This window comes from Vibrio sp. HS-50-1 (genome assembly GCF_024747315.1).
GTDB classification, from domain to species: domain Bacteria; phylum Pseudomonadota; class Gammaproteobacteria; order Enterobacterales; family Vibrionaceae; genus Vibrio; species Vibrio diabolicus.
Genome location: NZ_JAMPZF010000048.1, coordinates 1 through 57,671, shown reverse-complemented (window position 1 = coordinate 57,671; position 57,671 = coordinate 1). Strand labels below are relative to the sequence as shown.

Sequence of the window (57,671 nt, the reverse complement as noted above, 5' to 3'; positions counted from 1 at the left end):
ACCTGTTCAGCAGACGATTAGTGTCATTGGATGGAGCATCGCAGCGCTCCTCCTGCTCCTTATCCTGTTGGTCATCATTGGTTTACAGCGTCGACAAAAACATCTCAATCAGCAGCGTATTCAAGCCTTACTAGAAGAATCGCAACGCCGACTTAAACAGATGATCAATAAAACACATGTTGGTTTGTTGTTGATTGATGAACAAGGTCTATTGTTCGACCTCAACCCAATGGCAAAACGCCTTTTTTGTCTTCCTGAAAGTGTGAATCGTCATACCTTCGCCTGGGAGTTATTTGATGCGGGTAATTCAAATTCGACCACACTCACTTTGCTTAGAGATCTGCCAAAGCATAAGGAACTAGCAGAGATTAGCGCTGTAGAAACCATGGCGCGACGCAGTGATGGCAGCGTATTTCCTGTACTCTTTTCACTCACTAGCTTCCCATGGCACGGTGAGCAGTATTTCCTTGCTACCGTAATCGACATTAGTAAACGTAAAAAAGCGGAACAATCGCTGCAGCTGATTAACCAAGAGCTCGCTCAAAGGGTGGAAGAGCGAACTCAAGCTTTAAAACAAGCCCAAGAGCAATTGATTGAATCAAGCAAAATGGCAGCATTGGGCAGAATGTCGAGCGCGATTACCCACGAGTTAAACCAACCATTGACTGGCCTGCGTACTCTTTTAACCACCAATGAATTGCTAGCAGAACGTGGACAAACAGACATGATGAAAGCCAATAACAAGTTGATTCAAAAGTTGATTGACCGCATGGCAAGCATGACCACTCAGCTAAAAACGTTTGCCTACAATAAACCAGAAACACTGCACGAGATATCGCTGACAAACGCTTTAGAAGAGACGCTACGCGTCTATCAATCTCAACTCGCGAAGGTAGACGTTCGGGTACGCATTCCCAACGACTTACCCAATATCATTGGCGAAGAGCAACGCCTACAACAAGTGCTCGGCAACCTAATTTCTAACGCATTAGATGCGATGAAAGAGACCCAAGATCCACAGTTAATGATTGCCGTTGCACCCACTACCGATAATGTTGAGGTCGTGGTAAGTGATAATGGGTGTGGGGTACCTTCAGACCAACTCGATACCATGTTCGAACCTTTCCAAACCAGTAAAAAAATTGGTGAAGGACTGGGGTTAGGACTTTCCATCACCGCCAACAATATGCGAGATATGCAAGGGAAAGTCAGTGCGCAGCTCAACGCTGATAAAGGCATGTCCTTCACCTTAATGTTTGAGCTCGCTCCTCATCGTAGCTAACCCAATACCATCCACCTCTTCAGCTTTTCTCCACGCAATTAAAGAGCAATAAACCCTGATCAACTTTATAAAGCGAGTTGCCTAACCTACGCTTAACTTGATGAATCGCCACATGCTATTCATCAGCACAATTTTTGGTGGTTGACACCAAGTTTTAGCTCCCACCATCTAATTTATTGATAAGTAATTATTTAAAGTAAGAATGGATGCGTTATGAGAAAACTAACTTTAGCAGCAACAGGGGCGCTTTTTATTTTATCACCTCACGCTTTTGCAGCGCCTTACGCAGCAGACGCTCGAAGTCACGGAATGGGAAATACAGGCGTTGTTTCCGCTGACTATTTAACCGCTCCTCTACACAACCCAGCCCTAGGCGCTCTCTATCGAGAAAATGACGATATCGGCCTACTCATTCCTGCTCTCGGCGTCAATATTCACGATGAGGATGAAGCTTTATCAGCCGTTGATGATGTTCAAGACCTTTACGATAGTATTCAGGGCATTCCCACACCTGCGAACGAAGCCGAACTTAATCGACTACTCGATCAATTAGATAAGAGTGCTCCAGTCGTCATTAACGGAGGTCTGAGCCTCGCGATTGCGATTCCGACACGCTACATGTCGGTAAACCTTTTTAGCGCTGGTTATGTGGAGATACTTGCGGCACCCGATATCTCAGATTCAACAAACACCGCAGATCGATACCTCAATTCTGCCGTCGACCTAGCGGCTTTCGGTAGTGCGGAATATGGCGTTGCCTTGGCTCGCGCTTACACGATAGGTGGGCAGCAATTCGCATTTGGTATTACGCCCAAATACCAACAACTTAAAACCTATACGCAGCGTACAACACTAGATGACTTTGATATCGAGGATTACGACAAAAGTGAAGTATCAAAGAACACGTTCAATATGGATCTTGGGGTCGCTTGGTATCACAACGCATTTAGAGCGGGTCTCTCGTTAAAAGACGTCTTCGAACAAGATATAGAAACAAAACTAGGTAACTATACCTACGAACTCACGCCACAAGCGACCCTTGGTATCGGCTATGTCGGGGACTATGTCGCTCTGAGCCTAGACGCCGATCTCACCAAACAAAAGCGCTTTAAAGAGCTCGACGATGACACGCAGTTTATTCGCGTTGGTATCGAGGGGAATGCTTGGGGATGGGCTCAACTCCGCGCTGGTTATGAAGTTGACCTAGAAAATAACCTCGATAACTCGGTGACAGGTGGCATTGGCATCAGTCCTTTTGATGTGATCAGTGTAGACCTAGCAGGGTCTTACGCTGGCGATAACCAGTTTGGCGCGGCGGCGAATTTAGCATTTACGTTTTGAATACGAATGCCAACCTAAATTCACTTAGGTTGGCATTGTTAACAACCATCCTATATCTCAATGTTTATCATTACTGACGTTTGGTGATGAACTGATAAAAACACGATCTCGCTACAAGTATCGAGATGTCTCCTACACTATTCTCAAGCAATAAATCCACAAACATTTCCTAAATATAAAGAGTGAGAAACATGATTAAGTTTCCAGATAATTTCCTTTGGGGTGGTGCCATTGCGGCAAACCAGGTAGAGGGGGCATACAACCTTGGGGGGAAAGGTTTATCAACATCAGATATGTTGCCAAACGGCATTCTGAGCCCGCATCAAACGCGTGAAGAACGAACGCCTGGTATCAAAGATCTTGCTATCGATTTCTACAATCGCTATCCAGAAGATATTGCCCTGTTTAAAGAGATGGGATTCACCTGCCTGCGCTTATCCATCGCTTGGAGCCGTATTTTTCCTAATGGCGATGAGCTTGAGCCAAACGAAGAAGGACTGGCGTTTTACGACAAAATTTTTGATGAGCTGGCCAAACACGATATGCAACCATTTGTAACGCTTTCTCATTACGAGATGCCTTACGCCTTGGTTGAGAATTATGGTGGTTGGGGCGATCGTCGAGTGATCGAGTTTTTCGAGCGTTACGCTCGCACCGTGCTAGAACGCTACAAAGACAAAGTGAAGCTGTGGCTTACCTTTAACGAAATCAACATGTCACTTCATGCACCATTTACGGGAGTGGGCTTGCAAGAAGACGCCAGTGAACAAGACATTTATCAAGCGATTCACCACCAGCTTGTAGCAAACGCGAAAGCGGTAAAACTGTGTCAGCAAATCGTACCAAACGGCAAGATTGGTAACATGCTGCTTGGCGCAATCAACTACCCATACACCTGCAACCCTGATGATGTGCTTGCTGCTATGCATGAAAACAATAAGTGGTTGTTCTTCGGTGATGTGCAGACTCGTGGTCAGTACCCAGGCTACATGAAACGTTACTTCCGTGAAAACGGCATTGAAATACAAATGGAAGCTGGCGACTTAGAAGACATTGCCTCGGCAAGTGTCGATTTTATTTCCTTCAGCTACTACGCAAGTGGCTGTGCGAGTGCCGATCCGAAACAGAAAGAAGTGGGTAACATCGTCGATAGCGTACCAAACCCATACCTTGAAAAGAGCCAATGGGGCTGGTTGATCGATCCAAAAGGCCTGCGCGTTTTGCTTAACTTCCTTCACGATCGTTACCAAAAGCCGCTATTTATCGTCGAGAATGGCTTAGGCGCTCGTGATGAATTCGATGAAAACGGGGAAATCCAAGACGATTATCGAATCTCATACCTTAATGATCATTTGGTTCAAGCACACGAAGCGATTCTTGATGGCGTTGAGTTGATGGGCTTCACCAGCTGGGGGCCAATCGACTTGGTGGCTAACTCAACAGCCGAAATGAGCAAGCGTTACGGTTATATTTATGTCGATCGTCATGATGATGGGCAAGGAACGCTAGAGCGTAAACGCAAGAAGAGCTTCTACTGGTATCAAGACGTGATTCGTACTTCAGGCGGTTCATTGAAAAGCTAAGCCTGTTGTCTGGATATAAAGTGCGACTGGGCATTCGCCTAAACCATCAAGCCCTGCATTTGCAGGGCTTGAATTTTAAGGTGTTAATGCATTTAGAGATTAAACTGCAATCTCTCCACCGTCTTCACGTCGAATGACAACCGTCGCCGCTCGTGGACGCACAGAAACACCAGCAGGCGTTTCTTTGGCGGCATCTTCACTGTATGGCCAGTTGCCTGGGTGCTGAATATTCACAAACAATGATTTGTAATCAGGGCTGATAGTAAAGCCTGTCACTTCACAACCATTTGGTCCAACAAAGAAGCGTTTAAGCTCCGCTTGGTTATCCGCACCAATCACTGCTTGGTCACCATTCTCATCTGTTAGCTTAGATGGCACAACGGCCAACATTTGATCATTAGTGTAAGACGTAACTTCATCTGCGCCGTTATCGGTCTGAATCCACAAAATACCACGGCCATCAAACGCTAATCCGTCAGGGCTAGCAAACTGGTTTAGCTCATTCAGGCCAGAACGGTTGGTATCTGCATCACCATTTGCTGGCGAACCAAAGACAAAAATATCCCAAGTAAAGTCTGTAGCTGAAGCCCCTTCATCCCAACGAATAACGTGACCAAACTTATTGTTCAAACGTGGGTTCGCAGGATTGGTTTCATCAGTACGGCGCGTATTATTCGTCAATGTTAAGTAAACCGAGCCTGTAAATGGATCAACCGTACACCACTCTGGGCGATCCATTGGAGTTGCCCCAACGAGGTCAGCCGCGCCTGCCGTATTAATGATAATTTCAGCCAATGAGTTAAAGTGATCCGCTAACGTACCACCAGATTTTGTTACGCTATCAAGCGTCAACGGTAACCAAGTACCTGTGCTGTCTTCATTGAAGCGCGCAACATACAGTGTGCCTTTGTCCATGTACTTGTCACCCATCGCCAAACGGTTATCAGGGTTAGCATCTGCTGGATCCCACGCTGCCGCAGATTCAAATTTGTATAGGTACTCAAAGCGAGAGTCGTGACCAGAGTAGAATACCACTGGTTTGCCTTCTTCAAGCTTACCAAAAGTACAGCCTTCGTGACGGAAACGACCTAGTGCAGTACGCTTCTTCGCACGCGAGTTTTGCGTGTAAGGGTCAATTTCGACGATGTAACCGTGACCATTGGCTTCATTACGGTAATCATCCATTGCACTTGCTCCTGTTGGAGCCACGTTAAAGCGAGAAAACTCATCGAGACGCTCTTCTGCATTTCCTGCAAGTGTTTCCCACAAGTAGCGTGTGCTTTGGTCATCAACACCAATGCGATCTTGTTCTTCTGTACGAGTCCCGGCGTTAACAAAGTAACCTGGCCAGTTCTCTTCACAAGTTAAGTAAGTGCCCCATGGCGTGTAGCCGTTGCCACAGTTGTTTAACGTACCACGTGCTTGGCTGCCATCTGGCGAGAAACGAGTGACGGTTAGTGACGTGTGCGCCACTGGGCCAGATAAGTCCATTGCTGTCGCACCAGTGTAACGGCGGTTTAGTGGATCAGTATCGACTAGCTTCCACATGTTATTTTCAAGCTGAATACGAACCACTGACACACCGTGCGCGTTAATCTCTTTACGCACTTCATCTACAATGGTACGTACGCCATTTTCAACCGTCGGACCGTTTGGATGCAGTGCTGATGTATCAATGTACTCGTGGTTAATACATAGTAAGCCATCTGTGGTGCTATCGTTCAATGGGAAAAAATGCATGCCGTCATGGTGCATGCCTAGCGCATTTAACTGATCGGTACTGGTGTTGGTACCATCATTTTGCCATGCGCTGCCTTGTGCATTAAGTGGTGTTCCCCAAGGTACCAATACTTGTGCGGTGTAGCCTTGTGGAATTGAAACGGCGTCAGTGAGTGAGCCAGGGATAGATTCAAAGTTAAGAACGGCTTTAGATACGCCCGAGCCACTGCTTACTGTACTTCCTGAGTCAGACGAATTACAACCAGCCAATCCGAAAGCACCAAACGCTGTCATCGCACTGATACCTAAACCACCTTTTAGAATGCTGCGTCGAGATAGGCTCGCTTCTAATACTTCTTCAAATGGTTTGTTTTCACTTTGGTTATAACGCGTCGCGTCAAAGGTTTCCTTGCTCATTTTTACTTTCCCGATCTTATAGTTTAATTAATAAATAAGTGATTAGTTGAACGGCAAGAAGTTTGGAGAAGAAAAATGACAAAAGTGCTTAAAACATATGAAACTTGTGTTTCAGCAGTGCAGTAAACTCAGCAGCGTTACCAATTGAGCAATTAAGTTTTGGTCACATAATCACCAACTGTATCGCTTCATTCTGATTTTACTTGGGCTAAAGTGTGATAGAAGGTATAAGGTGTACGAATTCAAATCATCTACGAGAGATAATCATGAAATTAGACAAGATCGATAACAAGAGCCGTCGTATCCGTAAAAAGCTGTTCTTAGGTGAGTTCGCAATCCTAGGTTTCGAGATCAGCTGTGAAACAGACATCAACGACTTCGACCGTTACGATGCATTCGTTGATGACTTTATCGACTACATTGATGGGCTTGGCCTTTGCTTCGGCGGCGGTGGTCTAGAACTGTTTGAAGGCTTCCTATGCTCTACTGACCGTTACGGCAGTGCTACTGAAGAGCAAAAAGCACAAGTTATTGCATGGTTAGAAGTACGTCCAGAAGTGAAAAGCGCAAAAGCTGGCGACTTGGTTGACGCAAACTACCTGTAAGTAACCGAGTCATACTGACAATAATAAAAAGCTGGTCTCCGGACTGGCTTTTGTACTTTTGGAAGTGTGTGATAGTAAAAGTAGAGTGCTGGGAGGTTGTGCGGAGTGAATGTGATTGTGGCGTTTTTGAGCTGGCAATCAGCGGGAAACGGCGTTCCACTGCCAGCTCGTGCCTTTAGGTATCATTAACTATGATTTTTTAGCTGGTGCGTCTTTCGTGTCTTTCCAGTATTGAATGCGCACACGATGTAGCTGAGCTCTTCTAGTCTTTTTCATAGTAAAGTCCCTCATCTTATATAAGTAACGCTCCTTATGGAGCTTATTGTCTAAGGTCGAATCCCCTTCAATCTATAAGGGAACCAATTATTTAACCGTGACCAATTTCACAACATAATGATAATTACCGATTTCTTGCAGTCATCTTTGGCTAGTAAACGGCGTATTATCTCTCTGACACGGTTAACTTACTCACCAGATATGACAGAAAAATGGCAATCAAGTTCCCTATATTATCTGTCACTGAATCTTAATAATGATTCCTGAAAAATTTTGCAAGTAAGATATCAATTGCCCATCACTTTCAGCCGAGTAACTCTTTTCGCGTTCGTGATCGCAGTTGTGTGCGACCCAATTAAGGCTGGATTCGCTGCTGATATTGCTGACGGTACTCGCGTGGCGTAAGCCCTTTATACGTTTTGAAGTGACGATTAAACAGGGCTTGGTTTCGATACCCTACTCTCTCAAACACAATTCCAATCGGCAAAGGCGTTGATTGCAGCAAATCTGCGGCATGATTGATCCGCAATTTCATTAGGCGTTGGCTAAACGGCTCTTTAAAGTGCTTTTGAAACAATCTTGTGACCGCACTTTCACTCAGCGATAAGTAGTTCGCCAAGTCTGCGAGCGTCACCTTAGTTGCAAAGTACTGTTCGAGATACGCGTTGACACTTGCCACTCGTTCTCTTTCCTGTAATTCGTGTTCACTCATCGATAAGTAAGAGTGAGTCATCAGTGTTTTCGCCCCTTCGTCGTGAGCAATCAGAGACAAAACATGGAGAAATCTCGATAGTTGCTCCATTGCAGGAAACGTCATGAGCTCATGCAGAAGATCCACAACGTGCTGAGCTGTCCGCTCAGAAAACACTACACCTTTGTTGGCCGCCTTTAAAAGCGGATCAAGCTTTCTAAGCTCTGCGCAATAGAACATCAAATTGGCAATCCACTCACGCTTAAACCAAATCACATGAGTCTCGCACTTGCTTTCGACCAATGTGGAGTGAATTGAATGAGGCACACCAGGCGCGATCAATAGCATTTGGTTGTGAGTCACTTCTAATTCGTGATGACCAATATGCAAACTGCCAGTGAAGTGGCGATGGATGACTAATTCAAACACATCATCGTGAAAATGGAGATCGTACTCTTTTTCTGGCTCATCAATGCGACGATAGCGCCAAGAAAAACCTGGTCTTTGCGGTACTTTTTCGATGTGTGCCATTGGCTACTCCACAAAATAGTATTGTTTCACGCTCAAATAATATCAGTATTGCCAGCTTAATCTTCATCACGCCGAAATAGTATTGATATTAAGCGGCATACTATCAACTTTGTGTCGTCACGCTCCTTATTGTTGCCTTGAAAGACAAGATAACTAAGGAGGCTTTCATGAGTCACTTCACTGTCAAGCTACGCCAAGTCCTGCACAAAACACGTGATGAATGGGCAACATTCGCCATCAAAGAAATGGAAATTCCACCTGACACTATCGCCAAATTTTATGGCTACAAATCGAGTTGTGATCTTGAGCAAATTCTTAAACAGGATGAAAACGACACCAACTCGGACATTTGCTCGATACCTTGTGCGACATCTCTTACAAGCAATGTAAGCAAAACGACCATCATTGACTAAGACAAAATCGAAAAATCAATATAAGCCATTGAAAATTATCACTTATACCATTTCAAACAATATTCGCTGCCAAAGTTTTTTTACCTAGCTAATTGAGGGTAATCAGCAAAACATCAATACTGATTGTGTCGACAGGATGTTGGCGGGAACAGGAAAAAAGCCTAATGGACTAGGTATCTTCAGGATGAAGATTTGGTAGCTTAGGATGAGTTATCAGCAAGGATGTAGTTAAGCTCTAGGATAGAGTTCGCCCGTCAGGATGATAGGCAAGAATGGACACCGCTAGGAAGGCGATGAACAAGGAACTCGGTTAAAGGACTTAGCCACAATCAAGGATAGATGCAGGGAGCACCTATAGTAGCCGGATTGCTGCGAAAGAGAATAAGCCCCGTCTGGGAAACCAGGCGGGGTTTTATTTTGTCTGCTATTTATTATTCGCTAGGCACCTAATTCTCTTGCGTCGATTTATTTCGTGCCGTGCTATCATTTTCTCTACGTCTTTCAGCAAGCTCACAGCAAATCTCACATTATGCTTAATCCTGTTTGGTTACATACATTTAAGACATTGATTGAAGTCGGTCATTTCACACAAACGGCAGAAAAACTTTTTATGACCCAACCTGGTGTCAGCCAACACATCAAAAAGTTAGAGCAAAGTTGTCAGCATGCGCTGATCAAACGTGAAAACAAAAGCTTCGAATTAACAGAGCAAGGTCGGATTGTTTACGCCTACGCGCTGGAGTTAGAAGAAAGCGAGAAAGCGTTGCTCGAAGAACTCAGTTTTGATGATGCATTTTCAGGTCACTGTAAACTGGCCTGTTCTGGCGCAATGGCATTGATGCTGTATGGCCCTCTTTTAGAAAAGCAAAAACAGCACCCAGGCTTATCGCTGCATTTAGAAGCCGCACCCAATCACTCGATTCTCAATGCAATAACGGAAGGAAGCATTGATATTGGTATCGTAACTGATGTTCCTCACAAAGGTTTATTTCACAGTGAAAGAATTGGTAAGGAACAGTTGTGCTTAGTCCTACCTAATCAATACCGCGAAAAGCAGATAACACCACAACTCTTGCACGACTGTGGTGTCATTGCCCATCCTGATGCCAAGCACTACATGACGCTGTTTTTTGACCAATGCGCGGAACAAGAGCTCCAAGAAATTAAGATGAGCGATTTACCATTATCCGGCTACGTGAATCAATTAAGCCAAATTTTACTACCTGTGAGTAAAGGACTCGGCTTCACCGTGCTGCCTCAAAGTGCTGTCGACAACTTCCTACAAAAAGATACCTTGCACATCGCACAACTGAAAAACACCGTGTGTGAAGAGTTATTTTTAGTTCGCAAACGCAGTCGTGTTCTACCACTGCGCTATCAAACAATTAAAGATGTGTTATTGGACGTCATCACAAACTCAAAACAAACTACAGAATAGCCTAGCGTTTTAAACTCGTCGTAATCCGTTTGCTTAAAAAAGTCCACAGACAACTTCCGGCTTACAACGCTGAGAATGTCCGATGATTCAACAAATTATTTTTGTCGTAACGACGAGTTTTTTTCGTTTTCTTCTCGCGAGAAAAAAACCTAAGGTGCGCACCTCTAACAAAGTGGTTGTCCAACCACACATCTAAATCGTTGAAGTCAGTAGGTAATATCACCTAAATATCACATACCTGCTGCATTCTATACTCTATACTTATATTTTTAATTTGGTACTGACTTACTAAGGAATTGCCATGCGTATTGCTATTCTCTCTCGTAATGAGAATTTATATTCAACCATGCGCCTAAAACAGGCAGGTGAAGAGCGTGGACATCAAGTAGACGTCATCGATACTCTGCACTGTTATATGGACATTACGAGCAACAACCCTAAGATCCGCTATAAGGGTGAAGAATTGCCACAATACGACGCTGTGATTCCTCGCATCGGTGCATCCATCACATTCTACGGTACCGCGGTTGTACGTCAGTTTGAAATGATGGGCACATTTTGTGTCAACGAATCGGTCGCGATCAGTCGCTCTCGTGACAAATTACGCTCGTTGCAACTGTTATCGCGTAAAGGCATCGGCTTGCCGCGCACTGGCTTTGCTCACCACCCTGATAACATTCAGGACGTGATCAAAAATGTTGGTGGCGCACCTCTAGTGATTAAATTACTAGAAGGCACTCAAGGCATCGGTGTTGTGCTTGCTGAAACCAACAAAGCAGCAGAAAGCGTGATCGAAGCATTCATGGGGTTGAAAGCAAACATCATGGTGCAAGAGTTCATCGAAGAAGCTAAAGGCGCAGACATACGTTGCTTTGTTGTCGGTAATAAAGTGATTGCAGCGATGAAGCGCCAAGCGAAAGAAGGCGAGTTCCGCTCTAACTTACATCGCGGCGGCTCTGCACAGTTAGTGCGACTAAGCAAAGAAGAGCGCGCTACTGCGATTAACGCGGCAAAAGTCATGGGGTTAAACCTATGCGGTGTAGATATCCTTCAATCTAAAAACGGCCCAGTGGTAATGGAAGTGAATTCTTCACCAGGTCTTGAAGGTATCGAGCTCGCTACAGAAAAAGACGTTGCTGGTATGATTTTCGACTTTATCGAGAAAAACGCAAAACCACACGCAAACCGTACTCGTGGTAAAGGTTGATAATTGTTTGAGTGAGAGCCTGCTCAGTAGGCTCTCGTATTACTCATCGCTAGGATGACACTATGAATCAGAAAATGATCATTGGGAACGCCGAAGCTATTTGCTTACCTGAGTTAGGGATTACTCACCTTGAAGCGCGCATTGATACGGGCGCACAAACCTCTTCATTACATGTAGATAACATTGATTGTTTTGAAAAAGATGGTCAGTCTTACGTTGCATTCGATCTACACCCGGATGTTTATCACTTAGAACAAGTGGTTCGCTGCACAGCGAAGCTAAAGGCAAACCGTAAAGTTAAATCTTCAAACGGTACCTTTGAGCATCGCTGCGTTATCACCACCATGCTGCGCATGGGTGACAAACAATGGCCAATCGACATTACGTTGACCAATCGTGAAAAAATGACTTACATGATGTTGCTAGGCCGTCAGGGTATGGCAGACAAAGTGCTGGTCGACCCTAGCCAATCTCATTTATTGGCATCTTAACCCCGTAGCTTCAGATGAGTGATCGAGCGTCTTTGTTGAGCATCACTCATCTGGCTTTATCTTCGCCTACTTCCTACTAAATAGCGCAAACAACAATCCCTTCGCTTTGACCTTTGTAACGCGCCAATGGGTCATCGGCTTAGTTGGCGCAGTATGCAGAATGTGCTGATACGCTTTCTCATCAAAAGTCACCTCTCCCCCATGCGCCAAAAGCAAACATTGCGGATTCATCTCAAACACACGCTGTAATGATTGGCGATATTGGTTTGGATGAAATATGGGAAACGGCGCAATCAGGTGTTTCTTAACTTGCACCATCAAATCCGCCACATACAATACATCTTGTTCAGAATGATAAACCGACAAATCTCTATCGGTATGTCCCTGCGTTTCTAGTACCTGCCAATCATCAAACCCCGGAATACACTCTCCATCGATGAGTTCGATATCGGGCTTTAACTTGCGCGAATACCACAGGTTTTGCTTTGGTTTACGCATCCGGTTCGCCATCCAGCGCGCTAACATCAAATCGGTCAAATGCATTAGCCAACCGTCTACACCGCTATACCACTGGCTCTCTCGCTTTGCGGCCAATAGTTTACATCCAGTTAAATCACGCAGTTTGTGCGCGCCACCAGCGTGGTCTGGATGCATGTGAGTTACAACGACCAACTTTAGGTCAGAAAAAGGACGATGGAGTTGATGTTCAATAAAATCTTTAAGGTGAGGAATGTCTGCTCGACTTGCACCATCAAGCAACATTAATTTATCGGGATATTCGGCGAGATACATGGTCTGAATGTATCCCTGAATTCTGTGCAGCTGCAAAATATGTCCTTATTTGAGTGAGATTTTTCATGACCGCTTCCATGCTGGTCAGACCAACTATAACAGCTGAATGGACGCACTGGTAAACAAATGTTCACATCAACGCACGACAAGAAATCATAATCGAGATGATAGATTTTAATCATTAGACTCAGCGGCACTTTTATCCGTTAATGCGCGCACACGGAGTTCGTGTCAGGGTATGAGGTTAATGCCTCATGATTTGCTTTTTTGTACTTTTCCTTCTAGTTAATTAAGGACTTAAGTACATTTTTGTGAGAATCGAGTTGGAAAAAGCAACTAAATTAGACCGCATCCGCGCGGACTACAACGTTCACTACTGGAGCCAAGGTTTCTACGGTATTGATGACCAAGGCGAGGTTTACGTATCACCTCGTAGTGATCGTGCACATCAAATCCCTTTCAGTGCCATTGTAAACGAGCTAGAAGCGAAGCAGTTAAATCTGCCTGTATTAGTGCGCTTCCCGCAAATCGTGCACCAACGTGTGCATGGAATTTGCCACGCTTTCAACCAAGCAATTGAAGAATACCAATATCCAAACAAATACCTGTTGGTGTACCCAATTAAAGTAAACCAACAACGTGAAGTGGTGGATGAAATTCTAGCGAGCCAAGCTCAACTAGAAACCAAACAGCTTGGTCTTGAAGCGGGTAGCAAGCCAGAATTGTTGGCAGTACTTGCATTGGCTCAACAAGGCAGCTCCGTGATCGTGTGTAACGGCTACAAAGACCGTGAGTATGTGCGTCTTGCACTGATCGGTGAAAAGCTGGGCCACAAGGTATTCATCGTACTAGAGAAGCTTTCTGAGCTGGATCTGGTGCTAGAAGAAGCGAAAAGCTTGGGCGTAAAACCGCGCCTTGGTTTGCGTATTCGCCTCGCCTCTCAAGGTGCGGGGAAATGGCAAGCAAGTGGCGGTGAAAAATCGAAATTTGGTTTGTCTGCATCGCAAGTGCTTAGCGTTATTGAACGCCTGAAACGCGAAGGCAGCCTAGATGCGATGCAATTGGTTCACTTCCACCTTGGCTCACAGATGGCAAACATCCGTGACGTACGTAATGGTGTGAATGAGTCCGCACGTTTCTACTGCGAACTGCGCGCACTGGGTGCAAACATCGAATACTTCGATGTGGGCGGCGGTTTGGCAGTCGACTACGACGGCACACGCAGCCAATCATCGAACTCGATGAACTACGGCCTTGCAGAGTACGCACGTAATATCGTCAACACAGTGGGCGACGTGTGTCAGCAATACGAACAACCGATGCCAGTGATCATATCTGAATCCGGTCGTTCACTGACAGCGCACCACGCTGTGTTGATTTCTAACGTAATTGGTACAGAAACATACCAACCGGAAGAAGTGCATGAACTTGGCGCAGATGCTCCACTTTTACTACAAAACATGTGGCGAAACTGGGAAAACTTACAAGATGGTACAGACGCTCGCGCGTTAATTGAGATCTACAACGATACCCAAAGTGATTTGGCAGAGGTACACTCTCAATTCGCAACTGGCGTGCTTAACTTGGAGCAACGTGCGTGGGCAGAACAACTGTCACTGCGCATTTACTTCGAACTAAGCCGCAAGATGAGCACTAAAAATCGCTTCCACCGTCCGATTCTGGACGAGTTGAGCGAACGTCTTGCAGATAAGTTCTTCGTGAACTTCTCTCTCTTCCAATCTCTACCAGATGCTTGGGGTATTGATCAGGTGTTCCCTGTTCTACCACTTTCTGACCTTGGCGATGCGGAAGAGCGTCGTGCGGTAATGTTGGATATCACCTGTGACTCTGATGGCGCGATCGATCACTACGTTGATGGTCAAGGCATCGAGAGCACGCTACCTGTACCAGCTTGGAGCAAAGACAAACCATACCTAATGGGCTTTTTCCTAGTAGGCGCATACCAAGAAATCCTTGGTGACATGCACAACCTATTTGGTGACACCCACAGTGCAGTAGTCAATGTTGATGAACACGGTCAATTTGAGATCAGTTACATCAATGAAGGTGATAGTGTAGAAGACATGATGCGCTACGTTCATATCGACGTGGATGCGATTCGTGACAATTACAAACAATTGGTTTCCCAAAGAGTTGAAGCCAATGAACAAGCACAAATCCTAGCAGAACTAGAACAAGGTCTAGCGGGATACACCTATTTAGAGGACTTCTGATATGAATGATTTGTTTACTAAAACCGATTATTCGCTTTACTCCAACTCTATGTCGTTTTTACGTCTACCGTACATTCGTAATCCGGTATCGGCAGACGCAGACGTTGTGGTGCTAGGGGTTCCTCTGGACATGGCTACATCTGGTCGTCCAGGCGCACGCATGGGGCCAGATGCGATTCGCCGTGCCTCAGTCAACTTGGCATGGGAAGGTAAGAAGTTCCCGTGGGACTTCAACGTATTGGATAAGCTGAAAGTGATCGACGCGGGTGACCTCGTGTTCGATTGCGGTGATGCGGAAGATTTCACTTACCGTCTAGAGGCAGCAACCAGTGAAATTCTAAAAAGCGGTAAAACCATGTTGGGATTGGGCGGTGACCACTTCATCACACTGCCTATCCTGCGTGCCTACGCGAAGCATCATGGTCAAATGGCTCTGATTCACTTTGATGCTCATACGGATACCTACGCAAATGGCAGTTCATACGACCACGGTACGATGTTCTACCATGCGCCGAAAGAAGGCTTGATCTCTGCGAAGAACTCCGTACAAATCGGTATTCGTACTGAATACAAACAGCAGGATCACGGCTTTAATGTGATTAATGCGATGCAAGCGAATGACATGTCGGTGAACGAGATCTTAGAAGAGATTCGTCGTACCGTCGCAGATAAGCCAGTGTATGTTACTTTTGACATCGACTGCTTGGACCCAGCCTTCGCGCCGGGAACAGGTACACCCGTTTGTGGTGGCTTGAACTCAGACAAAGCACTGAAGATCATTCGTGGCTTAGCCGGTATGAATATTGTGGGTATGGATGTTGTAGAAGTATCGCCTCCGTACGACCACAGTGATGTTACCGCATTAGCGGGAGCAACCATCGCGCTAGAAATGCTTTACACATACGCATCTGGCCGAGAATAAACATAATCATTTCTAAGGGAGCTTCGGCTCCCTTTTTGTTCATGGTGCCTTCTGCAGTCTTTTCTTCGTTCGAACTATGTCTTGCTCTGGCTAACCAAAACAATTCTTCTCACCTCAGTTTTAACCATAAAAACCAATGACCTATAAGTGGATTTACATTCACAACAAATAAGAGATTTAACGTAATTCAACAAAGAAAAGCAGCCTATTTCCGAATGCAAATTCAGATTATTTTTTCTAATGCATATTATAGATTTTTATCTTGCTCAACTTCACACTTTTCGATTGCTAATTGTACACGCAAAGACTAATATCTCGCGCAAATAGCCCCGTAACACCAAAAGTTTGTTGGCACTCTGCATTAGAGCGCTAAGGGTTTTTACGTCTTAAATTTTTTGGAGAGATACGCAAATGTCTGCTTCGTTTCCATTAGCGAAACTTACCTTTTTAATCGCAATATTGACTGCCGTGGGTCAAATGACCCAAACAATGTACGTGCCTTCAATCGGTCATATGGCGGGTGAGTTTTTGGTGTCTGCGTCATCACTTCAAGCTGTGATGGCTTGTTACCTAATTCCATATGGCTTATCGCAATTCGTGTACGGTACGTTATCGGACCGCTTAGGTCGCAAGCCAATCATCATAGCAGGCCTACTTATCTACATCGTAGGTACATTGGTGGCGCTCTTTGCACACCAATTTGAATGGTTCTTGATTGGTAGTTTCATCCAAGGTTTAGGTATTGGCTGCGGTGGTGCGATGTCACGTACTCTGACTCGCGACTGCTTTGAAGGTTCTGAGCTACACAGAGCAAATAGCTTAATCAGCATGTGTGTGATTTTCTCACCATTGTTGGCTCCCGTACTTGGCGGCTACTTAACCGAAGCGTTTGGCTGGCGCTCTAGCTACCTATTCTTAGCGCTGTTTGGCATTGCAGTGGTGATTACCATGATGACCAGCATGATGGAGACGCTACCAAAAGAGAAACGCAAGTTCGAACCAGTAGCCAAAAGCTACAAACACGTTTTGTCTGACCGCCGCTTCCAAGGCTTTTTGATCTGCCTAGTTGCGACGTTTGCTGGCGTAGGTGTGTTCGAGGCAGCAGCTGGGGTATTGCTAGGTGGTGTATTGGCATTACCAGCAACAACGGTAAGTTTGCTGTTTATCTTACCGATCCCGGGTTACTTGGTGGGTGCCGGCTTATCTAGCTACATCGCGCAGCGTCGCACTGAGCGTCGTGCTTTAAATGTGGGCTTGGTGTCTATTTTTGTTGGCTCTGCTATTGTGCTCATCCCTGGCTTGTTTGGTTTAACCACGGCGTTAACGCTGGTTGGTGGCGCAACCGTGTACTTTTTGGGTGCGGGTATCCTATTCCCAGCCGCAACAACCGGAGCAATTGCGCCATTCCCATACCATGCAGGAACAGCAGGCGCGACATTGGGTGGCATGCAAAACTTGGGAGCAGGTATTGCGACTTTACTCGCGTCACTATTTCCAGCGCATAACCAGATGCCACTGGGTGTTTTGATGATGGCAATGTCGGTAATTGCAATGCTTGGGCTCATGTGGGTAAATCGAGCGCACAACCACTCAAACGAAGTTCCGCAAGTCATCTGATTATTATCGACTAACATTCAAAATCCAAAAGGGACACACTAAACTAGTGTGTCCCTTTTTTCATATCACACTATATCGATTTACCGATGAGAATGATTTAACTTTCGAATTGATATTTGTTAAAAATAACAGCTGCTTACACAATGTGTTTTCAGCTCCCTTCAAATTGAGTAGCCAACTCGGAAATATTGAGAATTCTCACTTTTTCGGCACACCCCATAACAAAGAATGGACAACTGAAAACCACTAACGAAATGAAAGCCCAGCCCTCAGGATGAGGTCACTTGGGTGTATAATAAGGACAAAAACAGATGCGTTTCACTTTAACTACGTTGGCCGTCTCGGTCGCGCTTGTCGCCGGATGCAGCAATCAAGGAACTCCCAGCATGACTCAATACTCCCAATCACAGATCGTTGCTCAACAAACTCAAGCTCCGGTTGCGAAAAAAGTCCCTCACGCGATGACTATTCATGGTGATACTCGCGTTGATAACTACTACTGGATGCGTGACGACGAGCGTAAAGATCCGGAAATTTTGCAGCACCTAGAGCAAGAAAATCAGTATGCGGAAACCGTTCTCAAGCACACTGAAGCTCTTCAAAATGAGCTATTTGAAGAAATTAAAGGTCGTATAGCAAAAGACGACAACTCCGTTCCTGTGCGTAAAGGCAACTACTTCTACTCAAGTGAAGTGACCGGAGATAACGAATACGAAGTTCATCTTCGAGCGAAAGACTTTGCAGGCAAAGACAAGCAAGTCATTTTAGATGTCAATGAACTTGCAAAAGAACATGAGTTCTTCAGTATTGGCGGCTTGTACGTTAGTCCGAATGAAAACTTACTAGCGTATGGCGAAGATACATTAAGCCGCCGCGTTTACACTCTTAAGATCAAAGACCTGAAAATAGGCAATTACCTACAAGATGAAATCGAAGGCGCCTCAAGCGCGATTGCATGGCAGAACGATAACAACGCCTTTTACTACATCAAAAAAGATCCACAGACCTTGCTGGGCTACCAAGTGTATCGTCATGTTTTAGGCACGCCACAAAGCAGTGATGAGTTGATTTTTGAAGAAACCGACAGCGCCTATTACACCTCACTAAGCAAAAGCAAAGATGGCGAAGATATTTATATCTGGCATTCCAGTACAGAAACCAGCGGCGTCTCCATCATCGATGCGAACAACCCTAAAGCAAAGGCGAAGCCTTTTTATCCTCGTGAAAATGGCATTGAATACAGCATTTCTAAGCTAGGCGATTGGTATTACATTTATACCAACTATCAAGCCGTGAACTTCCGTTTGATGAAAGTTAAGCAAGAAGAGATGCACGATCGCTCTAAGTGGCAAGACGTGATTGCCGCAGACGACAACACTCAACTTGTCGACTTCGAGCTATTCGATGATCACCTCGTCTATGAGCAGCGCTCTAACGGTCTAGCAAGCGTCACTGTGCGTCAGCTCTCAACAGGAAAAGAACTCCCCCTCACATTTAATGACGATGCGTTTGCTGCCTATTTTACAGGCAACCTAGAGCTGGATAACGAGAAAGTTCGTATTTATTACAGCAGTTTAACCACTCCAGGAACCTACTACGATTTCGATCTAAAAACGGGCAAGTCAGAAATCATGAAGCAAACACCTGTACTTGGTGATTTTAATCCTGACAATTACCAATCAGAACGCATTATGATCACAGCCCGTGACGGTAAAGAAGTACCCGTTTCTTTGGTGTATCGTAAAGACTTATTTAAGAAGGATGGTACGAATCCACTCTACCAATATGGTTATGGATCTTATGGCGCAACCATTGAGCCAACTTTCCGCTCGACACGTTTGAGTCTATTAGACCGCGGCTTTGTTTACGCCATCGCTCATATCCGTGGATCTGAAATGCTTGGCCGACCTTGGTATGAGGATGGTAAAAAACTCACCAAACAGAATACCTTCAACGACTTTATTGATGTGACTAAAGGTTTGGTTGAACAAGGCTATGGCGAGAAAGATAAAGTCTTCGCTGTTGGTGGCTCTGCAGGTGGTCTCTTAATGGGGGCTGTCATCAACCAAGCACCAGAACTGTATCGCGGTATCGGTGCACACGTTCCGTTTGTGGACGTGGTAACCACCATGCTCGATGAATCGATTCCATTGACCACCAATGAATATGATGAATGGGGTAACCCAAACAACAAAACATACTATGACTATATGTTGAGTTACTCGCCTTACGACAACGTTAAGGCACAAAACTACCCGAACATGTTGGTAACGACTGGCTTGCACGACTCTCAAGTGCAGTACTTTGAACCAATGAAGTGGGTCGCCAAACTTCGTGAAATGAAGACAGACGATAACGTCTTGTTGTTCAAAACCGATATGGAAGCCGGACACGGCGGCGCATCTGGTCGATTTAAGCGCTTGAAAGAAGATGCGTTAGAGTACGCGTTCTTCCTCGATTTACTCGATAAAAAATAAGCGTATTAATAGAACTGCATCTCTAACAACAAAAATGCCCGCAACTTGCGGGCATTTTTTATAGACGCGCTCTCTAAACAGAGAGTTGGGGTACCTAAGCACATCATTACCAGTGTCTCTTATAGCCAACGGAAAGCAGAAAGAAAAACGCCTACTCACAACGAGTAGGCGTTAACACAATAAATGTGTTTAGGCAGTAGAAACTGGCCTATTTATTAGAAGTAGTAACGAGCACCTAGAGTCCAGTAGTCGTTCTCTTCGCTAGTGTAATCGTTACCTAGGTCAAACTGGTAAGCAGCAAACGTTACGAAAGCAGGAGTTACAGCGTACTCTGCTTGTAGCGCAGTTTCGCTTGAAACTGTCTTGTTGTCTTCTTCGTCTTCTACGCCTTCGTAGTTAACGCTGAATGTCCAATCATTCACGCCGTATGCCAAAAGAGCTTCAAGTTGAGAAGTCTCTTTACGCATGTCGTAGAAGTAATCGTTCATACCGTATACTACTGCTGCGTATAGACCTGAACCGTACTGACCGTAGTTTACAGAGAATAGGTGTGATTCAGCGTTCTTAGTACCTAGAGTCGCGTTTTTAACATCACCGCCGCTGTATACGTAGCCTAGGCCAAAGCCAGCTACAGAACCGCTCAGTGCAACTTGACCACGTTGCTCGTATGTTGTTGCATCTGAAGTTTGCTCACCTTGCCAACCTAGACCTAGGTTGAAAGCAAAGCCTTCACCAAATTCAAAACCTTTACGGTAGCTAAGCATTTTATCAGCACGAGCTGAGCCTAGGTTGCCGTGGTTGTCGTACAAAAAGTCGTTCGCAAACGCGATTGGTAGATCCGCAACACCAGCGACATCGTAGTAAGGTGACCATTGAGTACCTGCAACAAGGCGACCGTACTGCTCGTGAGTTGCACCGATGTAACCTAGACGAGTTTTGAATGACTGTTCACCACCATTTAGGTAGTTAAGCGCCCATTCGCCTTTAGCGTCGATAGTGATACCGTTGCCAATGTCTTTCTTACCCGCGACGTTAATACGTGGAGACACTTGATGAACTTTCACATCTTCCTCGTAGTACTCACCCACGCCAACTGAAACGTGACCGCCGATCGATAAAGATGTACCATCGCTGTTATAAACTTCTGCTGCGAAGGCCTGTGAACCACATGCTAGTGCCGCCACTGCAACGGCTAGAGTTTTCATTTTCATTGTTAACATCCGTATAGTTGTTTGTACCGGTTCGCTTAGAGACAGATTAAATCCGAATCAATCGCAACGAACACATAACAAAGTAGTAATGAAATAGAAATGAAACAAACACTTTCTTATGCAACCAGTGGTATTAATACTCACATTTTGAACTAAGTCACAAAAAAATAGGGAACTTTTCATTCCCCATCATAAAATCTGTGGCTTTTTACGTGTCACATCTCCCAACGTGCGAGTGGCTTCTCAGTTTTGATACCCTTACTGCCCCAGCGGTCAATAACATCAATTTGCAGTATACGACTCGGTTTAATAAGCGATGTCAAGGTTTTCGACGGTCGTTTATCCGTCACTAACCATAGCGTTTTATCTTGTTCAAACTGAGCTTTTAAAGATAATTTGTCTTCTTCTGTCCACTCGAGTTCTGGCTTAAATTCGCGCCCAACCACAAACAATTGGTTGCCAGAGGCAAAGTCCTCTAGTGACTCACTCATCAGTACCACTGAATCGATGCCTTTATCGAAGATCTCTGCCTGTTGTTGGTTGATCAGTTCACGCACATTGAGCATAAAAGCCTGTTGATTCGTTTGAATCGCCTTTTGGTGTTCAGGATATACACGTTGTAGATCCTCTCCAACAATGCCCGCCATTCGGATTAAGTTTGTAGGGTTCAGCCACGCGTACTTCGATGTTGACCCGTTTTCCAATGTCAGTGCTGCAACTCCTTGAGCTCTAGGAGAAATGGCCTGCGATGCATCGATTTCAATCAAGTGAATGTTGCCCTGTCGAGCGTAAACATAAGTCGGGTCTTGTTTCCAAATCGCACCAAGAGTAATAGCAACCGTCGCGGCTTGACCCGCTTGCTTAACTTGCTCTGTACCTTTATTTGCGAACCAGTTCTCAAGACGCTCAACGCCGTAACGCTTTGGAGGCAGATACTGAGTCTCTATCCCTGTACCTTTCATGAGTTGCTCAGACAACATGTACGTGACGGGAGTGCTGGTTAAAATGTCTTTGGCGCTTGCCAACGATGGAAGTGTCGTCGCTATAACCAAACCAAAAGTTATCGCTAATTTTTTTATCTTCATGTTCATTACTTTATAAAAAGGGTTACGCTTTTTGGATAATTCGGTAAACCGTTGCTGTTAGGAAAAAGGCCGCAGAAACAATGATGATGGATGCGCCTGATGGCACTGGTAGCTCAAGCTCCATCGGCAGTATGGTTCCGACTAAACACGCAATGGTTGCCAATAAAGAAGAAAGGAGAACGAAACTGCCCATGCGTTTAGTCAATAACCTAGCCGTTGCACCAGGAATCAGTAGCAATGCACCAACCAATACCGCGCCAATAATCTTTACCGCGGCGATGGTGACCAAGGTGATCATCATGACAAATAAGTAATCATAAAAGCTGGTATTAAAGCCGCGTACACGTGCAATATCCGGGCTGATACAAGTCAGCAAAATGCGGTTAAACGTAGGAATAAGAAGCAGTAATATGATCAAACAACTGATCGCTAAAATAAGGATATCGTTGTCCGTCACAGTCAAGATCGATCCGAACAACACGTTCTCCAACATGTGAATGTTGATCTTACGAGCGACGTACATTAACAGCGCAGCACCAACCGCTAACGCTAGTGCAAGAAAAACCCCAACCAGTGTATCGTAAGGTACATTGGTACGATTACGAACAAAGTGAAGCAACAGCGCAAAAATCATACAAAAGCTAAACAAGCCGATGATCGGATTCTCTGGCGGCTCACCGAGCAACACACCAATCGCGATTCCGGTAAGCGCAGCGTGCCCAACCGCTTCAGAGAAAAAAGCCAGTCGCTTGGCGATGACTAATGTCCCAAGACCACCAAGTAATGGTCCTAATATCAACGCAGCCACAATTGCGTTCACCATGAAGGCATAAGAAAAGCTATCGCTTAACCATCCAGCTTCAACGCCGCTAACCGCTAACTCTCGTAACCAATCCATTATGCAGCCTCCACTTTTGCTGTGTAGTGCTTAAATAATGTTTCTATACGATCAGGGCTTAGCACATCTGAATGGTGACCTGACGCCACAATTTGACGATTTACGACATGGACCTGAGCATCTAAACGGCGCACTGCGGTCACGTCATGGTGTACTGCCAGTACCGTTTTGCCTTCTCCAACGACTTCATGAATCAAACCTTCAAGATACCGAACACCTTGCTCGTCCATACCAGTTGTAGGTTCATCTAAAACCAATAAATTGGGCTCATCCAGTAAAGCTTGCGCAAACAAAACACGCTGTTGCTCACCGCCAGAGAGTTGCCCCATACGACGATCGCAACGCGTTGCCATGCCCACGCGATCCAGCTGGGCCAGGGCATGTTGAGTTTGTTTAGTTTTACGTCGCCAAAATAGAGGGATACGGGTTTGATTAAGCAGCACAAAATCCATCACGGTTAACGGGAGGCTTGCCTCGAACATCGCCTTTTGTGGTACATATCCTATCTTACCCGATGCAGCTGATTGCTCTGGCCAATTGAGTGCAATGTTTCCCGAAAATGGTGTTAGCCCAAGTATCGAACGAAGCAAAGAGGTTTTCCCACCACCATTCGGCCCCATGATAACGTGGCATTTAGCGCTCTCGAATTCAGCGCTGATGTTCCGCAAAATAATATTGTCGGCGTATTTTAGGCCCACGTTACTTAAGGAAACGGAAGGTCCAGTCATTACGCCTTTTCCCCTGCTCGCTTGCTCGCAACAAACTTCATTGCCTCAATGAGCGTTTCCACGTTATCTCGCATCTCAAGTTCGACTTTATCAGCCTCATACTCACCGTGAGTCATGTGAGAAAAGCGATAAAGCTGCACCCCAGTCGCCTCTTCGATAGTATCAACAAAACGGTTCGGCATATTGAGCTCATAAAACAGCACATCAATACCCGATTCACGAATTTTCTCAATCGTTTCCTGCAACTGACTGGCACTTGGTTCAACACCATGAGCAGGCTCAATGACAGCTGCGACGTCAACACCAAATTCCTGAAGGATATAACCGTAAGCATTATGGGTTGTCGCCACCTTCATACCAGCCGTGTCCAACTCTCCAAGAGACAACATTGCATCACGCTTCATCAGGCGGAAAGTTTTCGCGTATTTACGAGCATTTTGGCGATAAAAAGTAGCGTTGTCTGGGTCCAGTTTACTTAGCTCACTCGCGATGGTGTAAACCTTTTGAATAGTGGTCGATAGACCAACAAAGGTGTGAGGGTTCACTGCACCTTGACCAACTGACTGCCCCATCGCCGGTAACAGAGGCACTTCTTTGTTTGCTTCGATAACCACGAGATCATCACGCTGAGAGGCTTTGATCACTTTCAGTGCAAAATCGTCATGACCAATACCATTGATCACTATCGCATCCATTTCATTCAAACGCTTAAGATCATTGGGTTGCGGTAAATAGTTATGAGGGTTAAAACCAGCATCGACCAGAGGAATGATGTTCGCCTTGTCATCAACAACAGCTTTGACATAGCTGTAATAAGGTTGAAGCGTAATACCAATACTGAGTTTATCGGCAGCAAAGCCAGTAGAAGACACCGTCAATAACACGGTGGCTGTAAGAATACGACGTAAAAGAGAGCGTTTGATCATAGTAGTTATCAATTATGTTGTCTTAATGGGCGTGAGAATGGGAAGAAGAGGAATCTGACAGAACGATTTGTTGCCAGCCATGCTGGCGGCGTTTTGCTAGATCGCTTAGTACCTCCGCATTTAACGATCGGCTAGAATCACTAAACCAAATATCAGCTTGAGAGCCACGGCTATCCAGAAGCATAGAGGCAGAACCTTGGGCATTTTTCTTCATGCCAATGTAGACTCCGTCATCGATTCGTTTCCACTGATGAGACCCTTTGCGCTTCCAATTTTGGTCTTTTACGAATGGAGCAATCCAAAGCGCCTCCATGTCAGAGACCTCAGGCCAAGTTCCAGTTTCTAGCTGCAAATCACGAATCTCTTCATGAGCAAGCTTAAGTTCCGCGATCAAACCCAACTCGTTTTGATGTAAGTCCGTGATTAAAACTTGATGAGCCTGTATGTCTGACTTTTCAGTCGCAACCTGATGATGGGGCATAAGTATGGCTGCAAAACCGAGAATCGCTGCGATAGTCAGTGCGACCCACTTTCCTTCTCGGTTACCATCATCGGGACGAACTTTCTGTACACTCATTTCTCTTTCAGCTCAACGATATCCACTTCCACCGGGCTTTCATGTCCGGCATCAAATACCAAATAGAAATCTGTTTCAGGGTGAGTAAATTCTGCGATGGAACGCTTATCTGTTTTTTCTTTGGCGATCAGATTGTCGTCGTAATCGTACATTTCGACATCGTAGTCGACCGCTGTCGATCCATCCGAGTAGCCCGCTTCACAAATCACTTTATCTTGCGCCAAGTGACAACTCATCAGAGGGAAGTGTGCAGCAGCGTGAAAAGAAGCAAATCCAGAAAAAAGCAAAGCAGCTTTTAGAAGAGAAGTGTTATTCATGATGATTCCAAAATGGCCCAGCGATTGCTGAGCCTAATTCGATTAGTTAAGTTGAGTTTCAAACGTAAGGTGAACATTGGCACTCGCTTTATCCGCCAATGGATTATCTTTTAATTCACCTTTGTAGTTCGCTTTCATTAAGTAGCGCCCTGCGACCTCTGGCGTGAAGATCACTTTGCCATCTTTATCACTCACCACATCGATTTGTTCTTGATGGTTTCGGTACATGGTGCCTTCACGTGTGATCTCCGCTGTGACGCCCTCTTGTGGCTCACCATTGAAGAAAAACTGGAAAGTGACTGGTTCACCTTCAATGATGTCCGATGGATGCGTGACTGGCTTCATCTCCAGCATTTTGCCTTCAATCTCCAACGCTTTGTCCGTTGGCATACCAACCGTAATGTAGCTTTCTGCTCGGGTGTAGCTTAGTTGCGTAACCACATCACGTGCTTGCTCGGGAAGCACATCACCACGCTCAGCTTTGTTTGCTCGAGCCCACTTCACCGTATCACGACGACCCGCTTTGTATTGGGTGTAGTAGCTCGGCTGATTATTGATCGCGACTTTGTGCGTGCCTTCTTCCGTAAAAAAGAAATCAAACATAGAACGACGTTTGCCACGAACAACAAAGTTAGGACGCTCAGAACGGCCATCCGGCATCACCACGAACGCTTGGTCACTACCCGCAGGCTTATCAAAAACAAACGTCCCGTGAGAAGCAGTAACATCAAATGTCAGCCAGTCACCGCCTTCTTTTGAAACCGTAAAGTGAGAAGGCAGAACCCAACGTGGATGCGCTTGTGCGGTGGTTGTTGCAGCCAATCCCATTGCCATTACACTCGCCAATGCCACTGCTTTCATTTTGGTTTTCATTGTTGTGTCCTTTAATCACTTAACTTGATAATTGACGGTGATGACACCCGTCTCTTGAGTTGGTTTAAGCTCATAGCGCACTTCACTGTCCGCTAGCGTTATTTTTTGACGTAAGTAGTTACGCCCACCGTGTTCACGAACGACTTCGACGTACAATGTGTAATTTCCCTGCTCCAAACGCTCCCCTGCGTCATTGGTTCCGTCCCAAACAAAACGGTACTGTCCAGCAGGGCGCGTTGCTGACGTCACCGCATCAACAAGTTCACGATCATAACGACCCGCTTTTCTCCACCAGCTGCGTAGATCTTTTAACCATTCGTCTTTCCCTACCCATAACTGAATGGTTTTAACCGGTTTACGCTGATCGTTTTCAACCCACACCGCCACATAAGGGCGTGCGTACATTGAAGTGTCTATCTTTGGAAGTTCGAATTCGAAATCGATCTTCGCGTTATCTGGTAGAGGAGCCGCAGAAAGAGAGAAAGGAGCAAAAGCCGCGATCAAAGCGGCTTTACAAAAGTGATTGCGGCGGAAAAATCTTCCTGTGTTCAACATAAGTGTTCTCTAAAAAAGCTGTTATGGAACAGCAACAAAATAAATCACGAGCGACAGTAACGTACCAAAGCTCATCCATTGCATTGACGTTCTAAGCGTCTTCTTCTTAGGCAGTAATAAGCACACACCTGTTAGAACAAAAAACACCATCAAAAGCGCAGTGACGTCGATAAACCACTTCCAAATCCCACCACTGTTGCGACCTTTATGTAGATCGTTCAACAACGCCACAATACCGTAGTGCGTCGTTTCAACATCTGCCGCACCAGTAGTCATATCAATAAAGACCGTAGCGTTATAACCCGGGCCTTTAAAATCCATAGACAGCTCTCCGAGTAACAACTCACCTTGCTCAACTTCGGTATACACATCTAATGCGGAGGGAGTACCGCGAAGCTCGGTTTCCTTAGTCAAAAAAGCCACCAGTTCTTCACGATTAGGTTGAAAAGTATCTGAATGTGAGAGTAGAACTGAGTGCGGAACCGTCAGAGTATGTTGTTGAATGATAGGTTCACTGCGTTCAAACAATTCGGGGCGATTGAGGGTAATACCAGTTACTGCAAAAAACAGCGTAACTAAGAGAAGAGCCATCGAAATATAGATATGTAGGCGGCGAGCCCAAGTTTGAACACCTTTGCTTTTAAGCAGCATAGAAACAATCATCACCAATAAATGTGGGACATAATTTAGGTGATAATCATTCGTATTGGCATTTAATTTACATTGTTTACTTTAGACAAAAAAATACCCGAGACTGAGCTCGGGTATTTAATAAAAATGTTCGCTATGAGTTTTGCGTCGATTCTACTTTGCGTAGCTGTGATAGATACTTAACCCAACTTTTTGCCTGATTCGACGGTTTAATCTCATTCGCTCTTTTGGCATTAGCGAGTGCATCGTCAAACCGCTTAAGTTTGTAATAAGCGCGAGTTTTGATAAGTGCGACATCCGCTTTACGACCGCTGACCTTATCGAGCGCGGCAAGGGCATCTTTATAGTGGCCTTCTTGCACCAATAATTGAGAATAGTTCCAGTAATACTGTCGGTCTAACTGAGCAGCAACACGCCAACTATCGATAGACTCTTCCCACTCTTTTGCCATTTGCCAATACGTCGCTTGCTGAGCTTTCAGTTTACTATTCGAGTTTACATCCTCTAGCTCGTTCATCACTAACGCAGCTCTCTCAGGAATACCTCGTTTCGCGTACAATTGTGACAGCAGCTTTAAGTCATCTTGGCTAAGTTGTAACCCTTTCAGTTTTGCCAACGCCAAAGAGTCCAGAGCACGTTTGTTGTCATCAACACGCAGGTAAAGAGCAACAAGCTGACGCCACCATTCAATTCGCTCAGGTTCAATCGCGATCAAGCGTTTGATGGTCGAGATTGCCGGCTTCCACTTTTTCAGTTCTAGCTCAGCAGAAAGCTTTATCGACAATGCGCCAAGCTTGTCTGGCTGACCAAACTTCTCATAACGAGCCATTGCTGAAAGCACTTTCTGCCACTGACTCAGTTGATAATGAGATTGGGAAATACGCAGCCATAGCTCATGCGCTTTTTGACCTTTAGGAATGTTTTTGCTCAAGGCATAGTAATGAGGTAACGCCTTAGAAAAGCGTTGCTCGTTCAGCAGTATATCTGCCAACATTTTTCGGGTTTGCCATGCTTGCTCATCTTGTAGCAAACCACTATTGACTGCCAACTCAAGTTGCTTAATTGCTGCTTGAGTTTGCTCATTCTGCCAGTAAAAAATACCCAACATTCGAGCGACATAAGCTTGGTCATATCCACGAGAAAGCTCCATAGCTTCAAGAGATGAAATCGCTTCTTTTAGTTTCTCCTCTTGAGCCAAGTTGTGTGCTCGTTGAACTCTCGCGGCAGTGTATTGGCTTAACTCACTGGCAATGGTTGAAAGTGCACTCAGGCTTAATACCGTACCGATTAGGAATTTTTTCATCATTTGGCTAACTTGAACTCCACTTTAGCGGTTTGTCCATACTGCTCAATTGACACACCATCCTCAACTTTTGGCTGATACTTCCATTTTTTAAGCGCACGGATTGCTTCCCTTTCGAACATACGCTGTGGCTCAGCCTCGATCACTTCAATATCTTTTGGTCGTCCCGTAGCGTCGATCGTGAAACGCATAATGACATAGCCTTCAACTCTACGTTTCAGCGCCTTACTAGGATAGCGAGGATCAACACGATACAACGGCAGTGCTTGTTGGTTGCCCATTGTTCCCTTCAAGTTTGGCGCACTGATCGCGATACCTTCAAGGGCAGTGTTCAAACCTAAAGCACTGACTGGCGTCATCTGGCTCATTGGCTCCATTTGAGTGTCAGCTTGAGACAGATCCATTGGCTCCGGCGCTTGGGGTGGTTCTGGTTGCTCCGGCACTGAACGTTGACGACGCTGCACGTCTGCTTCATTCTCTACCATCACCATATCAAAACGAACCGCTTCCGAAGCTTCTGGCGCACGCTGGTTGCCTTTATCAACCATCCACGCCATAAAGCTAAACAGGCTCACAGAAATTAACAATGATGCTGGTAGTGCAAGTAACAGCCTGCCCATTAAGGTTTCTCCGCCGCCAATGCGATGTTTTTCACGCCCGCCGCTTTTGCAGCGTCCATCACTTTCACGACAGTGCCATTATAAGCATGCTCGTCAGCTTGGATAACTAACGAAGCATCAGGCTGATCAAGTAACAAGTGCTCAATAGAGGCCTCAACACGCTCAATATCAACCACTCGTTTGTCGATGTACACGTCATTTGCTGCCGTTACCGCGATAAAAATGCCCGCATCTTTTTGGCTTACCACATTAGAAGCCTGAGGGCGGTTCACGTCTACACCGGATTCACGTACAAACGAACTGGTCACAATGAAGAAGATCAACATGATGAAGACGATATCAAGCATCGACGTTAAATCGACTTGAGCTTCATCTTGTTGGTTAGGTCTGCGTCCGAGTCTCACTTTTGACTCCTTAAAGATTGTTCTAACTGGATAGCTTTTCGTTCACACACTTTGCTAAGGCGAGCATGAATAAACATGCCCGCCAGCGCTGCTACCATACCCGCCATGGTTGGCAGCGTAGCAAGTGAGATACCAGAAGCCATCAATTTTGGATTGCTGCTGCCTTGCGATGCCATTACGTCAAATACCGTAATCATGCCCGTCACCGTCCCTAACAACCCTAACATTGGGCAAACCGCCACAAGTAGCTTAATGGTCGATAGGTTTTGGCGCAGTTCGATTTGCGCTTTTGCAATCCATCCTTCACGGATTTGATGTGCGTACCAAGAGTGGTGCTCTGATCTTGCTTGCCACTGCTCACAAAGCTGTTTCTTTACCCCAGGGAAAACCGTTGTGAGATAAATAACTCGCTCCATAACCAACAGCCAGCACACCGCCACGACGGCAGCCAGCCACCATAGGATTTGGCCACCTTGCTGCATAAAGCTCATCAAGGTTGTGGCCCAATCCTCACTGATCAAACCCAATGTGTTGAGTAGGATCTGCTCCATTACGCTGCGTTCTCCGCTAAGGTGTTAGAGTGACTTTTGTTGCTCGGCATATCACGCTCAGCTTGTTCTGCAACTAAACCGATACCTTGCTTTTCTAAGATACTGCGAATATTTTCTGCTTGAGAGCTCAATACGTTGTGCGCCAATAACAATGGCATGGCTGAAACAAGGCCAAGTACAGTAGTTACAAGCGCCATCGAAATACCACCCGCCATTACTTTCGGATCACCATTACCAAATTGAGTGATGACTTGGAAGGTTTCGATCATACCCGTTACCGTGCCCAATAGACCAAGCATAGGAGCCAGCGCAGCAAGAAGCTTCAGCATCGACAACCCTTTTTCTAGGTGGGTTTGCTCATCAACAACGGCTTCCAAAAGACGTAGCTCTAACGCTTCTACGCTGCGATGCTTATCTTTCTGATACACCGCAAGCACACGACCCAAAGGGTTGTCTCCTGGCTGTGCTGGAGTTTTCAGTTGCTTCATGATTTTCTGGCGCGAAATCATCAGAGATGCACCACGAACGAGAGCAATCAATAGGCCGATAGCTAATAAACCAAGAATGATTTTACCGACAACGCCGCCTGCATTTAGGCGATCAGCCAAAGTCGGTGAGTTTGCGAGCTGCTCAAGAAGAATGCCGCGTGACGGGTCAATGACAAGCGCATCAATGTCACCAGAGGAAATAGTATTCGCTGTTGGACCGCTTTCAGGCTGACGAAGATAGTTTACCGCATCTCCGCGTTGACCATTCCACTTAACGTAGCCAGTGTCATGCAGCAGCGCCATAGAACCAAGACGAACACCATTAACCGTTTGTTCACGACCTTCGCCATTTAGCAGTGTGAAAGAGACGTTTGCCATCTCACCACTTGCTTTGATTTGTTCTTCCATGCTGTGCCACATCGCCTGAAGTTGGGTCAACGTTGGCAGTGATTTAGCCGCAACAATAGCATCGATATCTTTCTGATATGAGTTTGCATCTACACCCGTTACTGAGCTCTTGAGCTCTGACTCTAGCTCTTTTGCGTTCTGGCGAACGACGCCAAATAGCTCACCTAAGCTCCCGGTTTCTAGACGTAGCTTTTCTTCTAGCTGCGCCAGTTCCGCTTCGTTTTCACCGAAAGTAACACTTAATGAATCCGCTTCTGCTTGAAGAGCCGCTCGCTCTGCGGCCAATTTATTCTTTATAGCCTGTAGCTCTTGCTCTGTTTTCTTAAAACCTGATTCACGCGTGACATTGTGCGATTGCTGTTGACGATTTTCTTGCTGCGCCTTTTGTAACAACGCATCACTAGCAACAGTTGTATGAGGCATTAATGCGGCTGTCGAGATTAGTGCAACCGATAACCATTTTTTCATCATTTATTTGCCCTCCGCAGCGGTTAACGACACTGGCAGAGTTAACATACTCGGCGCGATCTGTTTATTCGCCATAGCGAACGCTTTATCTAGCTCTGATTTTTGCTCAGAACCCACTTGTTGCCATACTTGTTGTTGCTGTGACCAGCTCCAGAATGTCTCACCAGATAAGCTACGTGCTACCAAAGACAAACGCCCTAAATAGAGAATGTCCGCCTCCACAGCTTCATTGTCACCCAGGTTAATCTTGCCTTGGTAAACGCCAAGCTTGGTGCCGTAATCCATTTCAATTTGGTACGCTTCTAAAATACGACGAAACTTCTCTGCATCCGCAACGTCTGCACGCGTCATCATGGAATCCAGCTTTGCAATTCGTTCCTCACGTTGCGCTTTGCGTATAGGTTTGTCGTTAGCAACGAGCGCTTTTAAGCCTTCAAGCATGTGATACATCAAAGGCACGACACCTTGACGAGTTTGAGCAATCTGCTCAATTTGCTCGTTCAAGCTATCAACTTCTTGATTTTGGCTCTCAACAAGGCTTGCAAGATGATCGCGATAAATCTTCAAGTTACCGACTTCCTCTTGCAGCTGCTCAATTTCAGCTTCTAGAGTAAGTGATTTTTCTGCGCTTGCATCAATACGTTTTTGGCTTACCGCCGACGACTGGTTTGTTTTACTCTGCACAGCTTGTGCATCGTTTAAGTTCGCCGCGTGAGCGGGAATCAAAACCGATGATATCAACAGAGCGATACTTGATTTCATTAGATTCATACGAGTTATATTTCTGTGTTCCAAAAACGACCAAAGGGGAAGACTACCCTTCCCCTTTAATAATCAAATTGTTATCAGTACTTGAACTGGATTGTTGCCATGTAGTTGCGGCTTTCTCCAACCACAACCCCACTCGCACCTTTTTGCTCGCTATTCGTGCTACCACCACCTGCGAAGTAGTCGGTATCGAATAAATTCTCGACATTGAATCGAGCAATGATATCCAAGTTTTCATCGTACTTATGTTTGTATGACACGCCCATATCAACGCGAGCGTAGCCATCTTTCTTGAAGGTATTCGCTGCATCACCGTAGCGATCACCTTCATAAATCAAACCGAGGTTTAAGTTAGTGTTGTCTTGAACCTTGTAGCTAGACCATAGACTTGCCGAGAACTCTGGCACATCTACAGGGCGGTTACCTTCATATCTTTCTGCCTTCTTAAGCTCTGCATCCAAGTACATTGCAGAAGCGGTTAGCGACAACTCAGGGGTCACAAAACCTTGGGCCATTAGCTCAGCACCTTTGTGTACTTGCTCACCACCTTGAGTTTTCTTATGTAGAACCTTATTACTAGCATCTTTACCACTTTCAACATCCAGCGACATGTTCTCTAATGTGATATCAAACACAGCACCTGATACAAATAAGCGCTGATCAAACAGTTCCCACTTCGTACCGATTTCATAAGAAATTCCGCGCTCTGCATCTAGCTTCTCGCCATCGTTCACGTAAGTTTTGCCACGACCACTGCTGACTTCACCTTGTGGCATAAAGCTTTCAGAGTACTGAACGTAAACCGAGCCATTCGTCGCTGGGTGGAAAATTACACCAAATTTTGGAGAAACCTGGTTTTCAGTCAGGTCATCATCACGCTTTTCGTCATAACGAACACCTGCAAGCACTTGCCAGTAATCATTAATCGTCATCATGTTTTGCGCGTAGATACCCCAAGTGTCGTGCTCGCTTGTGGACTGTTTAACTTTCCCAGAGTAGCCAGGACGAGGCACTGACTGACCGGCTTCTATACTTATAGGGTTGTAATACTTTTGGAAACGGTCATAGGTATACTCTAGATAGTTCGCACCTACCAAAAACGTGTTATCTGTACCAAACAGAGAAAAGTCCGTCGTCACATCTATATATGCAGTATCAAACACCCAATTATCTTTGCGTTCGTTACCAGAATGGTCGATCTTAGTATCTTGGTCATAAGTATCGAAACCTGGGTAAGACTCTACATCAAAACGCTTAAAGTCTTGACGGTTGTAACCCGCTTTTACGTTTACATTGTCAGTCACTTGAGCATTAATATCGATACCGTAGTTTTCTACTTCGTTGTCAATCTTTGACCACTGGGCATCCCAGATGTGCTTGTCACCGCGAACCGCTTTACCATCCACAATGTAAGCACCAGAATCCACACTACCATCGTCTTTCGTGCGATCGTAATGCGCTGACACCATAAAGTTGTCGGTGATGTCGTACTCAACCACTAGGCCCGCAACCGTACGATCCGTTTCTGGCTCGGTACCATCGCCGTAGCTGCGCCAAGAGCCGTAGCTTTCTTTGGCAAAAATTGCGCGCGCGCGCAGTGTCTCTGCATCATTTAGCGCGCCACTCACATCAAGCACCGTGCGTGAGTGATCATTCGAACCTAGATCTTGACTCAAACTAGCTTGTGTTTGAGTTGTTGGTTTTTTCGAAACCATGTTTACCAAGCCACCCGGCTCAGATTTACCGTATAGCAAGCCTGATGGACCTTTAAGCACTTCAACACGCTCTAAAAGCTCAATTGGCTGACGGTAGTGTGACCAGTGTTGACGGCCATCACGAAGAAAACCGTCTGAACTGCTAAGCTCAAAACCACGTAGAGAGAAACGTTCGCGGTTACGGCTTGTACCACCCGCGCTAACACTTGCATCGTTACGTAGCACTTCACCAAGTGTACTTGCACGCTGCTCATCAATTACCGTTTCATCGATAACCGCTACTTGTCCTGGCGTTTCCAGCTGCGTCATTTCCATGCGCATTGCTGTACTGTTTGTATCCGCCTTGTAGCCGAACTCTCGACCTTCTACAACTACATGTTCGTCTGTTTGAACGTCCGCCACTGCAGGTGTTGCTAACACCGCACCGATCACTAGCGCCAAATGGCTCTTAGTAAACATATCCTTTCACTCCGATTATTATTTTTCGGGTCACATGCTTGTTGAATGCGATTCCCTCTTAATTATTTCGCGGGTGAATATAAGTGATAAGTATTACCATTTGCATTAAATTTACATTCTTTGCATTTGCAAACTTTTGTAAAGTACTCTCTGATGATGAGCCACAATAACGTGATCAAAATCACAGTTTATAAGACTTAACCATACTTACTGCTTGAACACCAACGTAACACTCAGACCTCCTTGTTCACGATTTTTCGCCGTAACGGATCCACCCATAATGCGCATGGATTCTTTGACAATCGCGAGACCTAAGCCGTAGCCGCCAAGCTTCTTATCTCTTGATGCATCTAAGCGAGTAAACGGGTCAAAAATATCGACCAACTTGTTCTCTGGAATACCAGGCCCATTGTCGGATACAGACATGGTAATCAATTGCTGCCCATCTTTGACATGATTAGCCAGAGAAACTTCTATCTGAGATGCTTGCCCTGAATATTTGATGGCATTTCCAACAAGGTTGTTCAAACAACGAATGACGAGCGTTTCTTCGCAAAAAGCTTTGGCGCATGTTGCTTCTGAACGGAATGACAATGTTTGTTCTGGCTTTAAATCGATTTTGCACCGCTCAACTTGCGGTGCGAGCAACACCTCTAAATCACGGCGTTTCGCACCTTTGTCGAAACGCGCATTTTCCAAGCGACTGAACTCCAAGATATCGCTTATCAAATGGTTTAGCTCTTTAGCTTCGTCTTCTAGCCTGGTCACCAAGCTTTGCTCATTCTCCCCAACTCGCTTCCGCAAAAGGTGTAGAACTAAATTCTGTCTTGCTAACGGCGTTCGGAGCTCGTGGGAGACATCTCTTATAAGCAATCGCTGCTTTTCGGCAAGAGAATGAATTTGCTGTGTCATGTGGTCGAAGTCTTGCGCCAGCTCGTTAAACTCGCGCGTATTCGATTTTAACTCTTTCACCACACTGACATTAAAGTCGCCGTTAGATAGCTTTTTGCTTGCTTCTCTTAAGCGATCAAGCGGCTGTTGTAAGTTGCGTGCCATTAGCAATGAGAACAACGCCAAAATAACTACCGCAATCACCACTTTGAGAATAGAGAAATATAAAATGAAGTCATGTGCGGGATGCAGTCGATGTGGCAGTTGAATCACCAAGCTATTATCTTTAACCAAAGGGATATTGATAATCGGGCGATTTACCTTTCCCTCAAGTTGATCATCAATACTTCTTTTAAATTGAAGTTTGAACTCGAAGTGTGGATGCATTAAACGGTGAGTGACGGGTTGCTGGTGCTCATTCAGCACAAACAGATAAAAGTTTTGCGCGTTCGCCCAGTCAGCAAGTTCATCCATGTCTCCGTGCTCAATCAGCACATTGGCTTGATGTGCAAGATCGAGCATTTCTTCTCGCACACTGTCCGGCACTTTTAGCATGGCTTTCACGAGAGCTTGCTCCGCCATTGCTTGTACGACCAAAATACTTATCACAATTGCAGTCATATAACTAAACAACTTAAACGCTAAGCTGTCTTTACGTTTCGCGATAAAAGGTGGGCACGTGAGCTTCATTAATTGTTTACAGCCTCTAGGTAACTGTAACCTTTGCCACGGAAGGTTTTGATATGTTGTTTAGAGAGCCCTGCTTCTACTAGCTTGCGACGTATATTACTGATGTGCATATCAAGATTGCGGTCAAAAGGGCTTAGCTCTTTCTTTAATACTTCGGTTTGGAGTTCCGCTTTTGAAATCACCACACCTTGGTTTTTGACTAGATAGCTCAGTAACTCGGCTTCCGTGCTTGTGAGTGGTAAGCTATTGAGCTGATCACTGATCGTTTGAACGGTACTGCACATCGCCTGACGTTGGCGCTCTAAACCAACACGACGAAGAATCGCTTTGATGCGCATCAGAAGCTCAGCAACATTAAAAGGCTTTCCTATGTACTGATCGGCTCCCGCTTGGTAGCCATCAAGCATCGAGTTTTCATCATTAAGAGCAGTAAGCATTAGAATAGGTGTCGCGAAGCGTTGACAGATTCTACGGGCAACTTGCATGCCGTTAAGGTTTGGTAACATGACATCAAGCAGTACAAGATCTACCGGCGTTTTTTCCATATATTGCAAAGCACTTTCACCGCAATGTACAGAAGAGACAATATAACCCTCCTCTTGCAAAACTGCTTCTAATAGCTCACACAAAGGAACGTCATCATCCACTATCAAAACTCGAGACATTACCACTCACCATTCAAATAAAAATGGTTCGCATTCTATTACTCATTTACAAATTAAACAACTACACATCCTAGGGCTTTAGTACAAATAGCTCTATAGCAGTAGACCAGAGTGCTAAGCTAACTAGCACCTGATAATGAGGGTAGATCAGGGCGTTAGCTTCGTCTTCTTAGCGACATTTTCCACGATGTGTTTTAAGTGGGTGCGGATCGTTTTTAATGTGACAAGCTCCTCTTCAGTGAAGGGATGCATCAGAACTGAATTTGCTCCGTTTTTTCCAATAACCGTAGGTAGGCTGAGAACAACATCATGCAAACCATATTGCCCCGACATCATCGTACCGACGGGCAACACCGATCGTTCGTTAATCGTCACAGCTTGAATGATTCGAAAGACACTAGCGGCAATGCCATGAACGGTGTTCTGCTTACGCCGAAAGATTTCGTATCCCGCCTGTTTCACCGCCTCAAGAAGTGCGTGCGGATCAATTCTCTCAATGTTATGGGTATCGCAGTAATAGTCGGCCGGTTGCCCAGCGATAGAAATTAAGCTCTTAGGAGTAAAGCAATGGCTACCATGCTCTCCTAATACATAACCAAACACGTTCTTCGGGTCTAGGTCTACACGGCTAGCAACAATACTCATTAAACGAGCAGTATCAACTACACAGCCACTGCTAATAACTTTACTCGGCTCAAAACCGGTGTTGGTGACAATAAAGTGCGCCACGATATCGCATGGGTTTGACACAACAATCAACACCGCATTTGGCGCTACGCGTTCTATTTGACGCGCAATATCAACTCCAATTTGAGCATTAACCTCAGCAATATCTAAACGAGTTTGTCCTTGTTTAATCTGCGTACCAGCGGTGATAACAACAAGAGAGGCTTCGAGTAAATCTAAGTAATCATCCGACGGCATAATGCGTGTGTTTTTTGAAAAAGTCAGTGCCATCGTGTGACGAAAATCAAACACTTCACCCTCGGCACGTTCTAAATTTTTATCAAGTAGAACAAGCTCGCTAAAACCACCCAGAGTGAGTAAGTAATTACATACACCCACACCAACAGCACCTGCACCAATAACACCGATCTTCATATTTCTCTCTCCCGATAACCATGATGCACTCGCAACTACCTTGCTCTTTAAAAATGAGCGGCAGGAGAATAAAAGTCCAACTTTGGTTCATGATTCGACAGGAGTGCTTCCAACGACCTACCTTGACGAATGGGCGATTTGGCTTTTATTAAGACGATCTGACAACATGCACCTTGAGGTATATCTTCAAAGCAAAAAACGAGTACAATCTGCTCATCACAAAGCAGAAGATGAAGAACATGGAAACATTAGTAATTGGTCATCGTGGTGTTGCTGGCTCATACCCAGAAAATACAAAAGTGAGCGTTCAGGCCGCCATTGACCTCGGATTAAATTGGGTTGAAGTTGATGTACAACCGACCAAAGATAATGTTTTAGTGGTTTGCCATGATCACACCATAAATCGATGCAGTAATGGACAAGGGCGTGTCGATGAACTGACTCTGGAAGAGTTAAAGGCGTTGGATTTTGGTAGCTGGTTCAGCGCAGATTTTTCAGGTGAGAAAATCATGACATTAGATGAGCTGCTCACTTTAGCTACTGAGCACAAGCTTAACTTGAATATTGAAGTTAAGGTAGATCGCCACCCAGCAGAAGAAGTGGCACAAGCTCTCGCCAACGTACTAGCAAAAAGTCCCATGCCGCAAGAGAAGGTACTACTCTCCAGTTTTAGTCATGATGTCATTAGAGCGCTGCATAAATACTGCAATGAGTATCGATTAGGTGTATTGAGTGAATTCTTAACGAGAAAAGATAAACGCCTTTTGGAAGAAGTTAACGCCTATAGCTGCAACCTAAACATTAACTGGGTTCGCTCGCGCCAAATAAACAAACTCCAGCAGGCGGGTTACAAAGTGATGTGTTATACAGTGAACAATCCAAACAAACTGAAGTACCTACCTCAGTTAGACGGTATATTCAGTGATCATCCACAACGCTTTATGCCATAGCACATACCACCTTGAGCTTTAGAGGCACCATTTCGTTACCACTCAATCTGAATTGGTGTCCCCATCTCTACAAGCTGGATAAATTCATCCATCTCTTCATTGGTAATCGCAATACATCCATTGGTCCAATCAAAGCTTTGGATATAAATCGGCAACTGGCTCTCACCGTTTTTTAAACCATGAATTTTGATGTTCCCTCCTGGGGACACACCTCGGCGCTTCGCTTCCAACGTATCAATCGCATCAGGGTAGCTAATATGCACAGAACGATAAAAAGCAGAGTCTTCTATAACGTAATCTAAGGTGTATTCGCCCTCAGGTGTACGATTGTCTCCCTCTTCTTGTTTATGCCCTTTAGGGCTCGCCCCTAAAGCAATGCGGTATTCTTTTAGTATTGTGCCTTGTTCCATTAAATACATTCGACGCTTTGACTTGTCGACTTTAACAAGATCTACAGCTGCATGGACGCCAGAAGCCAACACGCAACACAAGAACATAGAGCACCATTTCACTGACATTGCCGGAACGCCTAACCTAACTAAAGTGAACAAGAAAAGAGCGATTATGCTAGTCAGTTAGCGCCCGTAAAGCAAACAGTATCTAGGGTAGAACCTGTATTACCCCAGGAGCTAATGTGATGAACGCACAAGTGCAGAGTCGTAAGATAATACTCATTGAAAGACGTGATCGTTATCGTTGTTTGATATGGCAAAAGTTAAAGAGAAGATTTCTCTATTCATTCCGCCTAAGTTGCATTACTTTATAAGTATATTTATTTATAAAGTCCGCACTTTTTGAGAGGGAACCATGATTAATATTGCTTTTTTTAGTGCAAAATCCTACGACGAGGCCTCTTTTAATAAAATTAAAAATAACCGAGATTTTGAATTCCACTATCACGACTTCCGGCTAACCGAAAAAACAGCCAAAATGGCACATGGTTGCGATGTCGTGTGTGCTTTCGTCAATGATGACCTTTCAGCTCCCGTTCTTAAACAGCTTTCTCTAGGCGGAACTAAGCTTATTGCCATGCGCTGCGCGGGTTTTGATAAAGTTGATCAACAAGCTGCTAAAGAACTTGGCTTACAAGTAGTTCGAGTTCCAGCTTACTCACCAGAGGCGGTGGCAGAGCACACAGTCGGTTTGATGATGTGCCTAAATCGTCGCCTTCACAAAGCCTACCAACGCACACGTGACGCCAACTTCTCGCTAGAGGGCCTAGTTGGCTTTAACTTTTACGGAAAAACCGTTGGTGTCATTGGTACAGGTAAGATTGGTATCGCGACGATGCGTATCTTCAAAGGGCTTGGCATGGAGCTGCTTTGCTATGACCCTTACGAAAATCCATTAGCACTAGAAATGGGAGCGCGTTACTGTTCGCTTGAAGAAATCTACGCTAATGCGGATATTATCTCTCTCCATTGTCCAATGAGTGAAGAAAACTATCACCTATTGAACGAAAAAGCCTTCGCGCAAATGAAAGATGGTGTGATGATCATTAACACTAGTCGAGGCGAGTTGCTGGATTCACTAGCGGCGATAGAAGCCTTGAAACAAGGTAAGATTGGCGCGCTTGGTCTAGACGTGTATGACAATGAAAAAGACTTGTTCTTCCAAGATAAATCTAACGATGTCATCGTAGACGATGTTTTCCGTCGCTTATCGGCTTGTCATAACGTGCTGTTTACTGGCCACCAAGCATTCTTGACTCACGAAGCACTTAATAATATTGCCTCAGTTACGCTCGATAACGTCGAAGCCTTTTTCTCTGGTAACGTATCGGGCAATGAACTGATTAACTAAAGCCAGACAATCGAGAAGTATAGTAGAGCGTGTGATCTCAGCTATGCTATACTTCTCGACTATTTAAAATTTGAGCCAAATTACCATGAGCATAAAAACTGATATTCAAAAGCTGCACAACCGTTTAGATACATGCCAACGTAAACTTGATGCGGCACGTTCTCGTGGTGATCACGAAATGATTACAAAGTTCACGGATGAAGTAGAACAGCTAACCAAAAAGCTTAACCAGTTAAAGCATAAGCAAAACTATGAGCTGAACAAAGAACGTAAAAGCTTACTTGATATGCCATTCTCTCGTGAAATCACCAAAGCAGAACAAGCGGACATCGGCAAACTGAAAAAACGCGTACGCGGCTTAGTAATCGTTCACCCACTAACAAAAGTTGGTAAAGAGCTTCGCCTCGATGTCATGACAGGCTTTGCGCCAAAAGAGTTTTAAACTCATATTAATACTCGTTGAGCCTAAGCATTTGCTTGGGCTTTTTATTTTGTACTGCTTCATTAAATGTCATCGAAATATCAACCCATAAGCTCCTAAAAAGGCCAGCGACAAAAGCCACGGACCTATTTTCAACCAATACCGTCTGCATTACATCTCAACGCTACGACAGTTGCTGCAACTTGTGCTCCACAACGGGGTCATTCGGAACTAACTGCTGAGCCACTTCCAAAAGTTGTACTGCATCTTGCGGATTGTCATGCTCATGCTTCATCGCAATATCAACAAGTGGCTGAATATCGATTTGCGCTTGATGCTCCTTCACATGTTCTTTCTTTTCTTCAATTAGCACATTATGAGCGGTACTCAGTAGGCTCAAACGATGTTGTGAACTCGCATTCGCCTTGTTAAGACACTGATAGTAATCTTCTTTTAATCGCAGCGTTTTAGTCTGATGACGAAACTGCGCTATATCTATCTTCTGATAACGTATAAAGTCTACAGCCACTTGCTTATAAAAACCGAATTTATTCAAATACGTCGCGTGTGTACCATGTCCCATACCGAAGACTCTCAAGTGAGTGAGCTCTGGGTAGCGTTTGGCGTGAAGACGGTCGATTTCATTGGTTGGATCATAAATGATGTAACCTTTTGCATCTCCAAGGTCGAGGTCGTGGTACTTTCCTTCCCAATCAAATTGTTGGGCAAGTTCAGTACTTGGCCTGTCATCCCATGGCACTAGCACTTTGTTTTTTGTACTGACCGGGTGAAACATCAATACTTGATCCAACCTTAATAGATTGGAAAAAGCGCCAATAGCAAAACCACCGCGGCTAAGGCCATAACCTAAACGGCATTCAAAAGGCTCAAGTAATGTCGATAACTGCTCTAGAAAGAAAATCAAATTACGGCTGCGAAACCAGTTACTTTTCCCAAGGTGCTGAAAAGAAATAATATTTACTTTTTGTTTCTGGGCTAATCGATAGCCCCAAGGCGCAAAGTCTGAGTGTAAGTCCTGTACTTGTAGATTCGTACCAGCAGGGGAAAAGGTGAACAACAGCGGTTTATTTCGGTCGACAAACTCATACTTAACAAACACATCATCAAGTAAGTCCTCCCCGGACATCGGTAGCCTGGTTTGCTGTTCTTCACGAGAAAGAGCCAGCCATTCATCCAACCAGTACAGTAACTTCATTAATCCTCCATCTAAATTGCGCCTAGCAATTGTGTTAAAAATCTAGTTTTTAGTGTGTGATCATCTCCCCCTGGTTACAGGGGACTCTGATATCAGTCCTCTTTTAAAACAAAGCGTGAATTTGCTTATTAAATTGGTCAATATCTATGGTTTGATGACGAACAAACTCCTTCGCCACCAGATTAAAAAATTCTAATTTATCTAATTGTGTGGATTGAGTGCCGTGCCCCATACCGACGACTTTTAAATGAGTAAGCTCTGGATAACGTTCAGCATGAAGACGATCAATACGATTGGTGGGGTCATAAATAATGTAACCTTTGGCATTGCCCAAATCTCGATCATGGTAGCCGCTTTCCCAATCGAACTGTTGAGCAAGCTCAGTGCTCGACCGCTCATCCCATGGCACTAACGCTTTATTTTTTGTGCTAACAGGATAAAACAACAAAAGATGATCCAACTTCAGTAAGTCAGCGAATGCGCCAATTGCAAAGCCACCTCGACTTTGCCCATAACCCAAACGACATTGGAAGGGATGAAGCAACTCAGACAGCTGCTCCAGAAAGAAAATCAAATTCCGACTACGGAACCAATTACTTTTACCTAAATGTTGAAAGGCAATAATGTTTACTTGTTGTTGTATTCCGAGGTCGTAGCCCCAAGGAGAAAAATCCGGAGTTAAGTCTTGTACCTGAGCATCAGTACCGGAAGGAGAAAATGTGAACAACAATGGCTTGTTAAGATCGACGAATTCATACTTCACAAAAACATCATCAAGTAAATCGTAGCCAGAAATTGGTAAAGCAGCATTTTGCTCTTTTTGAGTAAACGCTTGCCATTCATCTAACCAGTAAAGTAGCTTCATTTTTTCTCCAAGTACATCTGCAGTATTTAGACTGAAACTCTATCAAAATGCTTTTAAGCATCCCACGTTGAGACTTAACAAAGCTCTACTTAAAGCCCAAATGACCTATGGAAATGTCTTCGATTGAAGATATTACTGCGTAAACTACACCCAAAGTGAGTACGCTAAAGAACTTAGAGAAAGGGCCGGAGAAAAGCCAATTAGAAGTTTTCGATAACAACTGTTAAAAAACAGCAGATACAAAAAAACCGCTGTAAGAACAGCGGTTTTTTAAAGGTGGCGGAGAGATAGGGATTTGAAAGCTATATCCGCAAGACTAAACTGCTTATTTTACAATGACTTAAGTTGTATGCTCAAAAGTCGATTTTGCCATGTGACTGGTACAGATTAAACCAAAAAATGCGCAAAGGTTCAACTGTAGACCTGATATCAATAAAAAGTTTAGCTTACCATTCATCATCTTCTTCCACTTCTTCTCTATAAATTATCATTCCACTGGCTATGTCTAGATAGTGACCTCCTCCAAGATCTACTTCATATACTTCTTGATTACCCGTGTAATAGCTTTTTCGGTTTAAGGAGCAATTTACAGGCATGGAAGTGCGGTTATCTTGAATGTAGCGACGAACGTCGTAGCTACATTCATATCTACTCATTTGACCATGAATTGAATTTTCAAATGTCACACACCAGCTATAGTTGTCAGTGATAAACTGTTCAACAAGATAAGTCATCTCATCGGGTTTAACGTGGAAACACTCACTTAGGCTACCTGTGCTAAAGTGAGGTAATCTTTGTAGGTCTATAATAACCTCTAAATGCTCCAATAACCTTGCTTCAATTTCATGAACGTTACCGTTAACAATTTGAAAGGCTGTGTAAATAAAGTAACCAGGATTTTGAGAAGAAGTGTGGCGAGTATGCAGTCCAATCGTAGTTTTGCCAACTTTTGACCAGTTTCGATTGTAAATATCGCCACCAATATATATCCAGTTACCATAGTAGGTTGGCGTACTGTTGATTTTAAGTGTCATCTGTATACCTTTAAATATGCATGCGATAAGTAAGCACCCCAGATTTGGAAACCCAAACCTTAATGGTGCTTTATCTACTTGATTATAATCAACGTTGCATGTACTTCATTCTGCGATTATCAAATGCAGGCATAGTTCCCTCGAGCACATCGACAACCTTATTATTAATTATGTTGCACTCTATAGCTCCTGGGGTGTATGTAATATTGTGTCCATTTGTACGATCAAATTCGCAGTGAATGATCTGTTCAGCATCGCATACAACAGCTAGGTTTGGATTATGGGTAACCATAATAATTTGTCTCTTCTGCTTCGCTTCCGTCAATACTGGAACTAGCAAACTCACTATGGTTTCGTTGTCTAGGTTTTCCTCTGGCTGATCTAAGATAATTGGAGTGTTCCCCTTGTCGACAAGCAAGTAAAAAATCAACAATAGTGCACCTCTTTGACCAGGAGATAGTTGTCCAATTTGTGCATCCTGAAACATTAACGTGTATCTTGGCTCTAAATATTCCAAACCAAATATAAGGTCATAAACTTCATTGGCTGTTCGATCCTTTCGCAATAATGAGCCTATGCCTATTGGATTCTTAGACGCTGCTTCCAGCTTTTTATATAGTTCGTCAACAAACTTTATTAGTGACTCTTCACAGTTAAGGTCATGTCGATCTAAAAGATCTTTCATAACCGAAAGACTCTCTGACTCACCTCTAAACTCCCCCGATGCTTGTTTCACAATAGAGAACAACTTGTTTGAAATTTGGTCTACTGTACTGCTTAACTCAGCCTTAAATTGCAATTTGTACTCATCACGAATCAGGGCATTATTTTGAATAAGCGATTGTACTGGCTCAAAAAGCGATTCTCTGTTCGCTTTTTGTTCATCTAGAGTCTTGAATATCTGGCTAGTCAATTCGAGACGTTTTTCATGTAGTTGTTGCCTCTGAGTAGGGAGGAGATCCAGCTGATGCTTCCTATGCCGCACGCCTTCAAGTGTGTCAGGTTCATCTTTTGTACCGACCAGTGCCGTTATTCGATCTTCCCAAGCCTTAAGTTGTTCTTTGTAGGCTTGAAACTTCTGCTGAGGTGCATTTAGTTGTGCATTCAATGGAGCCTTTTGCTCATCAAGTGATTGTTTATTAACGTCAAGAGATAGTTGCTCTGACTTTATAGCCTCACTCTGCAACGAAGTCGATTTTTCAATATCAAGAATGACTTGTTCATCAAGAGTCACATTGATTAGTTTATCGATGTCTAGATCTAAAATTCTAGCATCAGAGTCGAACTCTAAAATAAACTGCTCGGCTGCACGTTTAACAATATCAAACCCTGCTTTAATGTTTTTACATGCTTTTTTCCTCGACGCTAGTCTAGTTAGTTCCTCTTGATGTGATTCTTTTTGTTTTTGTATTTTCTCCAGCTCTTTACTTATCGAAGCCAGTTCTTCGGAAACCTTTTGTTGTTCCAAGCTCAACTCCTTTGTTGGCTCAGGGACTTCTTCTGGTTTAGATTTGGTTAGTTCTTCATGCAGGCGTTTCTTCTGTTCAAGTAACTCTTCAAGTGTTTTTCGCGCTTCGTCAGTCATCTGGTTTTCAACAAATTCAATTTGCTCATTGACCTTATGTAAAGTGCTACGATAACTTTCTAGCTGGCTGCGAAGAGAGCTTTCTTGTTGCTCGATAAGTTGGTCAAAATCATGCGCTCCTAGCCGTATAGAGTCATCTGCATGTGAGAAAATTACAGAACGAAGCTCTCTTTCAAAAGCATCTGATTGGCCTGACACATGAGCATTGCACAGTTCCTCAAAGTGCCCTTGTGGAATATATTTAACTAACTCAACATTTTCAGTAGCTGGATTTTCATTTAGATTTTTCTCAAGTTGCTTTTCATCACCCCAAGTCACTTTGGCGTCAAAGTGATTCGCTGGCTCTCCTGTCTTACCCCGAAACCTGTTTTCTTTCAGGAAAGAAAAATGATGACTTTGTTTGGAATTACCAAGCAATGCGGCTATATCAGCCAAAGCGCTTTTGCCACTACCCTTGTTACCAATGATAGCTACTAGATCATGATTTAAGTGCAATGAAGTATTGTCGAGCCAACTATCAGTTAGAGATGAGCTAGATACTTTCGTCACTTCTAGTGTGTTGATAAATCGGCTTCTATTTTCACTTACGAGTTGCTTCTTTGGCGGTATGGTGCCGATAAATGATCTTTTCGCAGGTTCTTTGATGGCCTGCATTAAACCATCAAATGTTGGATTCGCTTTTATCCATGTTGCTTTGCCTGATGGATAATCACCATAGCCGCGTCTGTCGTTATTACCTGATTCACCAATAAACCTGTGAGCATCACTACCAGATACAGCTAGTCTAGGTACATTGTTAAGAGCCTGTTGAAAATCATCTAACCAACTCTTGTTTTGGGATGTTTTTATACCAGAGAACGCTTCCCAAAGGGCTAAGTTACGGGTCTCAAATATTGGTGATTGTTTGAACAAGCTTAGAACATAGGCGTAGTGCTCATTCCGTTCTATACCAGTTAAGCCATCGCTAGTATCAAATGGCATAAAGCCTATAGCACGCCCATTTTTTACTTTCGAAATAGCATTCTTATAGCTATCACAACTCAGCTCAGCCATTATTGAACCTGCTCTGAGTGCGTAGGCAGAGTCTTCTAGGACACGGCTTTTATCCAAAGAATGGTGCTTTAGCTTATCTGCGGGAACAAAACGTGCGTATTCGATCAATGCTACATCAGACAGGTTTCTAGGCTCTTCACCTGGGAATTCAAGTTTTAGATTGGATTTAAAATCAATAAGCTCTTGTTCGGTTATCAAATCAGAAAAGAGGACATGTGCATTTAACCTTCCTTTCATTGGAGCCATTAACCGCAATTCAATACCAGGAAAAACAGTCTTCTTTAGTTCGGGGGCTCCTGGCTGTTTCAATCGTTTCTGTAGCGCAAACCAACCGTCAAAAGTCCAGTAATCCATTATCGCAAAAACTGCTGGCTCAGCATCGTTCATGGCTTTGATCATTTGATCAATCAGCTGAATATTCTCGGATGAATCTGGGTCGGAGTTAAATTTTTGACCATCCCAATGAAAAGACGCAGGGGTATGAATGTGTAGATCCCACTTCCGCCACTCAGAGCCTTGCGGATAATCGCTACTAGCCATTAAATATTCCTTTTATTATATTGGTGTTGCACTTAATTGCGTATATATCGGTACTTTAATGGCTCTAAAAAAAGTTAGTCAAACGATAGAGATGGGAAGTGAGAGATCTAACACCTGTTACCTTAAATCATTGTCTTCTTGCCATTGCTACCTTCTGATACTGATGTTTCATATATAAATTTGATCCTTCCCAGTTTCAAATTTCTAAATCGTGCAATGTGTCGCTAGAGGTAGTTAACCGTACTTTGGCCTCAGCTAACTGTGCTTTTGCCTCCTCATGCTCATCGGTTAACTCAACAACCCGTGATTGAAGACTTTCATTCTCACTCAGCGCAGATTCCAGCTTCACTTTCACAGATGTATGCTCATTTTGTAGTGCTGATAGCTGTTCGTTGATGCCTTGGTAAGTCCCTTGAAGTATTTCGTACTTCTCCGTAATGGAGTTTAAATTGCTTGTAAGTTTAAGATTGTGTTGAAGTAACTCCGAGTGGCTTTGCCGTGATTCAGCCAATTCAAGTTCTAATTCTTCAATTTTGTCCTCAAGCCGTTCCTTTTCCTCAACTTGCTTCTTAAGGCGTTCTTCAATATCAGCATAGTCAGCTTCAGCTTGCTCCTTGGCTCGATACGTTAGGTTATATTTTGCGTCGAGATCTCTGACACGAATAGCCATTATGGTTTCATAGTGCTCGTGCGCTTTGTTGTTCAAAGCGCTTGTCATCTCTCGCATTACTTTGCAAAGCTCTTCTTCCCGTTTAGCTAAAAGCTCTTGTAGTTCAGCAGGAAGGTCATACGACAGAAAGGCAAGAGTCGCTTCATCGTCTTTTGTATCTGGCGCTTTTCGCACTTCGACGGAGATATGCCCGTCTTGTATCAACCGATCTAAATCCGCTTGAATAGTAGAAATTCTTCCTCTCCCAAGCGCTTCCTTGATGTACCAGCCAGAAGGCTTCTTTCCTTTGCTGATCAATTGAGTCGCAATGTTGATGACATCGTCATCCGTATATGATCTTGGTCTAGCCATTGTATTACCTATGTTTTAGTTATTATGTTTAGGTTAGTAAGTAAGTAAGTTAGTAAGTAAGTAAGTAAGTTAGTTAGTTAGTTAGTTAACTTACTAACTTACTTATCCAGTGAAGCTTCCGCTCCAATATTAATGTTGGCTTCCTTTATGGTCTTGATTTCCTTAGAAACGCCTTGTGCTACTGAGGGAGGAAGCTCAAGTGCAGCACTCAAAGCGGAATCAAGATACTCAGCTTGCTTTATAGCCATCTTTTTGTCGCGAGCATTGATAGCAAGTAGCACTTTCTTGAACACACTTACCAACCTCGGAACGACAGCGTCGGTTAGCTCTAGAGCCAGTTGGGATAACCGTGATTGTTGATCTTTAAGCTCTGTTATCTCAGTGGTTACTGTGTCTTTTTCAATTTGAAGCTCACTAAGGTTGACCTGCGCCTGAGCTACGTCATCGAGTAACTTGTCAAAGTTATCTTTTAACGAATGAGTGTTTTCTACTAGCTCATTGTACTGCTGCTCTGCTGAATGAACCTTTGCTTGAACCAACTCAAGTTGGTGCGTGTAGTAGTTATGGCTTCGAGCAGACTTAGGCAGGTTCGATTCCTTATCTATCTTCTTGCGCAGCACCGATTTTTGCTCTGTTTCGGGAGCAAATTCAGCTTTCAAACTCTTGCTCTTAAATAGTTGCTCATTGGCAAAATCAAGCATCATACGTTGATGGTAATGACCAAACTTTTGACTGAGCTTCCTGGTAAGCTTGCCATTCTCTGGAAGCGACTTTTCACTAGGGTAGTTTTCACGGATATACTTGTTGACGACGTTAATCTGAGTTTTCCTCAAGTCATATTCACCAGTTTGGTTGTTCCTACCCGAGATAAAGTAGTGAGTATGTGCTCCAGTATTGACATCAACACTTCGCTCATCGTCATGTCCAATGATTGCCTGAATGTCGTAAGCAGGATAATGGTGCTTCAAAAACTTACGCGTAAATAAAATGTATTCTTCAAGCGTTATGGTGTCGCTGCCAACGTTCCATTGATGTGGAACTTTAAAGGTGCCTTCTTGCATGAATACGTTGTTCGCTGCTGGTCGCTGCTGCAACTGGTTATAAGCGTTCAGATACGTTTCTAGCATCTTGATACGTTGCTTTTTCCGCTGCATTTTCAGCTTTTTAAATTGCTCGATACGTGAGTAGGGCACATGCCCTTTGGCGTTTAAGACTGCTTGCAAAAACTCCGCAGCCTCTGTATTTCCTTTGGTTGTTTCACTCTTAATGGCGTTGTTCATTTTGAGGCGATACTGCCGCTGCTGAGTTTGCAATTTCGATTGATTGCGAATTTTTGGCTGCGGTGCCAACTGATACAACAGCTCTAAACGCTCATCTTCGGGCAATGAGTGCAAGGGTAAAACCTTTGACCCTAGCCAAATTAAGTTGGTATCTGCAAGCTCCTCATTCCACTCTAACCGCTTAGAGTCATTAACAGCGGTGGGTGGTGCAATACGTAATGAGTGAGCTAGAGAGTGTTCGCACTTAACTCGATCAACTGGTTTTGATGTGAAGTTAAAGCGTCGATGAAAGAATCGAATTTCCTTCATAGTCACCCCCGAAGGGGTGAGTATGGTAGAGAGTCAAGAGAGCCATCTCTTGCCCGCAGCTCACGTTCATCTTTTTGGAACAAAAAGTGTGACGGGAGCGCAGCGGGTTGCTTTGTCATCTCACTTTCAAAGTGGATGACTTTGGCACCAATAGTGCCATTCATGGCAGTGAAACTGCCATGGCTGACAACGCAAATGCCAATGGTGGCGATAGCTATCATGGCTGGCTCCCAACTAGCGTTTGCACAAGTGTAAGCAGCTCGGGTTTAGCTTGTAACGCTTGAATCAAAGCTACGAACTCAGATGGAATTTCTGTCACAGACACAGGCTCAGATACTTTCATATCAAACGTGCTAGACAGGTTCCTTGCCGACGCACTTGCATAGTCGGGGGAGTCTACCGCTATCCATTTGCCGTAATGCTTATCGACCATCGCGGTATCGCTATGGCCCATTTGACGTGCAATCCACTCTTTAGAAATACCTGCCGTCAGGTTTTGGCTGGCAAAGGTATGTCGAAGTTGACCTGCGCCACGGTGCTCAACACCAGCCTTTTCTAAAAATGGTTTGAAAAAGGTTTTATTAAACTGCGCTGCGTGAATGAAAGGGGCATCAGTTTGACTGTTGTAAAATACAAACTGTAAGTGTTCTTTGATACGACTTTTGTTATCACTTTGCAGCACCGAGATTTCACAAGTTGCCTTGCCACCTGTCAACTTGAGTTGCTTTTTCAGCACTTGAATAGCCAACTCATTGAGCTCGACTTTCCTGCTTGACTCTTCAGTTTTCGGTGTTTTGTAATCGCTAAGCACCTTCGCTCGACGGACAAACATTTCCTTGCGCTTAAAGTCTATATCTTCCCAAGTTAGTGCAATCAGTTCACTAATCCGAACACCAGTAAGAACGTTCAACATGAGCGCATGCTTGCCATGTAGACACCCATGAGTACTGTGAAGGCTGTTCAGTTCCGCTTTAGAGAAAGGTTTCGGTTCAACTTTGCACGCTTTAAAGTTCTTGACGTCTAACATTGGGCTAACACCAATGGCACCATCATTGACAGCGTGTTTAAAAATACCTCGCAGCACAGTCATGAACTCATTGATTGTTTTGTTCGCGTAACGTTCGTGAAGGTCGTCAAATAAATCTAGAATGTCGCTATGACAAATGTCCGAGATTAGTGTCTCACTAAAGTAGAGCTTCAAAGCGTTCGCTTTGCACTTGTTGTTAACAAGAGTTGATGGAGCAACTCTGAATTTTCGGCTTTTGATGAATTTATCTGCGTAATCTTTAAATTTTTTGGGGTTCCTGTTTTCCATTTTCTCAACTTAGGCAGCTATGGCTGCTCTTCTATTTGAGAGCATCATATCTAGACAAAATCAGGAAGTCCAAACTGAAAATGCTAATATTATTAGTTACTTATTATAAAAAATTACTAATCCATTTCTTATCAAATAGTTAAAAAATTCAGTTTTTACCTTTGGGGAGGGAATGGATAATTGCTAATATGCAACAGGTGATTGTGAGCTTAATTGATATTATAATCGCTTCCAATATTCCATAGGATGAACGTAAGCCATATGAACTTTACTTTAGTTCCAAGTAACCAATCCGTGCCTTCACTAGGACAAAATACGGTGTACTTACAAATAGATAACTGGAATGACTATTCGTTTGTAACCATGTTTTATCTAGTGATTTTTGATGAAAATGGCACAAAACATGATATTGGAAACGTAAAAATAGGATTCAAGGGACAAACAACTCAACAATCAACTTACGGGAGTTTGGCTGCTTCATTCGATAGACTACCAGAAGGGTATTTTTCTCTTGGTGAGGGTGTTGAGTACTATAAAACGATTGTAAATGAACTATCACCTCAGACTAAAGAAAGTCTTCTAGATGGACTAAATGATATAGTGGCCAAACCAAGCATCATAAATGCAATTGAAGATGAAGATGTGTTTGGTACATCGCTGTTGAGGTATACAAGTTTGTCCGTCGTGAAAGGTCAGTTGACAAGGATATTGAACGGTGACGCTGAGTTAACTCCATACAATTTTGGTTTTGTTCGTCACCAGACGGAGAGTTTAGCTGGAGTTTCATTGGGTTTCCAAGTCACACCCGAATCAAAACCAAAGACAAACATTCACGCAATTATTGGGCGCAATGGTGTAGGTAAAACAACCTTATTAAATGGAATGATCGCTAGTGTTATTGAACAAGATATTTCTAAAGGTCATTTTTTTGAAAACACACCATTTGGGCCTGGAAATGCGATTAATAAAGACTACTTCAGTAGTATTGTTTCAGTTTCTTTTAGTGTATTTGACCCATTTGATCCTCCGATGGAAAGAGCCGATCCGTCGAAAGGCACGTGTTACTACTACATTGGCTTAAAGCAAACATCCCAAACAGCGCTCAAAAACTTGGGACAACTTCATACTGAGTTTTACAGTAGTTTAAGAAACTGCTTTGTGAGTAAGGCGAAAAAAGATAGATGGTTAAAAGCTGTAAAAACCCTTGAATCGGATAGTAACTTCGCAGATATGAACCTCGCAATCCTCACCACGGTTAGTGATGAATATTTCAGGCAGTCAGCTATTCACCTAATCTCAAAAATGAGTTCTGGACATGCCATTGTAATCCTAACCCTTACAAAGTTAGTTGAAAAAGTCGAAGAAAAGACACTTCTTCTTATCGATGAGCCTGAAAGCCATTTACACCCGCCTTTGCTTTCTGCTTTCACCCGAGCATTAAGTGACTTGCTTTCAAACAGAAATGGCGTCGCAATTATTGCAACTCATTCTCCCGTTGTGTTGCAGGAAATACCTCAAAGTTGTGTTTCAAAAATAACACGCTTTGGGGCAAGCATGAGTACTTCCCGTCCCAAAATCGAAACGTTTGCGGAGAACGTCGGTATGCTTACGCGAGAAGTGTTTGGTTTGGAAGTAACAAAGTCTGGATTTCACGAACTTCTGCAATCTTCAGTGGACGAAGGGAAAAGTTATCAAGAAATACTCAATAGTTATCAACAAAAGCTAGGTATCGAAGGTCAATTTTTACTTCAGAGCATGATCGCCAACAGAGTAGCTGGTCAGGAGTAATAATGAAAAAACTTCCTTTGCCCAGTTATCAATTTCTGGATACTTTTAACGTTTGTCTTCAAGATTGTGATTCTGAAAATCTCCCTGCAATGATAGGGCTTCGTCAACATATTCCTGAGTTTGATTTGATTTACCAACAAAGAGCTTCGAATACTACTTTGCATCAATTGACTCAGTCTAGGCACGGGCACTCAGAAGATATTGTTGTCGAGAGTATCACCAAAGCAGACTTTGTGGACTTATATGAGAAGTGTTTTGTCAAAACAGGCACTAGTGGTAGAACTATATACGATGCGCTCAGGGCATCATCTGATGGACTGTGCCCGCTCTGTGGGATTGGCAGCGTATCGACACTCGACCACTATTTACCGAAAGCGAGATATCCGCTTTATTCAGTGAACCCGTGCAATCTAGTCCCTGCATGCATGGACTGCAATAAAGGAAAAGGAAGCTCAGTATTAAATTCAAATGTAGAAGAACCACTGCATCCTTACTTTGTATCAGAGCACTTTATTGATGAACACTGGATATCAGCGGAAATTGTTGAAACTACGCCAGTGACAGCTAGATTTTTTCCAAGCCCACTTGCTACGTGGAGTCAAGAATGCCAACAACGAGCGATTAACCACTTTAATGATTTTGACCTTGCTAGTAGATATAAAACCCAAGCATCTCTGTTATTTACAATGTTGACCGAAAGAGTACGTGAATTAAAGCATGAGCAAGGTCTTAGTACAGAAGAAATTCAAGCTAATTTCTTGGCTAGAACGCAAACTCAACCTCCCAACTCTATAGCTAGAGCCCTCATGGAGGCCATTGCTCAAAGTGAGTGGTTTTGTTCTGAACAATACCTAGTTTTTTAGACACATCTAGAAAACCAACGAGCAGTTATAGGTATCAAGCTTTTCTTGCTGCTTTGTTGACGTTTATTGCAAACCTCTCCGCATCTTGTTCGGAGTAAGATTTTCGCTTTCGTCGCTGCTTCGTTTGGTTATCTCCTCGCTCAATTTTCGTTTGGGTATTGAGCTCCACAGACGATGGCTTGTTAACGGACTCATCAGATTGATTGTTTATTTCACTCATGTTTATTGCCTTAGTTAAACAGCAGCGCTTTTGAAAGCGCTGCGAATAAGGGAGATTAAACTTCTGCTGGTATTAGCTCCATAATTAAATCACTCGGGTTGCCATGAGTGAGAAGGCGCACACCACGACTCAACTCAGTCGTAATACTTGAAACGGCAATTCTGCAAGCATCATTGACTGCATATACAAGTGTTACATCGTGCGCGGAAAAGTCTTTATTTTGTTGATTAACCAGTCCTGTCTCAAACATGTACTGCATAATAAGCAGGTACAACTCATCGACGTAACGGTTTGCTGTTGGCAGGTGATTCTTGCGAGCAAATTCTTGGTATTCATCCTCTACGACATTCCAGAGGCTGTACAATGAGAAATTAATTGCTTGGAGCTCAGAGAACCAGTCAAGGTCTTGTTTGATATCAGAGGCATCTGCCGTGTAATTGCGTTTGCTCTGATAATGTTCAGCAATACTCTGAACCATCGTATCCGCTAGGTTGTAATACTCCTGAACAAACAAAAGAAGTAGATGGCAATCACGTAGCTGATACAGATCTTTATAGAGAGATGAGTATTGACCATTTAGTTTGGGTGCTTGCTGATAAGCATCGACCAAAACACTATCGCATGCGAGCGACATGATTTGATATGTCTGCTGGTCGAAAGCAGAATAACGCTCTCTCGCACTGCTCGGTGTGTAAAGGCGCATATTATCGAGTCCTGTCCAACTATTCGGCACGATTACATTGTCTCGTGATGGTAAGTGCCACTTTAATAGGTGATGTCCTGTTGATGCCTTCGTTTCCTTTTCATCTGTGACCAAAACAAACTCAATCCCAAGGGCGTTTTGAAAGCTCATTGAGACCATGGACGGCTCTAAGTCGAGTAAAGCAGGTTTGATAGTGCTTGCCATCAACTCAATAAGTTGCGATTCGGAAAGCTGGTAGCCTTGGAATGCCTTCATAACGCGAGGCCAGATGGTATTTTGAAAGCGAGCCTCTAAAACGGAGTCACTTTCTTGCTTCCAATCCACCAATACATCTTTATTTCGACTTAACCTTTGGTGGACTTCATTAGGGCTGAGATTAAACAAAATGTGCGCGAGCATGTCATCCCGTTTTCTGAAGGGAATACTTAACTCTAAATTGCGTCGCAGGTGTTCATTGAAGGCATTGGTTAGCTTAGTGTAAGTCGATTTGTTGCGTAAACGCATAGCTGTCTCTCCAACGTGCAAAACAAGCAAATGGCTGGCGTTTACTAAAAGCTTGCTTTGGCACTGGGGTTTCAGCACAAAGACTTTAAATTAAGTTAAATTGAGTACGGACAGAGGTAGGTATCGCCAGCAACCCATGTATGTCATCCGCGCTCATTGTAATCCGTTCTAAATTTTCAGTGCAAGAAATTTAAAACGGATTAAGCGTAAATGCATTAACAGCATGCATCAGCTTCTCTGCTGGAAGTTGCTTACCGTAGTGTCCGTAAGTCATGCTGGTATTTTTATGCCCTACGATTTGAGCTACTACATGTTCCTCAATATTGGCTTGCTTTAGTTCATCGACGAATGTGTGTCGAAAAGAGTACGCAGTGGGGCGATTACCCGCCTTAAAGCCACATGCGGTCAGAACGTCACCCATGCTGTCTCTGAAATCTTTTGACCAATCGGTATCCTTGCCACGTGGGATAAAATCAAACAGTTGGATTTTCTTGTGTTGTTTCCGCTCTTTTACATAATCGAGAAAACTAGACTCCAGTAACCTTTGATGGATGGGAACCTGTCGTTTGGATGAGGCATTTTTTAGATGTTGCTGCTCTCCGCTATCAGTAAAAGATATTATTGGTATGGGGCCATCTATATGGATATCAGCTACTCGAAGTTGACAAGCTTCCGACGGGCGACAGCCATGCAATACCATAACCTTTGATGCCCACTGGAAGGATGAATCCTGCTCTTTAAAAGCACGGCTAGAAAATAGGCGTGTTAGTTCCTTTTCGCCCCAGCGTAGACGCTGGGAATGAGACGAGATGTTTTTGGAAGGTAGCTTTACGTGAGCAAATGGGTTGGAGTTTATCAGCTCTTGCACCACACACCAGTTCATAAACTGCTTAATTGCAGCGAAGTAGTCACGTAATGTCTTATGACTTAATTCTCGACCTAAGAGCTCGTCTCTGTAAGCCATTGCAACGCTGCTGGTGATACTCGATCCTTCTAGTTGCTCAACAAACTTTAAGAAGTCCCCATTGCGTTGTTTTAGCTGCTTGAGGGTAAGGTTTGTAACTTTTTCTAGACGTTTTGATTCAATGAACCGATTTAGTACATCGGTGTTGATTGATGATGTCTGTTTCTGTTTTTTGGGCTCATACATTTCCGAGAGCAGACGACATGTTGAGTCACCATCACTTGTTTGTTTATTAAAAGAGACTCTAAGCTTGTTAACTTCTGTATTAAGCTTTTGCTTAAAATCTGGAAAGGGTAAAGACTTTGTCTGTGCTAATTCGAAAAGCTCGAAGATTACTTTTGTCTGATCAAGATTGCGTTTGTAAGCCATACGACGATCACGCGTGACTAGGGACAAGCGAATTTCCTTAGGAAAACCGTTTTTTTGAAGGGAAGTCGGGATTGCAACACGTGTGTAATACACGCTATTAGGTTGTCGAAACAAATACATCTGTATCATCCTCTTGTATTTGTCGACTTTTGAGGTATAAAAACGAAAAAACCGCTGTAAAAACAGCGGTTTAATCTTTGAATGTGGCGGAGAGATAGGGATTTGAACCCTAGATACGCTATTAACGTATGCCGGTTTTCAAGACCGGTGCTTTCAACCACTCAGCCATCTCTCCACAAATTGTCACTAAAACTTAGTCTTATACTATCGATGCTAATTTTTAGTTTTGCCTTCAGTTATCTTAATTAAAAAGAAAACTTGAAAGCGATGTTTAAAGCCTGGCGATGTCCTACTCTCACATGGGGAAGCCCCACACTACCATCGGCGCTATTTCGTTTCACTTCTGAGTTCGGCATGGAA

General features: G+C 44.0%; 51 protein-coding genes and 1 tRNA gene (1 of these 52 running past the window's edge). 17 read left to right on the top strand and 35 right to left on the bottom strand.

Features of this window, described 5'->3' with window-relative positions; translation table 11 throughout:
- The 3 genes from NDJ01_RS19620 to NDJ01_RS19610 all read left to right on the top strand — a co-directional run.
- Positions 1–1,282 carry the 3' portion of an ATP-binding protein gene (locus tag NDJ01_RS19620; protein ID WP_258587189.1) on the top strand. It extends 791 nt beyond the left edge of the window, so the window shows 1,282 of its 2,073 coding nt (coding positions 792–2,073); its start codon lies beyond the left edge, outside the window; the stop codon is at positions 1,280–1,282.
- Positions 1,283–1,495: 213 nt separating this feature from the next.
- Positions 1,496–2,623, top strand: coding sequence for a conjugal transfer protein TraF (locus NDJ01_RS19615; protein WP_006741246.1), 1,128 nt, complete (start codon positions 1,496–1,498; stop codon positions 2,621–2,623).
- Between the two features lie 191 nt (positions 2,624–2,814).
- Complete coding sequence (locus NDJ01_RS19610; RefSeq protein ID WP_258587188.1) at positions 2,815–4,206, top strand: glycoside hydrolase family 1 protein; 1,392 nt, start codon at positions 2,815–2,817, stop codon at positions 4,204–4,206.
- Positions 4,207–4,305: 99 nt separating this feature from the next.
- On the opposite strand, the gene NDJ01_RS19605 is transcribed toward NDJ01_RS19610, so the two are convergent.
- Complete coding sequence (locus tag NDJ01_RS19605) at positions 4,306–6,342, bottom strand: PhoX family phosphatase (protein WP_145534220.1); 2,037 nt, start codon at positions 6,340–6,342, stop codon at positions 4,306–4,308.
- A gap of 266 nt (positions 6,343–6,608) precedes the next feature.
- Here NDJ01_RS19605 and NDJ01_RS19600 point away from each other — a divergent pair, with 266 nt between their 5' ends.
- Positions 6,609–6,947, top strand: coding sequence for a YggL family protein (locus tag NDJ01_RS19600; RefSeq protein WP_258587187.1), 339 nt, complete (start codon positions 6,609–6,611; stop codon positions 6,945–6,947).
- 631 nt (positions 6,948–7,578) lie between these two features.
- On the opposite strand, the gene NDJ01_RS19595 is transcribed toward NDJ01_RS19600, so the two are convergent.
- Positions 7,579–8,445 (bottom strand): AraC family transcriptional regulator, encoded by an 867-nt coding sequence (locus NDJ01_RS19595; RefSeq protein ID WP_085344215.1) that lies wholly within the window; start codon positions 8,443–8,445, stop codon positions 7,579–7,581.
- A 167-nt stretch (positions 8,446–8,612) separates the two neighbouring features.
- Here NDJ01_RS19595 and NDJ01_RS19590 point away from each other — a divergent pair, with 167 nt between their 5' ends.
- From NDJ01_RS19590 to NDJ01_RS19575, 4 genes are all read left to right on the top strand, one after another.
- Positions 8,613–8,858: a hypothetical protein gene (locus NDJ01_RS19590; protein ID WP_145534216.1), complete on the top strand. Its 246-nt coding sequence runs from the start codon at positions 8,613–8,615 to the stop codon at positions 8,856–8,858.
- A gap of 529 nt (positions 8,859–9,387) precedes the next feature.
- Positions 9,388–10,296 carry a LysR family transcriptional regulator gene (locus tag NDJ01_RS19585; protein WP_258587186.1) on the top strand — a complete coding sequence of 303 codons (909 nt, stop codon included), beginning with the start codon at positions 9,388–9,390 and terminating at the stop codon, positions 10,294–10,296.
- A 301-nt stretch (positions 10,297–10,597) separates the two neighbouring features.
- Positions 10,598–11,503, top strand: a complete 906-nt coding sequence (gene rimK / locus NDJ01_RS19580) for a 30S ribosomal protein S6--L-glutamate ligase (protein ID WP_005393586.1) — start codon at positions 10,598–10,600, stop codon at positions 11,501–11,503.
- A gap of 62 nt (positions 11,504–11,565) precedes the next feature.
- The gene (locus tag NDJ01_RS19575) at positions 11,566–11,994 is read left to right on the top strand and encodes a RimK/LysX family protein (RefSeq protein ID WP_005393584.1); all 429 of its coding nucleotides are present in this window, start codon (positions 11,566–11,568) and stop codon (positions 11,992–11,994) included.
- Positions 11,995–12,060: 66 nt separating this feature from the next.
- Here NDJ01_RS19575 and NDJ01_RS19570 read toward each other — a convergent pair whose 3' ends face one another.
- On the bottom strand, positions 12,061–12,786 hold the full coding sequence (locus NDJ01_RS19570; RefSeq protein WP_258587566.1) for an MBL fold metallo-hydrolase: 726 nt from the start codon (positions 12,784–12,786) through the stop codon (positions 12,061–12,063).
- Positions 12,787–13,109: 323 nt separating this feature from the next.
- Between NDJ01_RS19570 and speA the strand changes: the two genes are divergently transcribed.
- The 4 genes from speA to NDJ01_RS19550 all read left to right on the top strand — a co-directional run bounded on the left by speA (position 13,110) and on the right by NDJ01_RS19550 (position 20,036).
- On the top strand, positions 13,110–15,020 hold the full coding sequence (speA, locus tag NDJ01_RS19565) for an arginine decarboxylase (protein WP_405054851.1): 1,911 nt from the start codon (positions 13,110–13,112) through the stop codon (positions 15,018–15,020).
- Between the two features lies 1 nt (position 15,021).
- A complete protein-coding gene (speB, locus tag NDJ01_RS19560; RefSeq protein WP_025612040.1) occupies positions 15,022–15,942 on the top strand; it encodes an agmatinase in 921 nt (306 codons plus the stop codon).
- 411 nt (positions 15,943–16,353) lie between these two features.
- Positions 16,354–17,559, top strand: coding sequence for a multidrug efflux MFS transporter EmrD (emrD, locus tag NDJ01_RS19555; RefSeq protein WP_257897538.1), 1,206 nt, complete (start codon positions 16,354–16,356; stop codon positions 17,557–17,559).
- Positions 17,560–17,870: 311 nt separating this feature from the next.
- Positions 17,871–20,036, top strand: coding sequence for a S9 family peptidase (locus tag NDJ01_RS19550; RefSeq protein WP_258587184.1), 2,166 nt, complete (start codon positions 17,871–17,873; stop codon positions 20,034–20,036).
- A 215-nt stretch (positions 20,037–20,251) separates the two neighbouring features.
- On the opposite strand, the gene NDJ01_RS19545 is transcribed toward NDJ01_RS19550, so the two are convergent.
- The 20 genes from NDJ01_RS19545 to NDJ01_RS19450 form a co-directional block, all read right to left on the bottom strand.
- On the bottom strand, positions 20,252–21,247 hold the full coding sequence (locus tag NDJ01_RS19545) for a porin (RefSeq protein WP_257888863.1): 996 nt from the start codon (positions 21,245–21,247) through the stop codon (positions 20,252–20,254).
- A gap of 215 nt (positions 21,248–21,462) precedes the next feature.
- Positions 21,463–22,332, bottom strand: coding sequence for a metal ABC transporter solute-binding protein, Zn/Mn family (locus NDJ01_RS19540; RefSeq protein ID WP_114323503.1), 870 nt, complete (start codon positions 22,330–22,332; stop codon positions 21,463–21,465).
- Between the two features lie 22 nt (positions 22,333–22,354).
- On the bottom strand, positions 22,355–23,230 hold the full coding sequence (locus NDJ01_RS19535) for a metal ABC transporter permease (protein WP_005393560.1): 876 nt from the start codon (positions 23,228–23,230) through the stop codon (positions 22,355–22,357).
- On the bottom strand, positions 23,230–23,958 hold the full coding sequence (locus NDJ01_RS19530; RefSeq protein ID WP_047007958.1) for a metal ABC transporter ATP-binding protein: 729 nt from the start codon (positions 23,956–23,958) through the stop codon (positions 23,230–23,232). The genes NDJ01_RS19535 and NDJ01_RS19530 overlap by 1 nt, the downstream gene beginning before the upstream one ends.
- Positions 23,958–24,884: a metal ABC transporter solute-binding protein, Zn/Mn family gene (locus NDJ01_RS19525; protein ID WP_047007957.1), complete on the bottom strand. Its 927-nt coding sequence runs from the start codon at positions 24,882–24,884 to the stop codon at positions 23,958–23,960. Before NDJ01_RS19525 ends, NDJ01_RS19530 begins: the two co-directional genes overlap by 1 nt.
- Before the next feature lie 22 nt (positions 24,885–24,906).
- On the bottom strand, positions 24,907–25,461 hold the full coding sequence (locus NDJ01_RS19520) for a DUF6162 family protein (RefSeq protein WP_047007956.1): 555 nt from the start codon (positions 25,459–25,461) through the stop codon (positions 24,907–24,909).
- Positions 25,458–25,778 carry a hypothetical protein gene (locus tag NDJ01_RS19515; RefSeq protein ID WP_046873904.1) on the bottom strand — a complete coding sequence of 107 codons (321 nt, stop codon included), beginning with the start codon at positions 25,776–25,778 and terminating at the stop codon, positions 25,458–25,460. The genes NDJ01_RS19520 and NDJ01_RS19515 overlap by 4 nt, the downstream gene beginning before the upstream one ends.
- A 42-nt stretch (positions 25,779–25,820) precedes the next feature.
- A complete protein-coding gene (locus NDJ01_RS19510; RefSeq protein ID WP_258431765.1) occupies positions 25,821–26,651 on the bottom strand; it encodes a DUF4198 domain-containing protein in 831 nt (276 codons plus the stop codon).
- 15 nt (positions 26,652–26,666) lie between these two features.
- The gene (locus tag NDJ01_RS19505; protein ID WP_237309329.1) at positions 26,667–27,206 is read right to left on the bottom strand and encodes a DUF2271 domain-containing protein; all 540 of its coding nucleotides are present in this window, start codon (positions 27,204–27,206) and stop codon (positions 26,667–26,669) included.
- 21 nt (positions 27,207–27,227) lie between these two features.
- Positions 27,228–27,857 carry a PepSY-associated TM helix domain-containing protein gene (locus tag NDJ01_RS19500; protein ID WP_258488370.1) on the bottom strand — a complete coding sequence of 210 codons (630 nt, stop codon included), beginning with the start codon at positions 27,855–27,857 and terminating at the stop codon, positions 27,228–27,230.
- A 133-nt stretch (positions 27,858–27,990) separates the two neighbouring features.
- Positions 27,991–29,163, bottom strand: a complete 1,173-nt coding sequence (locus NDJ01_RS19495) for a hypothetical protein (RefSeq protein WP_134645355.1) — start codon at positions 29,161–29,163, stop codon at positions 27,991–27,993.
- Positions 29,160–29,780, bottom strand: a complete 621-nt coding sequence (locus NDJ01_RS19490; protein ID WP_006741220.1) for an energy transducer TonB — start codon at positions 29,778–29,780, stop codon at positions 29,160–29,162. The genes NDJ01_RS19495 and NDJ01_RS19490 overlap by 4 nt, the downstream gene beginning before the upstream one ends.
- Positions 29,780–30,184 carry a biopolymer transporter ExbD gene (locus tag NDJ01_RS19485; RefSeq protein ID WP_258587183.1) on the bottom strand — a complete coding sequence of 135 codons (405 nt, stop codon included), beginning with the start codon at positions 30,182–30,184 and terminating at the stop codon, positions 29,780–29,782. The genes NDJ01_RS19490 and NDJ01_RS19485 overlap by 1 nt, the downstream gene beginning before the upstream one ends.
- Positions 30,181–30,735, bottom strand: a complete 555-nt coding sequence (locus NDJ01_RS19480; RefSeq protein ID WP_006741219.1) for a MotA/TolQ/ExbB proton channel family protein — start codon at positions 30,733–30,735, stop codon at positions 30,181–30,183. The genes NDJ01_RS19485 and NDJ01_RS19480 overlap by 4 nt, the downstream gene beginning before the upstream one ends.
- Positions 30,735–32,102 (bottom strand): MotA/TolQ/ExbB proton channel family protein, encoded by a 1,368-nt coding sequence (locus NDJ01_RS19475; RefSeq protein ID WP_193448164.1) that lies wholly within the window; start codon positions 32,100–32,102, stop codon positions 30,735–30,737. The genes NDJ01_RS19480 and NDJ01_RS19475 overlap by 1 nt, the downstream gene beginning before the upstream one ends.
- Positions 32,103–32,870 carry a DUF3450 domain-containing protein gene (locus NDJ01_RS19470; protein WP_258587182.1) on the bottom strand — a complete coding sequence of 256 codons (768 nt, stop codon included), beginning with the start codon at positions 32,868–32,870 and terminating at the stop codon, positions 32,103–32,105. It abuts the gene before it with no gap.
- A 74-nt stretch (positions 32,871–32,944) separates the two neighbouring features.
- A complete protein-coding gene (locus tag NDJ01_RS19465; RefSeq protein WP_053807982.1) occupies positions 32,945–35,041 on the bottom strand; it encodes a TonB-dependent siderophore receptor in 2,097 nt (698 codons plus the stop codon).
- Between the two features lie 207 nt (positions 35,042–35,248).
- The gene (locus NDJ01_RS19460) at positions 35,249–36,622 is read right to left on the bottom strand and encodes a sensor histidine kinase (protein ID WP_258587181.1); all 1,374 of its coding nucleotides are present in this window, start codon (positions 36,620–36,622) and stop codon (positions 35,249–35,251) included.
- Entirely contained in the window at positions 36,622–37,287 is a 666-nt protein-coding gene (locus NDJ01_RS19455) for a response regulator transcription factor (protein ID WP_046873911.1), read from the bottom strand. The genes NDJ01_RS19460 and NDJ01_RS19455 overlap by 1 nt, the downstream gene beginning before the upstream one ends.
- Positions 37,288–37,434: 147 nt before the next feature.
- Positions 37,435–38,388, bottom strand: coding sequence for a lactate/malate family dehydrogenase (locus NDJ01_RS19450; RefSeq protein WP_258587180.1), 954 nt, complete (start codon positions 38,386–38,388; stop codon positions 37,435–37,437).
- Positions 38,389–38,627: 239 nt separating this feature from the next.
- Here NDJ01_RS19450 and NDJ01_RS19445 point away from each other — a divergent pair, with 239 nt between their 5' ends.
- Positions 38,628–39,338 carry a glycerophosphodiester phosphodiesterase family protein gene (locus NDJ01_RS19445; RefSeq protein ID WP_048625142.1) on the top strand — a complete coding sequence of 237 codons (711 nt, stop codon included), beginning with the start codon at positions 38,628–38,630 and terminating at the stop codon, positions 39,336–39,338.
- 35 nt (positions 39,339–39,373) lie between these two features.
- Here the strand turns inward: NDJ01_RS19445 and NDJ01_RS19440 are convergent, their stop codons facing one another.
- A complete protein-coding gene (locus tag NDJ01_RS19440) occupies positions 39,374–39,856 on the bottom strand; it encodes a murein L,D-transpeptidase family protein (RefSeq protein ID WP_041853100.1) in 483 nt (160 codons plus the stop codon).
- Between the two features lie 289 nt (positions 39,857–40,145).
- Between NDJ01_RS19440 and NDJ01_RS19435 the strand changes: the two genes are divergently transcribed.
- Positions 40,146–41,141, top strand: coding sequence for a 2-hydroxyacid dehydrogenase (locus tag NDJ01_RS19435; RefSeq protein ID WP_006741210.1), 996 nt, complete (start codon positions 40,146–40,148; stop codon positions 41,139–41,141).
- Between the two features lie 85 nt (positions 41,142–41,226).
- Positions 41,227–41,583 carry a YibL family ribosome-associated protein gene (locus NDJ01_RS19430; RefSeq protein WP_005374274.1) on the top strand — a complete coding sequence of 119 codons (357 nt, stop codon included), beginning with the start codon at positions 41,227–41,229 and terminating at the stop codon, positions 41,581–41,583.
- 163 nt (positions 41,584–41,746) lie between these two features.
- Here NDJ01_RS19430 and NDJ01_RS19425 read toward each other — a convergent pair whose 3' ends face one another.
- The 7 genes from NDJ01_RS19425 to NDJ01_RS19395 form a co-directional block, all read right to left on the bottom strand.
- Positions 41,747–42,778: a cytosolic protein gene (locus NDJ01_RS19425; RefSeq protein WP_164665338.1), complete on the bottom strand. Its 1,032-nt coding sequence runs from the start codon at positions 42,776–42,778 to the stop codon at positions 41,747–41,749.
- A 103-nt stretch (positions 42,779–42,881) separates the two neighbouring features.
- Positions 42,882–43,643: a cytosolic protein gene (locus NDJ01_RS19420; protein ID WP_258587179.1), complete on the bottom strand. Its 762-nt coding sequence runs from the start codon at positions 43,641–43,643 to the stop codon at positions 42,882–42,884.
- A 446-nt stretch (positions 43,644–44,089) separates the two neighbouring features.
- Positions 44,090–44,677 (bottom strand): hypothetical protein, encoded by a 588-nt coding sequence (locus NDJ01_RS19415; RefSeq protein WP_258587178.1) that lies wholly within the window; start codon positions 44,675–44,677, stop codon positions 44,090–44,092.
- Positions 44,678–44,765: 88 nt separating this feature from the next.
- A complete protein-coding gene (locus NDJ01_RS19410; protein ID WP_258587177.1) occupies positions 44,766–47,855 on the bottom strand; it encodes a TrlF family AAA-like ATPase in 3,090 nt (1,029 codons plus the stop codon).
- Between the two features lie 196 nt (positions 47,856–48,051).
- Positions 48,052–48,876: a hypothetical protein gene (locus NDJ01_RS19405; RefSeq protein ID WP_258587176.1), complete on the bottom strand. Its 825-nt coding sequence runs from the start codon at positions 48,874–48,876 to the stop codon at positions 48,052–48,054.
- Between the two features lie 98 nt (positions 48,877–48,974).
- Positions 48,975–50,465, bottom strand: a complete 1,491-nt coding sequence (locus tag NDJ01_RS19400; RefSeq protein WP_258587175.1) for a hypothetical protein — start codon at positions 50,463–50,465, stop codon at positions 48,975–48,977.
- A gap of 217 nt (positions 50,466–50,682) precedes the next feature.
- The gene (locus tag NDJ01_RS19395; RefSeq protein ID WP_258587174.1) at positions 50,683–51,780 is read right to left on the bottom strand and encodes a site-specific integrase; all 1,098 of its coding nucleotides are present in this window, start codon (positions 51,778–51,780) and stop codon (positions 50,683–50,685) included.
- A gap of 261 nt (positions 51,781–52,041) precedes the next feature.
- Here NDJ01_RS19395 and NDJ01_RS19390 point away from each other — a divergent pair, with 261 nt between their 5' ends.
- Positions 52,042–53,568: an ATP-binding protein gene (locus NDJ01_RS19390; RefSeq protein ID WP_258587173.1), complete on the top strand. Its 1,527-nt coding sequence runs from the start codon at positions 52,042–52,044 to the stop codon at positions 53,566–53,568.
- Between the two features lie 2 nt (positions 53,569–53,570).
- A complete protein-coding gene (locus NDJ01_RS19385) occupies positions 53,571–54,431 on the top strand; it encodes an HNH endonuclease (protein ID WP_258587172.1) in 861 nt (286 codons plus the stop codon).
- 34 nt (positions 54,432–54,465) lie between these two features.
- On the opposite strand, the gene NDJ01_RS19380 is transcribed toward NDJ01_RS19385, so the two are convergent.
- The 4 genes from NDJ01_RS19380 to NDJ01_RS19365 form a co-directional block, all read right to left on the bottom strand.
- Positions 54,466–54,651: a hypothetical protein gene (locus tag NDJ01_RS19380; RefSeq protein WP_258587171.1), complete on the bottom strand. Its 186-nt coding sequence runs from the start codon at positions 54,649–54,651 to the stop codon at positions 54,466–54,468.
- A 55-nt stretch (positions 54,652–54,706) separates the two neighbouring features.
- Positions 54,707–55,858 (bottom strand): hypothetical protein, encoded by a 1,152-nt coding sequence (locus NDJ01_RS19375; RefSeq protein ID WP_258587170.1) that lies wholly within the window; start codon positions 55,856–55,858, stop codon positions 54,707–54,709.
- A gap of 190 nt (positions 55,859–56,048) precedes the next feature.
- Positions 56,049–57,311 carry a tyrosine-type recombinase/integrase gene (locus tag NDJ01_RS19370; protein WP_258587169.1) on the bottom strand — a complete coding sequence of 421 codons (1,263 nt, stop codon included), beginning with the start codon at positions 57,309–57,311 and terminating at the stop codon, positions 56,049–56,051.
- 84 nt (positions 57,312–57,395) lie between these two features.
- Positions 57,396–57,486 (bottom strand) — tRNA-Ser (locus NDJ01_RS19365).
- Positions 57,487–57,671 lie beyond the last annotated feature (185 nt).

Coding starts and splice junctions, on each gene's coding strand:
- NDJ01_RS19615 (WP_006741246.1), top strand. CDS start 1,496: ATGAGAAAACTAACTTTAGCAGCAACAGGGGCGCTTTTTATTTTATCA.
- NDJ01_RS19610 (WP_258587188.1), top strand. CDS start 2,815: ATGATTAAGTTTCCAGATAATTTCCTTTGGGGTGGTGCCATTGCGGCA.
- NDJ01_RS19605 (WP_145534220.1), bottom strand. CDS start 6,342: ATGAGCAAGGAAACCTTTGACGCGACGCGTTATAACCAAAGTGAAAAC.
- NDJ01_RS19600 (WP_258587187.1), top strand. CDS start 6,609: ATGAAATTAGACAAGATCGATAACAAGAGCCGTCGTATCCGTAAAAAG.
- NDJ01_RS19595 (WP_085344215.1), bottom strand. CDS start 8,445: ATGGCACACATCGAAAAAGTACCGCAAAGACCAGGTTTTTCTTGGCGC.
- NDJ01_RS19590 (WP_145534216.1), top strand. CDS start 8,613: ATGAGTCACTTCACTGTCAAGCTACGCCAAGTCCTGCACAAAACACGT.
- NDJ01_RS19585 (WP_258587186.1), top strand. CDS start 9,388: ATGCTTAATCCTGTTTGGTTACATACATTTAAGACATTGATTGAAGTC.
- rimK (WP_005393586.1), top strand. CDS start 10,598: ATGCGTATTGCTATTCTCTCTCGTAATGAGAATTTATATTCAACCATG.
- NDJ01_RS19575 (WP_005393584.1), top strand. CDS start 11,566: ATGAATCAGAAAATGATCATTGGGAACGCCGAAGCTATTTGCTTACCT.
- NDJ01_RS19570 (WP_258587566.1), bottom strand. CDS start 12,786: ATGTATCTCGCCGAATATCCCGATAAATTAATGTTGCTTGATGGTGCA.
- speB (WP_025612040.1), top strand. CDS start 15,022: ATGAATGATTTGTTTACTAAAACCGATTATTCGCTTTACTCCAACTCT.
- emrD (WP_257897538.1), top strand. CDS start 16,354: ATGTCTGCTTCGTTTCCATTAGCGAAACTTACCTTTTTAATCGCAATA.
- NDJ01_RS19550 (WP_258587184.1), top strand. CDS start 17,871: ATGCGTTTCACTTTAACTACGTTGGCCGTCTCGGTCGCGCTTGTCGCC.
- NDJ01_RS19545 (WP_257888863.1), bottom strand. CDS start 21,247: ATGAAAATGAAAACTCTAGCCGTTGCAGTGGCGGCACTAGCATGTGGT.
- NDJ01_RS19540 (WP_114323503.1), bottom strand. CDS start 22,332: ATGAAGATAAAAAAATTAGCGATAACTTTTGGTTTGGTTATAGCGACG.
- NDJ01_RS19535 (WP_005393560.1), bottom strand. CDS start 23,230: ATGGATTGGTTACGAGAGTTAGCGGTTAGCGGCGTTGAAGCTGGATGG.
- NDJ01_RS19530 (WP_047007958.1), bottom strand. CDS start 23,958: ATGACTGGACCTTCCGTTTCCTTAAGTAACGTGGGCCTAAAATACGCC.
- NDJ01_RS19525 (WP_047007957.1), bottom strand. CDS start 24,884: ATGATCAAACGCTCTCTTTTACGTCGTATTCTTACAGCCACCGTGTTA.
- NDJ01_RS19520 (WP_047007956.1), bottom strand. CDS start 25,461: ATGAGTGTACAGAAAGTTCGTCCCGATGATGGTAACCGAGAAGGAAAG.
- NDJ01_RS19515 (WP_046873904.1), bottom strand. CDS start 25,778: ATGAATAACACTTCTCTTCTAAAAGCTGCTTTGCTTTTTTCTGGATTT.
- NDJ01_RS19510 (WP_258431765.1), bottom strand. CDS start 26,651: ATGAAAACCAAAATGAAAGCAGTGGCATTGGCGAGTGTAATGGCAATG.
- NDJ01_RS19505 (WP_237309329.1), bottom strand. CDS start 27,206: ATGTTGAACACAGGAAGATTTTTCCGCCGCAATCACTTTTGTAAAGCC.
- NDJ01_RS19500 (WP_258488370.1), bottom strand. CDS start 27,857: ATGCTGCTTAAAAGCAAAGGTGTTCAAACTTGGGCTCGCCGCCTACAT.
- NDJ01_RS19495 (WP_134645355.1), bottom strand. CDS start 29,163: ATGATGAAAAAATTCCTAATCGGTACGGTATTAAGCCTGAGTGCACTT.
- NDJ01_RS19490 (WP_006741220.1), bottom strand. CDS start 29,780: ATGGGCAGGCTGTTACTTGCACTACCAGCATCATTGTTAATTTCTGTG.
- NDJ01_RS19480 (WP_006741219.1), bottom strand. CDS start 30,735: ATGGAGCAGATCCTACTCAACACATTGGGTTTGATCAGTGAGGATTGG.
- NDJ01_RS19475 (WP_193448164.1), bottom strand. CDS start 32,102: ATGATGAAAAAATGGTTATCGGTTGCACTAATCTCGACAGCCGCATTA.
- NDJ01_RS19470 (WP_258587182.1), bottom strand. CDS start 32,870: ATGAATCTAATGAAATCAAGTATCGCTCTGTTGATATCATCGGTTTTG.
- NDJ01_RS19465 (WP_053807982.1), bottom strand. CDS start 35,041: ATGTTTACTAAGAGCCATTTGGCGCTAGTGATCGGTGCGGTGTTAGCA.
- NDJ01_RS19460 (WP_258587181.1), bottom strand. CDS start 36,622: ATGAAGCTCACGTGCCCACCTTTTATCGCGAAACGTAAAGACAGCTTA.
- NDJ01_RS19455 (WP_046873911.1), bottom strand. CDS start 37,287: ATGTCTCGAGTTTTGATAGTGGATGATGACGTTCCTTTGTGTGAGCTA.
- NDJ01_RS19450 (WP_258587180.1), bottom strand. CDS start 38,388: ATGAAGATCGGTGTTATTGGTGCAGGTGCTGTTGGTGTGGGTGTATGT.
- NDJ01_RS19445 (WP_048625142.1), top strand. CDS start 38,628: ATGGAAACATTAGTAATTGGTCATCGTGGTGTTGCTGGCTCATACCCA.
- NDJ01_RS19440 (WP_041853100.1), bottom strand. CDS start 39,856: ATGTCAGTGAAATGGTGCTCTATGTTCTTGTGTTGCGTGTTGGCTTCT.
- NDJ01_RS19435 (WP_006741210.1), top strand. CDS start 40,146: ATGATTAATATTGCTTTTTTTAGTGCAAAATCCTACGACGAGGCCTCT.
- NDJ01_RS19430 (WP_005374274.1), top strand. CDS start 41,227: ATGAGCATAAAAACTGATATTCAAAAGCTGCACAACCGTTTAGATACA.
- NDJ01_RS19425 (WP_164665338.1), bottom strand. CDS start 42,778: ATGAAGTTACTGTACTGGTTGGATGAATGGCTGGCTCTTTCTCGTGAA.
- NDJ01_RS19420 (WP_258587179.1), bottom strand. CDS start 43,643: ATGAAGCTACTTTACTGGTTAGATGAATGGCAAGCGTTTACTCAAAAA.
- NDJ01_RS19415 (WP_258587178.1), bottom strand. CDS start 44,677: ATGACACTTAAAATCAACAGTACGCCAACCTACTATGGTAACTGGATA.
- NDJ01_RS19410 (WP_258587177.1), bottom strand. CDS start 47,855: ATGGCTAGTAGCGATTATCCGCAAGGCTCTGAGTGGCGGAAGTGGGAT.
- NDJ01_RS19405 (WP_258587176.1), bottom strand. CDS start 48,876: ATGGCTAGACCAAGATCATATACGGATGACGATGTCATCAACATTGCG.
- NDJ01_RS19400 (WP_258587175.1), bottom strand. CDS start 50,465: ATGAAGGAAATTCGATTCTTTCATCGACGCTTTAACTTCACATCAAAA.
- NDJ01_RS19395 (WP_258587174.1), bottom strand. CDS start 51,780: ATGGAAAACAGGAACCCCAAAAAATTTAAAGATTACGCAGATAAATTC.
- NDJ01_RS19390 (WP_258587173.1), top strand. CDS start 52,042: ATGAACTTTACTTTAGTTCCAAGTAACCAATCCGTGCCTTCACTAGGA.
- NDJ01_RS19385 (WP_258587172.1), top strand. CDS start 53,571: ATGAAAAAACTTCCTTTGCCCAGTTATCAATTTCTGGATACTTTTAAC.
- NDJ01_RS19380 (WP_258587171.1), bottom strand. CDS start 54,651: ATGAGTGAAATAAACAATCAATCTGATGAGTCCGTTAACAAGCCATCG.
- NDJ01_RS19375 (WP_258587170.1), bottom strand. CDS start 55,858: ATGCGTTTACGCAACAAATCGACTTACACTAAGCTAACCAATGCCTTC.
- NDJ01_RS19370 (WP_258587169.1), bottom strand. CDS start 57,311: ATGTATTTGTTTCGACAACCTAATAGCGTGTATTACACACGTGTTGCA.